At 60.8% G+C, this 56,505-nt stretch carries 54 protein-coding genes and 1 tRNA gene (2 of these 55 only partly in view); 24 read left to right on the top strand and 31 right to left on the bottom strand.

Annotation, left to right across the window (positions count from 1 at the left end; translation table 11 throughout):
• The 3 genes from BM399_RS05825 to BM399_RS05815 form a co-directional block, all read right to left on the bottom strand.
• Window positions 1–243 carry the 5' portion of a hypothetical protein gene (locus BM399_RS05825; RefSeq protein WP_092865407.1) on the bottom strand. It extends 27 nt beyond the left edge of the window, so the window shows 243 of its 270 coding nt (coding positions 1–243); the start codon lies at window positions 241–243; its stop codon lies off the left edge, out of view.
• A gap of 22 nt (window positions 244–265) precedes the next feature.
• On the bottom strand, window positions 266–580 hold the full coding sequence (locus tag BM399_RS05820; RefSeq protein WP_092865404.1) for a hypothetical protein: 315 nt from the start codon (window positions 578–580) through the stop codon (window positions 266–268).
• A 416-nt stretch (window positions 581–996) separates the two neighbouring features.
• Complete coding sequence (locus BM399_RS05815) at window positions 997–1,290, bottom strand: hypothetical protein (RefSeq protein ID WP_092865401.1); 294 nt, start codon at window positions 1,288–1,290, stop codon at window positions 997–999.
• Window positions 1,291–1,441: 151 nt separating this feature from the next.
• Here BM399_RS05815 and BM399_RS05810 point away from each other — a divergent pair, with 151 nt between their 5' ends.
• Window positions 1,442–2,434, top strand: coding sequence for a DUF2147 domain-containing protein (locus tag BM399_RS05810; RefSeq protein ID WP_244531091.1), 993 nt, complete (start codon window positions 1,442–1,444; stop codon window positions 2,432–2,434).
• Between the two features lie 161 nt (window positions 2,435–2,595).
• On the opposite strand, the gene pqqA is transcribed toward BM399_RS05810, so the two are convergent.
• Window positions 2,596–2,685: a pyrroloquinoline quinone precursor peptide PqqA gene (pqqA, locus tag BM399_RS05805; protein ID WP_015598411.1), complete on the bottom strand. Its 90-nt coding sequence runs from the start codon at window positions 2,683–2,685 to the stop codon at window positions 2,596–2,598.
• Between the two features lie 196 nt (window positions 2,686–2,881).
• Between pqqA and BM399_RS05800 the strand changes: the two genes are divergently transcribed.
• On the top strand, window positions 2,882–3,118 hold the full coding sequence (locus tag BM399_RS05800) for a BolA/IbaG family iron-sulfur metabolism protein (protein ID WP_092865398.1): 237 nt from the start codon (window positions 2,882–2,884) through the stop codon (window positions 3,116–3,118).
• 85 nt (window positions 3,119–3,203) lie between these two features.
• Window positions 3,204–3,548: a Grx4 family monothiol glutaredoxin gene (grxD, locus tag BM399_RS05795; protein ID WP_092865395.1), complete on the top strand. Its 345-nt coding sequence runs from the start codon at window positions 3,204–3,206 to the stop codon at window positions 3,546–3,548.
• Window positions 3,549–3,596: 48 nt separating this feature from the next.
• Here grxD and BM399_RS05790 read toward each other — a convergent pair whose 3' ends face one another.
• Window positions 3,597–4,703, bottom strand: coding sequence for a DmpA family aminopeptidase (locus BM399_RS05790; protein ID WP_092865392.1), 1,107 nt, complete (start codon window positions 4,701–4,703; stop codon window positions 3,597–3,599).
• 156 nt (window positions 4,704–4,859) lie between these two features.
• On the opposite strand from BM399_RS05790, the gene BM399_RS05785 reads away from it, so the two are divergent.
• Window positions 4,860–5,966: a paraquat-inducible protein A gene (locus BM399_RS05785; RefSeq protein ID WP_092865389.1), complete on the top strand. Its 1,107-nt coding sequence runs from the start codon at window positions 4,860–4,862 to the stop codon at window positions 5,964–5,966.
• 114 nt (window positions 5,967–6,080) lie between these two features.
• Window positions 6,081–6,722: a glutathione S-transferase family protein gene (locus tag BM399_RS05780; protein ID WP_092866417.1), complete on the top strand. Its 642-nt coding sequence runs from the start codon at window positions 6,081–6,083 to the stop codon at window positions 6,720–6,722.
• A 302-nt stretch (window positions 6,723–7,024) separates the two neighbouring features.
• Here BM399_RS05780 and BM399_RS05775 read toward each other — a convergent pair whose 3' ends face one another.
• The 4 genes from BM399_RS05775 to BM399_RS05760 form a co-directional block, all read right to left on the bottom strand.
• Complete coding sequence (locus BM399_RS05775; RefSeq protein WP_092865386.1) at window positions 7,025–8,743, bottom strand: MFS transporter; 1,719 nt, start codon at window positions 8,741–8,743, stop codon at window positions 7,025–7,027.
• A 201-nt stretch (window positions 8,744–8,944) separates the two neighbouring features.
• The gene (gene rpsD, locus BM399_RS05770; RefSeq protein ID WP_092865383.1) at window positions 8,945–9,562 is read right to left on the bottom strand and encodes a 30S ribosomal protein S4; all 618 of its coding nucleotides are present in this window, start codon (window positions 9,560–9,562) and stop codon (window positions 8,945–8,947) included.
• Between the two features lie 209 nt (window positions 9,563–9,771).
• Window positions 9,772–10,425, bottom strand: a complete 654-nt coding sequence (locus tag BM399_RS05765; protein WP_092866414.1) for a hypothetical protein — start codon at window positions 10,423–10,425, stop codon at window positions 9,772–9,774.
• A 144-nt stretch (window positions 10,426–10,569) separates the two neighbouring features.
• Complete coding sequence (locus tag BM399_RS05760) at window positions 10,570–11,850, bottom strand: RNA methyltransferase (RefSeq protein ID WP_244531090.1); 1,281 nt, start codon at window positions 11,848–11,850, stop codon at window positions 10,570–10,572.
• A 205-nt stretch (window positions 11,851–12,055) separates the two neighbouring features.
• On the opposite strand from BM399_RS05760, the gene BM399_RS05755 reads away from it, so the two are divergent.
• Window positions 12,056–13,276: an NADP-dependent isocitrate dehydrogenase gene (locus tag BM399_RS05755; protein ID WP_092865380.1), complete on the top strand. Its 1,221-nt coding sequence runs from the start codon at window positions 12,056–12,058 to the stop codon at window positions 13,274–13,276.
• A 391-nt stretch (window positions 13,277–13,667) separates the two neighbouring features.
• Here BM399_RS05755 and BM399_RS05750 read toward each other — a convergent pair whose 3' ends face one another.
• From BM399_RS05750 to recA, 3 genes are all read right to left on the bottom strand, one after another.
• Window positions 13,668–14,141 (bottom strand): hypothetical protein, encoded by a 474-nt coding sequence (locus BM399_RS05750; RefSeq protein WP_092865377.1) that lies wholly within the window; start codon window positions 14,139–14,141, stop codon window positions 13,668–13,670.
• Window positions 14,142–14,266: 125 nt separating this feature from the next.
• On the bottom strand, window positions 14,267–16,966 hold the full coding sequence (gene alaS, locus BM399_RS05745) for an alanine--tRNA ligase (RefSeq protein ID WP_092866408.1): 2,700 nt from the start codon (window positions 16,964–16,966) through the stop codon (window positions 14,267–14,269).
• Window positions 16,967–17,234: 268 nt separating this feature from the next.
• On the bottom strand, window positions 17,235–18,371 hold the full coding sequence (gene recA, locus BM399_RS05740; RefSeq protein WP_092865374.1) for a recombinase RecA: 1,137 nt from the start codon (window positions 18,369–18,371) through the stop codon (window positions 17,235–17,237).
• Window positions 18,372–18,585: 214 nt separating this feature from the next.
• Here recA and BM399_RS05735 point away from each other — a divergent pair, with 214 nt between their 5' ends.
• From BM399_RS05735 to fae, 3 genes are all read left to right on the top strand, one after another.
• A complete protein-coding gene (locus tag BM399_RS05735; RefSeq protein WP_143111337.1) occupies window positions 18,586–19,131 on the top strand; it encodes a hypothetical protein in 546 nt (181 codons plus the stop codon).
• A gap of 200 nt (window positions 19,132–19,331) precedes the next feature.
• Window positions 19,332–19,856 (top strand): hypothetical protein, encoded by a 525-nt coding sequence (locus BM399_RS05730; RefSeq protein ID WP_092865369.1) that lies wholly within the window; start codon window positions 19,332–19,334, stop codon window positions 19,854–19,856.
• Window positions 19,857–20,004: 148 nt separating this feature from the next.
• On the top strand, window positions 20,005–20,577 hold the full coding sequence (gene fae, locus BM399_RS05725; protein WP_092865367.1) for a formaldehyde-activating enzyme: 573 nt from the start codon (window positions 20,005–20,007) through the stop codon (window positions 20,575–20,577).
• A gap of 256 nt (window positions 20,578–20,833) precedes the next feature.
• On the opposite strand, the gene BM399_RS05720 is transcribed toward fae, so the two are convergent.
• A complete protein-coding gene (locus BM399_RS05720; protein ID WP_092865364.1) occupies window positions 20,834–23,446 on the bottom strand; it encodes a hybrid sensor histidine kinase/response regulator in 2,613 nt (870 codons plus the stop codon).
• Between the two features lie 165 nt (window positions 23,447–23,611).
• On the opposite strand from BM399_RS05720, the gene BM399_RS05715 reads away from it, so the two are divergent.
• Window positions 23,612–24,001 (top strand): flagellar biosynthetic protein FliO, encoded by a 390-nt coding sequence (locus tag BM399_RS05715; protein ID WP_092865361.1) that lies wholly within the window; start codon window positions 23,612–23,614, stop codon window positions 23,999–24,001.
• A 6-nt stretch (window positions 24,002–24,007) separates the two neighbouring features.
• On the opposite strand, the gene BM399_RS05710 is transcribed toward BM399_RS05715, so the two are convergent.
• The gene (locus tag BM399_RS05710) at window positions 24,008–24,283 is read right to left on the bottom strand and encodes a hypothetical protein (protein WP_092865359.1); all 276 of its coding nucleotides are present in this window, start codon (window positions 24,281–24,283) and stop codon (window positions 24,008–24,010) included.
• A 114-nt stretch (window positions 24,284–24,397) separates the two neighbouring features.
• Window positions 24,398–24,835, bottom strand: coding sequence for an RNA polymerase-binding protein DksA (dksA, locus tag BM399_RS21345; RefSeq protein ID WP_244531134.1), 438 nt, complete (start codon window positions 24,833–24,835; stop codon window positions 24,398–24,400).
• Window positions 24,836–25,447: 612 nt separating this feature from the next.
• On the opposite strand from dksA, the gene BM399_RS05700 reads away from it, so the two are divergent.
• From BM399_RS05700 to asnB, 3 genes are all read left to right on the top strand, one after another.
• On the top strand, window positions 25,448–26,293 hold the full coding sequence (locus BM399_RS05700) for an AAA family ATPase (protein WP_092865355.1): 846 nt from the start codon (window positions 25,448–25,450) through the stop codon (window positions 26,291–26,293).
• Window positions 26,294–26,472: 179 nt separating this feature from the next.
• A complete protein-coding gene (locus BM399_RS21080) occupies window positions 26,473–26,724 on the top strand; it encodes a hypothetical protein (protein WP_092865353.1) in 252 nt (83 codons plus the stop codon).
• Window positions 26,725–27,069: 345 nt separating this feature from the next.
• Window positions 27,070–29,109: an asparagine synthase (glutamine-hydrolyzing) gene (gene asnB / locus BM399_RS05690; protein WP_092866405.1), complete on the top strand. Its 2,040-nt coding sequence runs from the start codon at window positions 27,070–27,072 to the stop codon at window positions 29,107–29,109.
• A gap of 26 nt (window positions 29,110–29,135) precedes the next feature.
• On the opposite strand, the gene BM399_RS05685 is transcribed toward asnB, so the two are convergent.
• Window positions 29,136–29,717, bottom strand: a complete 582-nt coding sequence (locus BM399_RS05685) for a TetR/AcrR family transcriptional regulator (protein ID WP_425284066.1) — start codon at window positions 29,715–29,717, stop codon at window positions 29,136–29,138.
• Between the two features lie 249 nt (window positions 29,718–29,966).
• On the opposite strand from BM399_RS05685, the gene BM399_RS05680 reads away from it, so the two are divergent.
• Window positions 29,967–31,259, top strand: a complete 1,293-nt coding sequence (locus BM399_RS05680) for an HlyD family secretion protein (protein ID WP_425284055.1) — start codon at window positions 29,967–29,969, stop codon at window positions 31,257–31,259.
• 26 nt (window positions 31,260–31,285) lie between these two features.
• Complete coding sequence (locus BM399_RS05675; protein ID WP_092865347.1) at window positions 31,286–32,872, top strand: DHA2 family efflux MFS transporter permease subunit; 1,587 nt, start codon at window positions 31,286–31,288, stop codon at window positions 32,870–32,872.
• Window positions 32,873–32,898: 26 nt separating this feature from the next.
• On the opposite strand, the gene BM399_RS05670 is transcribed toward BM399_RS05675, so the two are convergent.
• The gene (locus BM399_RS05670) at window positions 32,899–34,113 is read right to left on the bottom strand and encodes an MFS transporter (protein ID WP_092866399.1); all 1,215 of its coding nucleotides are present in this window, start codon (window positions 34,111–34,113) and stop codon (window positions 32,899–32,901) included.
• A 344-nt stretch (window positions 34,114–34,457) separates the two neighbouring features.
• Here BM399_RS05670 and BM399_RS05665 point away from each other — a divergent pair, with 344 nt between their 5' ends.
• Together BM399_RS05665 and BM399_RS05660 are read left to right on the top strand one after the other, a co-directional pair.
• A complete protein-coding gene (locus tag BM399_RS05665; protein ID WP_092865344.1) occupies window positions 34,458–34,856 on the top strand; it encodes a hypothetical protein in 399 nt (132 codons plus the stop codon).
• A 395-nt stretch (window positions 34,857–35,251) separates the two neighbouring features.
• Window positions 35,252–38,302, top strand: a complete 3,051-nt coding sequence (locus BM399_RS05660) for a bifunctional diguanylate cyclase/phosphodiesterase (protein ID WP_210186949.1) — start codon at window positions 35,252–35,254, stop codon at window positions 38,300–38,302.
• A 308-nt stretch (window positions 38,303–38,610) separates the two neighbouring features.
• Here the strand turns inward: BM399_RS05660 and BM399_RS05655 are convergent, their stop codons facing one another.
• Window positions 38,611–38,979, bottom strand: a complete 369-nt coding sequence (locus BM399_RS05655) for a glycosyltransferase family 61 protein (RefSeq protein WP_092865338.1) — start codon at window positions 38,977–38,979, stop codon at window positions 38,611–38,613.
• Between the two features lie 216 nt (window positions 38,980–39,195).
• The gene (locus BM399_RS05650) at window positions 39,196–39,474 is read right to left on the bottom strand and encodes a hypothetical protein (protein ID WP_092865335.1); all 279 of its coding nucleotides are present in this window, start codon (window positions 39,472–39,474) and stop codon (window positions 39,196–39,198) included.
• Between the two features lie 689 nt (window positions 39,475–40,163).
• Between BM399_RS05650 and BM399_RS05645 the strand changes: the two genes are divergently transcribed.
• Both BM399_RS05645 and BM399_RS05640 read left to right on the top strand, forming a co-directional pair.
• Window positions 40,164–40,967, top strand: a complete 804-nt coding sequence (locus BM399_RS05645; RefSeq protein ID WP_092865332.1) for an SPFH domain-containing protein — start codon at window positions 40,164–40,166, stop codon at window positions 40,965–40,967.
• Window positions 40,968–41,092: 125 nt separating this feature from the next.
• Window positions 41,093–41,683, top strand: coding sequence for an NADPH-dependent FMN reductase (locus tag BM399_RS05640; protein WP_092865329.1), 591 nt, complete (start codon window positions 41,093–41,095; stop codon window positions 41,681–41,683).
• 145 nt (window positions 41,684–41,828) lie between these two features.
• Here the strand turns inward: BM399_RS05640 and BM399_RS05635 are convergent.
• A tRNA-Lys gene (locus BM399_RS05635) sits at window positions 41,829–41,903 on the bottom strand.
• A 283-nt stretch (window positions 41,904–42,186) separates the two neighbouring features.
• Between BM399_RS05635 and BM399_RS05630 the strand changes: the two genes are divergently transcribed.
• Complete coding sequence (locus BM399_RS05630; protein ID WP_092865326.1) at window positions 42,187–42,384, top strand: hypothetical protein; 198 nt, start codon at window positions 42,187–42,189, stop codon at window positions 42,382–42,384.
• A 118-nt stretch (window positions 42,385–42,502) separates the two neighbouring features.
• Window positions 42,503–43,405, top strand: coding sequence for a DMT family transporter (locus BM399_RS05625; protein ID WP_092865323.1), 903 nt, complete (start codon window positions 42,503–42,505; stop codon window positions 43,403–43,405).
• Here the strand turns inward: BM399_RS05625 and tgt are convergent.
• The 10 genes from tgt to BM399_RS05575 all read right to left on the bottom strand — a co-directional run bounded on the left by tgt (window position 43,374) and on the right by BM399_RS05575 (window position 50,875).
• The gene (gene tgt / locus BM399_RS05620) at window positions 43,374–44,564 is read right to left on the bottom strand and encodes a tRNA guanosine(34) transglycosylase Tgt (protein ID WP_092865320.1); all 1,191 of its coding nucleotides are present in this window, start codon (window positions 44,562–44,564) and stop codon (window positions 43,374–43,376) included. The two genes, BM399_RS05625 and tgt, sit on opposite strands and share 32 nt — an antisense overlap.
• A 75-nt stretch (window positions 44,565–44,639) precedes the next feature.
• Window positions 44,640–45,815, bottom strand: a complete 1,176-nt coding sequence (locus BM399_RS05615) for an alpha/beta fold hydrolase (RefSeq protein ID WP_092865317.1) — start codon at window positions 45,813–45,815, stop codon at window positions 44,640–44,642.
• An 86-nt stretch (window positions 45,816–45,901) separates the two neighbouring features.
• Window positions 45,902–47,002 (bottom strand): tRNA preQ1(34) S-adenosylmethionine ribosyltransferase-isomerase QueA, encoded by a 1,101-nt coding sequence (gene queA, locus BM399_RS05610; protein WP_092865314.1) that lies wholly within the window; start codon window positions 47,000–47,002, stop codon window positions 45,902–45,904.
• Window positions 47,003–47,024: 22 nt separating this feature from the next.
• A complete protein-coding gene (locus BM399_RS05605) occupies window positions 47,025–47,432 on the bottom strand; it encodes a DUF423 domain-containing protein (RefSeq protein WP_092865311.1) in 408 nt (135 codons plus the stop codon).
• A complete protein-coding gene (locus BM399_RS05600) occupies window positions 47,432–47,908 on the bottom strand; it encodes a peptidylprolyl isomerase (RefSeq protein WP_177228048.1) in 477 nt (158 codons plus the stop codon). Before BM399_RS05600 ends, BM399_RS05605 begins: the two co-directional genes overlap by 1 nt.
• Before the next feature lie 78 nt (window positions 47,909–47,986).
• Entirely contained in the window at window positions 47,987–48,526 is a 540-nt protein-coding gene (locus tag BM399_RS05595; RefSeq protein WP_092865308.1) for a peptidylprolyl isomerase, read from the bottom strand.
• A 156-nt stretch (window positions 48,527–48,682) separates the two neighbouring features.
• Entirely contained in the window at window positions 48,683–49,084 is a 402-nt protein-coding gene (locus tag BM399_RS05590; RefSeq protein WP_092865306.1) for an MGMT family protein, read from the bottom strand.
• A gap of 9 nt (window positions 49,085–49,093) precedes the next feature.
• Window positions 49,094–49,597 carry a pantetheine-phosphate adenylyltransferase gene (gene coaD / locus BM399_RS05585; protein WP_092865303.1) on the bottom strand — a complete coding sequence of 168 codons (504 nt, stop codon included), beginning with the start codon at window positions 49,595–49,597 and terminating at the stop codon, window positions 49,094–49,096.
• Window positions 49,598–49,743: 146 nt separating this feature from the next.
• Complete coding sequence (locus BM399_RS05580) at window positions 49,744–50,133, bottom strand: c-type cytochrome (protein WP_244531087.1); 390 nt, start codon at window positions 50,131–50,133, stop codon at window positions 49,744–49,746.
• A 148-nt stretch (window positions 50,134–50,281) separates the two neighbouring features.
• Complete coding sequence (locus tag BM399_RS05575) at window positions 50,282–50,875, bottom strand: PRC-barrel domain-containing protein (RefSeq protein ID WP_092865297.1); 594 nt, start codon at window positions 50,873–50,875, stop codon at window positions 50,282–50,284.
• A 324-nt stretch (window positions 50,876–51,199) separates the two neighbouring features.
• On the opposite strand from BM399_RS05575, the gene gyrA reads away from it, so the two are divergent.
• Window positions 51,200–53,944, top strand: a complete 2,745-nt coding sequence (gene gyrA, locus BM399_RS05570) for a DNA gyrase subunit A (protein ID WP_092865294.1) — start codon at window positions 51,200–51,202, stop codon at window positions 53,942–53,944.
• Between the two features lie 159 nt (window positions 53,945–54,103).
• Here gyrA and BM399_RS05565 read toward each other — a convergent pair whose 3' ends face one another.
• Entirely contained in the window at window positions 54,104–54,853 is a 750-nt protein-coding gene (locus tag BM399_RS05565) for a Crp/Fnr family transcriptional regulator (protein ID WP_244531086.1), read from the bottom strand.
• A gap of 262 nt (window positions 54,854–55,115) precedes the next feature.
• Here BM399_RS05565 and BM399_RS05560 point away from each other — a divergent pair, with 262 nt between their 5' ends.
• Both BM399_RS05560 and BM399_RS05555 read left to right on the top strand, forming a co-directional pair.
• Complete coding sequence (locus BM399_RS05560) at window positions 55,116–55,796, top strand: OmpW/AlkL family protein (protein WP_092865291.1); 681 nt, start codon at window positions 55,116–55,118, stop codon at window positions 55,794–55,796.
• 155 nt (window positions 55,797–55,951) lie between these two features.
• Window positions 55,952–56,505: the 5' portion of a cation diffusion facilitator family transporter gene (locus BM399_RS05555; protein ID WP_092865288.1), read on the top strand. Its footprint extends 430 nt past the window's final position; 554 of the gene's 984 nt are visible here — the first part of the coding sequence; the start codon lies at window positions 55,952–55,954; its stop codon lies beyond the right edge, outside the window.

Raw genomic sequence — 56,505 nt, 5'->3', positions numbered from 1 at the left:
GCGGTACCGGTAGATCAATCCCGGTGGGACGATGAATTCGCCGGTTTTCAATGCGTCCTGATCGAACTGTCCATCGCTCCGGCGCGGCGCAACGCCGGAATAGACGAAGAGACGGCCGAATTCGTCACGAACGAATTCCGAGAAATCGCGTCCATCGAGCCGGCCTATGACCGGGCCCTGAAACTCCGTGTTGGGAAGGATGCAATATTCGAGAAGCTGCGCGCGACGCTGGCTGGCGAGCATGCGAGATGTCCTTTTTCGGAAGCTATTTCTTGCCGCCAAGCTCCGCTGGCGGCGCGCCCTTGAAAGGCTCGGATTTCGAATGGCGGGAAAGTTCGTCGAAGCAGGCAAGGCGTGCGGCTTCTGGCTGGACCGAAGAGCAATCGCTCACGTCCTTGGGCCCAACCCGCGAGTTGCTGTTCATGACCAACAGGATACCGAGCGCTGCGAAGGCCCCGATGAGAAGCGCGAAAATGAGCGCCGTCTGCCGGTCGCGACGCTCTTTCTCCTTCATCTGTCGCTCCACTTCGCTGGTGAAGCGGTTTGGAAAATCGGCGTGTTTACGAAAATCGAAGGGCATTACCATTTAACGCTCCTGCAGCCGCATCGGATGCAAGTTCAACGTAGGCAATCGCGCATAAAGATTCGACGGGAGCGCGAGAGCGAAAATATAAGCATCTCATAAGCGCGACTTGAGCATCGCCCGAAACCGGGACACGCGCTCGCCGAACGTCCGGAAACACGGGGCAATGCGATGTGCACATCACATCGAACGGCACCGCGAATTTTCGATGCCTGAGGGCGATCAACAGTACGATTTATCACGAACTCTAAGCGAAGCTTCGCTTGGACTTGATCCGAGCATCAACGCCCGCTTGCACAAAAAGAAAGGAAGCGATGCTCCGTGCTCGCCTCCCTCCTCTCTTCAACAATGGTTACGAAAAACTCCGTGTACCGTGTCAGGATGTGTCAGTACCGGCGTTTCACCATTGCGCGCTATTTCCGCGCGCCTGGGTTCTGATCCATTTCCTCACGCGAAAGAGAACCGTCGGCCGGCTTCACGTTGGGCATGGCGGTCGTGCCGGTCCTATCGCTGTTGACGCCTGGCTGATGCTGCATTTGACCTTCCGAAAGACTGCCCGAATTTGGCTTGGCCGTCGGTGTAGACGTCGAACCACCGCCCGAAACGCCTGGATTATCCTTCATTTCCTTCGTCGAGAGGTCGTCAGCTGCGAACACAACCGAGGCCGATAGGACAAGCATCGTCGCGGCCAGAAATGGCTTCATCATCGGGAAATCTCCTGTTTTGAAAGCTAAAACGGCACTTCGATGCGAAAAATTGAAGCGCCGGACGGACAGTGCGACCGGTCGACGCTTCAACGGGCGCCGATGTTTTTTGGTCTCACACAATCCGGTACGCTAGGGGTTCAAAGATCGTTTCATGCCCATTCGGAAAATTCAGCACAGCGATACCGAAATATTGGCGTCCGATCCGAAACGGGTTGTCACCTCCGGAACATCGTTCCCGGAAGGCTTAGGGCAAGAAGACCCGAGAGATGAAACGAACCAGATCATTCACCAAAGGGATCATGTCATGCGCGCAGGGAAATACATCGCATCGGCGTTCGTCGCCTTTTTAGTGCCGGCCCTCTCCGGGAGCGCATCGGCAGCTTCCGACCCAACCGGCATCTGGATGAATGATACCGGCCGGGGCGCGGTCGAGATCAAGCATTGCGGCGACTTGCTTTGCGGCAATGTCGTTTGGGTGCAATCGGCAACGGACGCGGATGGATGCGGCAAGCAAATCATCGGCGATGTTGCCCCCATGGGCGGCGGCCGCTGGGACAACGGATGGATCTATTCGCCGGAACGCGGCCGCAAGTACAATGTCGAGCTGACGCCGCTCGAAAACGGCGACCTCAAGGTCCTCGGCTACGCCGGCATGAAATTCCTGTCGAAGACGATGATCTGGAAACGCGCGCCGCAAGATTTGCAGCTCTGCGGTGAGCCCGGTAACGAGGCCGGCAATCAGAGCGACACGAAGGCCAATACGCCCGCAGTCAAAAAACCTGATGTCGCGACCGCAGCATTAGTTCAGCCTGCGGCTCCTGTTGCACCGAAGGCTGCGCCGGCTGAAGGTCCGTCCACGGCAGCGAAGGAAGCGAGCGCCGAGCCGGCTTCACCCGCTCCGCCTGCGGATACGCACAAATCCGGTGAAACGAAAGCGCCCGCGCCGTCGTCATCTGAAGCGACGGCCGATACCGCAAAGAATGATCACGCCAGTGACGAAGGCAAGGCCGACGACATCGGCGGCGCTCTTGGCAAAATGAAGATTGGAGATCTGCAGCTGGACAAGGTCCTGACGCGAACCAAATCCGGAAAATGCAAGCTCGATCTTCCCTGGGTGAAGGTCACCATCGATTGCGAGCAGTAGGCTCGCACAAGCCGAGGCGTTCCCCCCTCCTCGGCCAAAGAGAGACACCCGCTGCGTCTGCCTGCAGCGGGTGTCTCTGTATTCCCAAGATATTCAGGCACAAAAAAACGCGACGGCAGATTTCCTGCCGCCGCGTTCGAATTCAAATACGCAGTACCGACTTAGATCAGGTCGATCTCAGCCGGAAGGTACGACGTAACTTCCAGGCCTACTTCCTGCTCGCGTACTGCGGGCTTGGTCCAGGTCTTCATGGTGTCCTCCATTAGACTTCAGGAACTTGACGTTCCCAATATGACTAAACATAGCTACGCCCCTTGATAACGTCCAATCGCAATCGCGTGACAATTCGATAAGATTGGCTGATCGCCAGTCTTGCCCTACCTGATCGAACGGGGCAAAGATTGCCGAGTGAAACCATCCCCCTGCTACGAACCGGAGTTCCCGTAAATGCCAATGCCAGCGGCCGACATCGAACGGATGATAAAAACCCGCTTTCCCGACGCCCAGATCGTGCTCAAGGACCTGGCAGGCGACAACGACCACTGGGCCGCTCACGTCGTTTCAGCCGCCTTCAAAGGCAAAAGCCGCGTTCAGCAGCACCAGATGGTCTATGACGCCCTGGGCGGCAATATGGGCGGCGTTCTGCACGCGCTGCAGCTGACCACTGCGCTACCGCCCGATTGACTAAACGGCCTGTCTCGCCCACATCTCGAAACGAAGCGGGTGCGCCGTTTGGGCTGCCCCGGCACCAATAACAAGGAGCCTCAGGATGGCCTCTGATCCGGTCAAGGATACCATCGCAAAAACGATCGCCGACAATGATGTCGTATTGTTCATGAAGGGCACAAAGCAGTTCCCTCAGTGCGGTTTCTCGGCGACCGCCGTGAAGATCCTCGAGCATCTGGGCGTGCCCTTCAAGGACGTGAACGTGCTCGAAGATCAGGGCATTCGCGAAGGCATCAAGACGTTCTCGAACTGGCCGACGATCCCTCAGCTCTACGTCAAGGGCGAGTTCGTCGGCGGCTGCGATATCATGCGCGAAATGTACTCCGCGGGCGAGCTCCACGACCTCATCTGCGAGAAGGGCATTCCCCACTCTCACCAGCACGCCTGAGGCGTTCTGCAGAAATCCGAATCGACGACGATCAAAGCGCTCGCTGCTTCATCCAAGCACGAGCGCTTTTAGTTTTTCCGCATCGATCGCCTCGACGATCCGGCCGTGCTTGCCCGTCGTCGTCTCTGCGCCGAGCATGGCGTTCAGCACGGCCTCTTCCACGCTCTCCACGACGGCGAGATAAAGTCCATCCAGATCGTCGTTGCTGACGGCCGTGAAGGACAGCGCCGCCGGCTCCGGCAGCGCCCCCGGATCGTTGGCCGTCGAGAACGCCAGGAAAATATCGCCCGAGCTGTTGCCGGACGGCGTTCCCCCGCGGCCGATGCCGATCGAAGCGCGCCGCGCCAGCCGTTCGAGTTGACCTGGCAACAGCGGTGCGTCGGTCGCGATGATGACGATGATCGAACCCCGCTCCACGTTATGGCAGCGACGCCCCGGCAACGCGTCGCCCACCGGCTTGCCGCAGACCGTCAGCCACGGGCGGATGCCATGATTGGCCTGCACGACCACACCGACAGTGTGCTCTCCAAGACGCGTCCTCGCGCGCCGCGAAGCCGTTCCCGTTCCGCCCTTGAATTCATACGCGATCATTCCCGCGCCGCCGCCGACGCAACCTTCGGCGACCGGCCCCGAAAGCGCCCCCTCGATCGCGGCCAGCACGTGCTCTTCGCTGACGTGAAAGCCCGCGATGTCGCTCAGATACCCGTCATAGGTCTCGGCAGCGACCGGAAGCGCCCAGAGATCCTCTCCGAGCGAAGGAAAGCGCTTCGCCATCCATTTGAGCGTGGCGTGATGGGCAAGACCGACCGAAAACGTATTGGTGATCGTGATAGGCCCGGTGAACCACCCCGCATCGCGCACCCAGTGGGCACCCGTCATCTCGCCGTTCCCGTTCATCGAGAAGACGCCAGCCCAGACGGGGTGCAAGAGATCGCCCGGCGCGCGCGGCAGGATCGCGGTGACGCCCGTATGTACGGTGCCCCCGTTGTTGCGAAGCGTCGTGAAGCCGACAGTCACCCCGCCGACGTCCGTGATGGAATTGAGCACCCCCGTGACACCCGGCATCGGCAGCCCGAGGCCACGCGCCCGCTGACGGCCGTCGGGCGCATGCGCCGCCGGATCGAAATTCCCAGGCGTTCGATCTCTCTCAGCCATACACGCTCCTCTCCGCTATACGAGCACTATCGTACCGCTTCAGCGCGCGCCCGGCTTGACCGGCCGCTGTCTCAATTTTGCCGAACGGAAGTGCTGCCTCGCGGGCATGGCGGAAGGGCTTTCCGTGGCCGCAACAGGAGCCGGATAGTGCAGGTGATGTGGCTGGGCGGCAGGCGCTTCATTCTCTCGCTGACCATCCTGACCGCCAGCGTCTGTCTCGCGCTCGGCATCACGATGCCGATCCTGAAGCTCACGACCTTCTCATTCTGGACGACGGAGCATTCGCTCCTCTCGACTGTCGGCGTCCTCCTGCACGACGGCCAGACGTTCCTCGGACTGATCGTCCTGATCTTCTCGATTCTGCTGCCGGTGACGAAGCTTCTCTACCTGCTGCTCGTCTCGACCTTGCCGCCTGCTGAGATCGTTCGCCACCAGAGCCGGCTGCGCGCGCTCGAATGGCTCGGCAAATGGTCGATGCACGACGTGCTCGTGCTCGCCCTCACGATCTTCTTCATAAAGAGCCAAGGCGTCTACGATGCCTCGAGCCTCAACGGCGTCTACTTCTTCACGGCAGCCGTCATGCTGATGATCCTCTCTTATGCCTGGATCCGCACAGACGGGATGGCTGCGGCGCCCGAACTCGTCCCCGTCATTCCTCAGCCCGACGTCGGCCAGGCGACCCGGACATCGGGCTGGCGCAACTTCGCGCTGAGCTTCCTGATCATTCTCGCGACGGTATTCTTCGCGCTCGGTCTCATATTGCCGACGATCCGCTTCACGACCGTCTATGTCTGGACGAACGAGCATTCGATCCTGACGATCATGTACGCACTCTTCGAGAACAACGAATATTTCCTCTGCGCTATCGTGTTCGCCGTATCCGTCTTCTTCCCGTTCCTGAAGCTCTTCTATCTACTGACGCTGATTACCGCGCACGACATGCCGGATGATTTCCGCCGAAAATCGTTTGCAACGATGGAATGGATCGGCCGCTATTCGATGACGGACGTCATGGTGCTGGCGCTGATGATCTTCTACGTCAACTCGTCGGGCTATACGGAAGCCCGCGTGCTGCCGGGCGTCTATTTCTTCGCGGCCTCTGCGTTGATGACGATCCTGGCGTACGGCTGGGCCAACGCCGAGCCACCCTCCGGCCGCCGGCGCCGCAAACGCAGGCCTGATGGCGGCCCCGCCATCGCGCCAAATCCCGGCATCGCCATTGCGCGCGAACACCACCGCCGCCGAGGATGGAAGACCATCTGAGCAGATCGTTCGCTATCTTGGATCGAGCGGCGTGCCCTGGATATGTCCCGCGCAATCCCGCTATATCGTTCCCACCCGCGCGACGGGGAGATCGATGAGCGAGCGAAGAAAGCAATGCTGAAAGTCTGGGGACGCCGAAACTCCTTGAACGTCCAAAAAGTCATGTGGCTCATTGGCGAATTGAACCTCCCGCACGAGCACATCCTGGCCGGCGGTGACTTCGGGAAACTCGACACACCCGCATACCTCGCCATGAACCCTCACAGTCGCATTCCCACGATCGACGATGAGGGACACTCTGTTTGGGAATCTCACGCCATTCTTCGCTACCTGGCGGCGCGCTACGGCAAAGACCGCTTCTGGTCTGACGATGCCTTTGAACGGTCCAATTACGAACGCTGGATGGATTGGTCGGAGACGACGTTGCAGCCGGCTTTCTTGAATGATGTGTTTTGGGCCTTCTACCGCACACCCGAAGCGGAAAGAGACTGGTCGATAATCAATCGCGGTGTCGAGCAAAGCGCCAAGCATTTTGGGCTTCTCGATCGCTGGCTGCAGGGCAAAGAATACATGCTCGGCAGCCGCTTGAGCCTTGCCGATATTACGACCGGCGCTCTTCTCTTCCGCTACTACACCCTCGAAATCGACCGCCCGCGCGTTCCGAACGTCGAAGCCTGGTATGAACGGCTGAAAGCCCGCCCTGCTTACCGCGAGCACGTCATGGTGGCGTTCAACGATCTCTACGGCAAGCGCTGAACGAAACCTCCCCCTTCAGCGCACACTCCTTGTCATCCCGGCCGCCGCGAAGCGGAGAGCCGGGACCCAGGACCGCGACCAAGGTGGGTCCCGGGCCTCCGCTGCCATCCACAAACGTCATCCCCGCGCAGGCGGGGATCTGTCCAAGCATCCATTCATCGCAAGTATCCGGCCTGGATGGATCCCGGCCTTCGCCAGGATGACGGTGGGAGAGAGATCGCGCCACTTGCGGAAGCGCGTAAACAAAAAAGGCCGCCAGCGAGGCGGCCTTTCAGCGAGCTTTGAGCTAACCCGAAGCGTCGTCAGATCGTATGGATGTCGCGATCCTTCGTTTCCGGAATGAACAGGAAGCCAATCACGGCCGTCGCCGCCGCAACCACAATCGGGTACCAGAGGCCGTAGTAGATGTCGCCTGTCGCGGCCACCATCGCGAAGGCGGTGGCGGGCAGGAGGCCGCCGAACCATCCATTGCCGATGTGATAAGGCAATGACATCGAGGTGTAGCGAATCTTGGTCGGGAAGAGTTCGACCAGCGCCGCCGCGATAGGCCCGTAGACCATGGTGACATAGAGCACCAGGATGAACAGGATGCCGATCACAGTGCCGGCTTGAGGGTTGAAGATGTCGATAGGACTGGACAACTTCACGATGCTTGCATCGCCTGCCTTCGGATAGCCCGCCTCGGTGATCGCCTGACTTCCGACCGTGATCTTGTCCTTCGGATCGCCAACGGCCTTCTCAAGATCGGCGGCAGCAATTTCTTTGCCCGCAATCACAACCTTGGCCGGCTGACCAGCCGGTCCAGCCTCGGTCGTGTACTTGACCGACGCCTTGGCGAGCCAGTCGCGAGCCTTGTCGCACGCGGTCGTATATTTGCGTGTGCCGACCGGGTTGAACAGCGAGCCGCATTCGGCTGGATCGGCTACGACCTTCACCTGCACCGTCTCGATCGCATGGGCGAGCGCCGGATTGGCCGTCTCGGCAAGGAGCTTGAAGAGCGGGAAGTAGGTGAGAGCGGCGATCAGGCAGCCCGCGAGGATGACTGGCTTGCGGCCGATCTTGTCCGACAGCCACCCGAAGAACACGAAGAATAGCGTGCCGAGCAAGAGCGACCACGCGATCAGGAGGTTCGCGGTGTAGCCGTCGACCTTGAGGATGCTCTGCAGGAAGAACAGCGCGTAGAATTGGCCAGTGTACCAGACGACGCCCTGGCCGGCGACGAGGCCGAGCAGCGCTAAGAGAACGTACTTGTTGTTGGGATAGTGGAAGAAGCTTTCCGTCAGCGGCGCCTTCGAGCCCTTGCCCTCCTCCTTCATCTTCTTGAAGGCGGGCGATTCCGACAGCGACAGACGGATCCAGACCGAGACCCCGAGCAAAAGGATCGAGACGAGGAATGGAATGCGCCAGCCCCATTCCTTGAATGCATCCTCGCCGACGATGGTACGAACCCCGAGGATGACGACGAGCGACAGGAATAGGCCGAGTGTCGCCGTAGTCTGTATCCAGCTCGTATACAAGCCGCGCCGTCCCGTCGGAGCGTGCTCGGCGACGTAGGTCGCGGCACCGCCGTACTCGCCGCCGAGCGCCAAGCCCTGCAGCAGACGAAGCGCGATCAGAATGATCGGCGCCGCGATGCCGATCGACGCTGCATTCGGCAACAGGCCGACGACGAAGGTCGACAGGCCCATGATCAGGATCGTTACGAGAAAGGTGTTTTTCCGCCCGACGAGATCGCCAATTCGTCCGAAGATGATGGCGCCGAACGGCCGGACGATGAAGCCAGCAGCAAACGCGAGCAGAGCGAATATGTTGCGTGTCGATTCATTGTAGATGAAGTCGCCCGCCGGATCTTTCAGCGAGAAGAACTGCGCAGCGATGATCGTCGCAAGCGAGCCATAAAGGTAGAAGTCGTACCACTCGAAAACCGTGCCGAGCGAAGACGCGAAAATGACCTTTCGTTCCGCCCCGGTAATGCTCCTCGTCTGTGGATCGGCGAGAGCTCCCGTTTCAACGCTTGCCATGTGTTTCCCCCCAACAAAGCATTGTTCTTCTGACCGCAACTCTATGCACACAGCCAAACGAGAGGCGAGCGACCGTTATTCATATGGAAATGAAGAACAGAGCTATGACGGTGATGGCTTTGATCGCGCGGCGCAGCAAAAAGGCCGGCGACGAAGCACCGGCCTTTTGGCAAAAGCGAAAGTCTTGTCGGTCGCGCGCGATTAGCGCGAATAGAATTCGACGACGAGGTTCGGTTCCATCTGGACCGGATACGGCACGTCGCTCAAGGCCGGAACGCGCGTCAGCGACGCGGTCATCTTGCTGTGGTCGACGTTGATGTAATCCGGCAGATCGCGCTCGGCGCTCTTGATGGCTTCGAGAACGAGAGCAAGCTGCTTCGCCTTCTCGCGAACTTCAACGACGTCGCCAATCTTGAGCCGGTAGCTCGGAACGGTGACGCGCTTGCCGTTGACGGTCACGTGGCCGTGGCTGACGAACTGGCGAGCGGCAAATACCGTCGGCACGAACTTGGCGCGGTAGACGAGCGCGTCGAGACGGCGCTCGAGAAGTCCGATCAGGTGCTCCGACGTCGAACCCTTGAGGCGCGAAGCTTCATCGTAAGCCGCACGGAACTGACGTTCCGAAATCGATGCGTAATAACCTTTGAGCTTCTGCTTGGCCTTCAGCTGCTGACCGAAATCGGAAAGCTTGCCGGAACGGCGCTCGCCATGCTGGCCGGGACGGCTCTCGCGGCGGTTGAGCGGGCTCTTCGGACGGCCCCAGATGTTCTCGCCGAGGCGGCGGTCGATCTTATGCTTGGCGCGAACGCGCTTAGTCATCTTCTAGCACTCCATGAGTTATGGCACGGTCCGGTTGAACCGTGACTTTGGAGCGCCCCCTCCTCATCCCTCAACTTGAGGGCCGACAGGCATGGACCTTCGACAGTCCCGCCACGGGTGCGCACAAATCAAACGCGGGCCCCAAAGGACCCGCGAAGAAGACACGGTTTACCGGCGTCCGGCCGCCTCGTCAACGGCCTATCTGCCGCTTATTTCTTATCAATCGTCGTTTCCGTGACCGAAGTCGACCCGGTTGCGACAGGAGCGCCCGGAGTAGCGCCCGGAGCCGGTGCCCCCGGCGGTGTCGCGGCTGCGAAATTGGGCGGCGGGCTGGCGGCAACGTAGGCCGCGATCATTTCCTTAACCTTCTTGCGCTGCTCGTCCGAGCACGTCTGAGCCGGTGATTTCTTCTCGTCGACGACGACTTCCTTGTCGCCCTCCTTCTCGACGAGCTTGATCCGGCCCGTCAGAAGCATGACCGTCGTCAGGTGCAACTGGCTGATGTAGACGAGGTTTTGCTGGGTCCACTTCTTCTTGGCCTCTTCCCGGCGCATCATGGCCCGGTGATTGAGCACCTGATCGTCACGCAGATCGCAGATCTGGGCATGGGCCGAAAGGCGGCCGGCCTTGATCACTTCGCGCGCGACGTCGAGCGGAATCTCGACTTCCGACTTTTTGGTTTTGTCGATCACGATGACCGACCCGTCAGGCTTGGAGAATTGCTGCGGCGTAAGCGACCACGCATACTCCATAAATGATCTCACGGCATGCTCGCTGAGCTCCTGCGCGCCGGCGGGTACCACCGTACCCATCAGCGACAACGCCATCGCACCCGCAAACACTACCCCCGCCCTCGTGTTCATCCACATCTCCAGTAGCGCCTCTTCGATTTTCTTTTTTAGTGAATGCGAAATCCAGGCGCGGCCCTCGCAGTAGCCACGTTGCATATTGCCAGTAGACTATCGACTTGGCATCGCTCGGCCCAAAACTTGGCTATATGAAGGCACCTACTCTTCCCGTTTTCTGGCCCTTCCTTTGCCCTGTGAAAGCGTGGCAACTATGCCACGAAGGGTGCGGACTTCCTGCTCTGTCGCATTGAGCCTCGTCAAGAGTGTACGCAGATTTTGTGACACCGTTGACCTGCGATGAGCGGGATTGAAGAACCCGTTGGTCTCGAGCTCCCGCTCCAAATGTTCAAATAATCCAAGCAGTTCTTCCTTGGTGGCCGGCCGGTCCCGTCCGAGGTAAAGCCCCTCGGTGAGAGGCTTCTCGTAGGTTGTAACCCGGCCGAGACTTCGCCCGGCGTCGCTTCGCATCCATTCGTATCCCGTCAGCAGCACAGCCTGCGCCAAGTTGAGAGAAGCGAAACGAGAATTTACTGGAATCATGATGAACGCGTCGGCCACCGCGACCTCGCTCGTCTCGAGACCGTTACGCTCGCGCCCGAACAGCACTCCGCACCGCTCGCCGCGGCTGATCCGCTTCCGCATTTCGACGATGGCCTGCTCCGGCGTCAGCACGGGTTTGCGAAGATCCCGCTGGCGCGCCGTCGTGGCCCCGACCCAGTTCAGATCGGCGATGCTCTCTTCCAGCGTGCCGTACGCCCGCGCATCGTCGATGATGTAGTTCGCCCCCGACGCTGCGATCCGCGCTTTTTCGTTCGGCCAGCCGTCGCGCGGGCTGACGAGGCGCAGATCGTCGAGCCCGAAGTTCGCGCACGCGCGCGCCACCATGCCGATGTTATCGGCGAGTTGTGGTTCCATCAGAATGATCGACGGCGTCTCGCCTTCGCCCGCAACCGGCTCGCCCCGCATGTGCGCGCGGCGCAACCCATGCCGCAGTTTGCGAATGACGCGGCGCGCCCAAAACCAGTAATTTTCGCCCGACCACTGCTTGGAAAGCGTTTCGAGGCAAGGTGTCGTAACCGTCTCCGTTCCCTCGCCCTTGAGGCGGACACGGCCGTCGCCGACGATCACTTCTTTCTTGCTGAGGATGAACTGATCGAGCGTCTCGATCCCCTGCGCCTCGGTGCGCCGTTTGCAGCCCGGGCACGACACGTTGTCGGCAACGCAGCGGAGCCCGGCGCAATACTGCAGCACAGGCTCGAGCGTTTCGCGGTTGAGCCCCGGAATGGCGAGCGCTGCGAGTCCCTGGTCGATCGACGCGGAATGGCAGGCGTGTACGACCTCGGCGACCGGAGTGTCCCGGGGACCGAGCACAGGTACGCCGCCCCCGATGCGGATCTCGGGCGCGGCCTCGTTTTTCATCGTTTCGGTTTCGACGTTCAAGTGACGCCTCCGCGCGCCTTAAGTGCTTGCCGTTTCTGGCGTACAATTAGGCGGGATCGTGCCCAACATCCACGCTTCTTTTCGCTTCGAACTTGAACCGATCCGAGATCTGCCGCACGACTGCGGCGAAGGTTCACTTCGTGAGCCGCGACCCTGTCGCTATGGTCTTAATTTCCAGCTTCCATTCTTCTTTGCGAGACATCCCATGCAAAAAATCAAGGTTGAAGGCACCGTCGTCGAACTCGACGGCGACGAGATGACCCGCATCATCTGGAAGCTGATCAAGGACAGCCTGATACACCCTTACCTCGACGTTAATCTCGAATACTACGACCTGAGCGTCGAAAACCGCGACAAGACCAGCGACCAGGTGACGATCGACGCCGGCAACGCCATCAAGAAGCATGGCGTCGGCATCAAATGCGCGACCATCACGCCCGACGAAGCGCGCGTCAAAGAATTCAGCCTGAAGGAAATGTGGAAGAGCCCCAACGGCACGATCCGTAACATCTTGGGCGGCGTCATCTTCCGCGAGCCGATCATCTGTAAGAACGTGCCGCGCCTTGTCCCCGGCTGGACCGAGCCGATCATCGTCGGCCGCCACGCATTTGGCGATCAGTATAAGGCGACCGACTTCAGGTTCCCCGGCAAGGGCGTGCTGACGATCAAGTTCGTCGGTGAGGACGGAACGGTGATTGAGAAGGAAGTCTTCAAGGCGCCGGCCGCAGGCGTCGCGCTCGCGATGTACAATCTCGATGAATCGATCCGCGACTTCGCGCGTGCTTCGCTCAATTACGGCCTGTCGCGCAACTATCCCGTCTACCTCTCGACGAAGAACACGATCCTCAAGGCCTACGACGGCCGCTTCAAGGATATCTTCCAGGAAGTCTACGAGGCGGAGTTCAAAGCCGAATTCACGAAGCGCAAGCTCACCTACGAGCATCGCCTCATCGACGACATGGTGGCGAGCGCGCTCAAGTGGTCGGGCGGCTACGTCTGGGCGTGCAAGAACTACGACGGCGACGTCCAATCCGATACGGTTGCGCAGGGCTTCGGATCGCTCGGCCTGATGACGAGCGTGCTGATGACGCCGGACGGCAAGACAGTCGAAGCGGAGGCAGCCCACGGCACCGTCACGCGGCACTACCGCGAACATCAGAAGGGCAAGGAAACGTCGACCAATTCGATCGCGTCGATCTTCGCCTGGACGCGGGGCCTCGGACACCGCGCCAAGCTCGACGGCAACGAAAAGCTTGCAAAATTCTGCCAGACGCTCGAACGCGTCTGCATCGCAACCGTCGAAGAGGGCTACATGACGAAGGACTTGGCGCTGCTCGTCGGCCCCGATCAGAAATGGCTGTCGACGACCGGCTTCCTCCAGAAGGTCGACTCCAACCTCAAAGCCGCGATGGCGAAGTCCGCATAGCCGAAAGCCTCAGCTCCAAGCCGGACAACGCGTTGGTGGTGACGGTCGGTGATTACATCACCCTTTGTCATCCCGGTCGGAGCGCAGCGCAGAGCCGGGACCCAGGGCCGCGACGAAGGTGGGTCCCGGGTCTCGCAAAATGCTCGCCCGGGATGACAATAGTGTTCGCTGAAACAAACTCGTCATCCCGGCGAAGGCCGGGATCCGTCCAGGCCTGGATACTCGCAATGAACGGACCCTTAGACAGATCCCCGCCTACGCGGGGATGACGTTCTGGGGTGGGCGTGACAGCGTATCCACGTCCGCACATACATTGCGAACGGTCCGCTTGAACGAGCGCGCCTAGCGGCCGGCTCCGCTTAGCGGAGCCGCCAGACGCAAACATAAATTCTTACTTCTTCCCGGCAGCGATCTGCTGATCGACCTCAGCCTGCATCTTCGCCGTCATCACGTTGAAATCGTTCTGAAGCTTGGCGCACGGCTCTTCCTTGCCGTCGCAGACGACCTTCATCTGCACCGTGAGGGCGTCCCCCTCATGCACCACCTTTCGGCAGACAGCGGCGGGATGAGCCGGATTGTTCTTGGTCGTGAACGTGTACATCACGCTCGCGTTCTTCGGATCGTCGCTGAAAGCAACGTACAGGTCGCTGGTATAAACCTGCTGCAAACCGGCCTTCGACGAATAGCGCGCGATCAGATCTTCGGCCTTGCCGCTCGCATCGCCGCAGAACTCGGTCGCCGCGGCCGTGGTCGGTCCCGCGGAAGGCATCGGCGTCGCCGGCAGCTTGATGATGGCGTCGTCAGCCCATGCTGATGTCGTGACAAGCAAAAAGGCGGCGAAACTGAGCGAACGCGTGCGTGTCATCTGCAATGGTCCTCGGGTTCAGAAAGCGGCGGCTATATAGCGCATTTTTCCCGGCGGTCATTAGTGAAATGCCCGAAAGGTAACGCTCCGTCACTTCGCAGTGCAGCAAACAGCCGTCCAGCGTGTCAGCTCGCCAGCCGCGCCTCGATGGCCTTCAACGCGTCGCCCGCTTTCGCGCCATCCGGACCACCGGCCTGCGCCATGTCCGGACGTCCGCCGCCGCCCTTGCCGCCGAGTGCTTCCGCACCGGCCTTGACGAGATCGACCGCGCTCCACGTCTTGACGAGATCGTCGGTAACGCCGACCGCGAGGCCCGCTTTGCCGTCTTCCGTCACGCCGACAACCGCAACGATGCCCGAGCCGACCTGCTTCTTGCCGTCATCGATCAGGCCGCGCAGATCCTTGGGGTTGAGACCCTGAACGGTGCGCGCCAGCAGCTTGACGTTGCCGATGCTGCGAATAGCTTCGCCGTTGGCTGCCGCACCCGCGCCCGCACCGCCGCCACCTAGAGCGATCTGCCGCTTCGCATCCGCCAGCTGCTTCTCGAGAGCCTTGCGCTCCTCGACAAGATGCTTCAGCCGCTCGACCAAATCCTCGGGGCGCGTCTTGAGAACGCTTGCCGCCTCCTTCACACGCGCATCCTGCTCGTCGAGATAGGCACGCGCGCCTTCACCCGTCAGCGCCTCGAGCCGACGGACACCGGCAGCACTTCCGCTCTCGGCGACAACGCGGATGAGGCCGATGTCGCCCGTGCGTGACACGTGCGTGCCGCCGCAAAGCTCGACCGACCACGCCTTGTTGGCGCCGGGGCGTGTCGACCCCATCGACACGACGCGAACTTCCTCGCCGTACTTTTCACCGAAGAGTGCCATCGCGCCCGTCGCGCGCGCATCGTCGATGTTCATCAGCCGCGTGACGACCGGCGTGTTCTCGAGCAGCACGGCGTTCGCCATATCCTCGACCGCCTTCACTTCTTCCGCCGACATCGGCTTCGTGTGCGAGAAGTCGAAGCGCAAACGATCGGGCGAAACGAGCGAGCCCTTCTGCGCAACGTGCGTGCCGAGCACCTGCCGCAAGGCTTCATGCAGAAGATGCGTCGCCGAATGGTTGGCCCGCGTCGCCAAGCGCCGCGCGTGATCGACCTCGAGCTCCACGGCGTCGCCCGCCTTGAAGCTTCCCTTCTCGACCTTGCCGAAGTGCACGAACAGATCGCCGAGCTTCTTCTGCGTGTCCGTCACGCGGAAAATCGCGCCCTTGGGGCCCTTCACGAGACCCTGATCGCCGAGCTGGCCGCCGCTTTCGCCGTAGAACGGCGTCTGGTTGAAAATGAGCGCGCCTTCGTCGCCCGCTTTCAGTTCCTTCGCTTCGGAACGGCCCGAAACGAGCGCGGTGATGATGCCTTCAGCCGTCTCCGTATCGTAGCCGAGGAATTCCGTGGCGCCGGTCTTGTCCTTGATCTCGAACCATTGGCCTTCGGTCGCGGCCTCGCCCGACCCCTTCCAGGCGGCGCGCGCGGCATCCTTTTGCTTCTTCATCGCTTCGTCGAACGCTGCCGTGTCGACGGTGATTCCGCGAGGCTTCAGTGCGTCTTCGGTCAGATCCAGCGGAAAGCCGTAGGTATCGTAGAGCTTGAACGCGACGTCGCCGGGAAACACCGCACCCTTCTTCAGGTTGCCGGAGCTTTCGCCGAGCAGCTTCAAACCATTGTCGAGCGTCTTCTTGAATTTCGTCTCTTCGAGCTTCAGCGTCTCGGCAATGAGCGGCTGCGCTCTGACCAGTTCCGGATAGGCATCCCCCATCTCGCGAACGAGCGCCGGTACGAGATGATACATCAGCGGTTCGGTGCAACCGATCTGAGCAGCGTAACGCATGGCGCGGCGCATGATGCGGCGGAGCACGTAGCCGCGACCCTCGTTCGACGGCAGCACGCCATCCGCGATGAGGAAGCTTGTCGAGCGAAGATGATCGGCGATGACGCGTTGCGCGACATGCCGGAACTCCGGACCGCCCTCGCCGCCGCTCTCTTTCGCACCGGCCTTCTGAGCTTCCTGGCGAATGGCCTGGATGAGATTCTGGAAGAGATCGATATCGTAGTTGTCGTGCTTACCTTGCAGCACCGCTGCGACGCGCTCGAGCCCCATGCCCGTGTCGATCGACGGACGCGGAAGATCGACGCGGTCCCCGGGACCGCGTTGCTCAAACTGCATGAACACGAGGTTCCAGATCTCGATGAAGCGATCGCCGTCGGCATCGGCAGAGCCCGGAGGACCGCCCGGAATCTTATCGCCATGATCGAAGAAAATTTCCGAGCACGGCCCGCACGGACCGGTGTCGCCCATCTGCCAGAAATTATCGCTCGTCGGGATGCGAATGATCCGGCTGTCGGCGAACCCAGTGATCTTCTTCCAGATCGCGTAAGCTTCGTCGTCCGTGTGATAGATCGTGACCAGCAGCCGCTTCTTGTCGAGGCCGAAGTCCTTCGTCAGCAAATTCCAGGCAAGTTCGATCGCGCGCTCTTTGAAGTAGTCGCCGAACGAGAAGTTGCCGAGCATCTCGAAGAACGTGTGATGGCGCGCCGTATAGCCGACATTGTCGAGGTCGTTGTGCTTGCCGCCGGCGCGCACGCATTTCTGCGATGACGTGGCGCGAGGAATGGCGCGCGTCTCCTGGCCGGTGAAGACATTCTTGAACTGCACCATTCCGGCGTTCGTGAACATGAGCGTCGGATCGTTGCGCGGCACGAGCGGGGATGACGGCACGATCTCGTGCCCGTTCTTTCCAAAGAAATCGAGAAACGAAGCGCGGATTTCGCTGACGCCGGCCATATGGTGCTTTCGAGCCTGATATTGAGAGTGAATTTGCCCCGAGAGCGCGCCTCGGAACGGGTTAAGGCCGCCGTTGTAGCGGCGGCCTCTGAACGTGTCCAGAAAAGGCGATAGCGGACGGAATGCCGCGTGCCGCGGCATTTTCAGAACGCCCGGCGCCCGTCAAATCCCGCCAGCCAAACCCCATCGGGCGTCCGATCCTCGGGCTGATCCGGGGATCGGTTCGCCGGTAGGCATCCTTGGCCGGAAGCAGCGGATCGTGACCGCCTTAGCGCTTCGCCTTGGCGACCTTCTTCCCCGAATCTTCGTCCGGGAGAACCCCGTCCTCGTCCGGCTCTTCCCCGTCGTCCTCACCAACACCCGGATCGGCAAGCATCTTCTCGACGATGAGCCCGGCATTGGCGCGGATAGCCCGCTCCAGCTCGGCCGCCGCCTTCGGATTTTCCTTGAGGTAGGTCTTCGCGTTCTCGCGGCCCTGGCCGATACGGTCGCCGTTATAGGACAGCCACGCGCCCGACTTCTCGACGAGCCCGGCCTTGACGCCGAGATCGATCAACTCGCCGACCTTCGAGATGCCTTCGCCATACATGATGTCGAACTCGACCTGCTTGAAGGGCGGTGCGACCTTGTTCTTGACGACCTTGACGCGGGTCTGGTTGCCGACCGTTTCCTCGCGTTCCTTGATCTGCCCGATACGGCGAATATCGAGACGAACGGAAGCATAGAACTTCAGCGCATTGCCGCCCGTCGTCGTTTCCGGATTGCCGAACATGACGCCGATCTTCATGCGGATCTGGTTGATGAAGATCACCATCGTGTTCGACTTCGAGATCGAACCCGTCAGCTTGCGCAGTGCCTGGCTCATCAGGCGCGCCTGAAGACCTGGAAGGCTGTCGCCCATCTCGCCTTCGAGCTCGGCCTTCGGCGTCAGCGCCGCAACCGAATCAACGACAAGCACGTCGACCGCGCCCGAGCGCACGAGCGTATCGGCGATTTCCAACGCCTGCTCGCCGGTATCGGGCTGCGAAATCAAGAGCTCCTCGACCTTGACGCCGAGCTTCTTCGCGTAGCCCGGATCGATCGCGTGTTCAGCATCGACGAACGCGCAAATGCCGCCCTTCTTCTGAGCTTCCGCAACGACCTGCAAAGCCAGCGTCGTCTTGCCTGAAGATTCAGGTCCATAGATCTCAATGATGCGTCCCTTCGGCAACCCGCCGATGCCGAGCGCAATATCGAGACCGAGCGATCCCGTGGAGATCGCCTCGATGTCGAGCTTGTCATGGGCGCCGAGCCGCATGATCGACCCTTTGCCAAAGGCCTTGTCGATCTGCGCGAGTGCCTGCTCTAGCGCCTGCTTCTTATCCATTTTGCCCCCTTCGAGCACAGTCCAATCCGGCCGTTCCATCGTGTCACCCTCAATCCCTATGGCAAGCGCCCTACGCCATCAATTAAGGATGTGTGTACTTGATTTGTTCCGAATCTGTCAATCTCGTTTTGTTCTCATTCCGCGCGAACGCGAAACCTCAAGCGCTACTAACGCTACAACTGTAACCGGCGAAACAGCGCCACTTGTCGCCTGGGTGCAATCTCCTGTGCATGTTCAAGCCAAGGAGGCTCCCGTGTTCAAGATTTCCGCCGTGCTGATCTCAGTCGCCGTCCTCGCCAGCTCGTTCACGTCGGCCGCCCAAGCCGGCCCTGGCCGCCGCCTCGGTTTCTTCTTCGGCGGCATGGCAGCGGCCAGCATGCTCGCCCATGCCGCCGAAGAACGTCGCCGCGAACAAGCCTATGAACGCGAACGTGCCCGTCGTCAGATGATCGCTGCGAGAGAGCGTGCGGCAGCAGCCGCGGCCGCCAAGCGCGAGCGCGCCCGTCAGCTGGCGCTTCAGCAGCAGAAAGCCGCTCAGATTGCAGCGGCCGAGACGACCTCACCGGTGACGCCCGAGGCCGACAAGCCAATCCTGAAGAAAGGCGATCGCCTGCCTTCGGCTGACAATGATCAGCCGGCGACCGACAATACCGCCAAGATAACGACGGCCGAGAAAACATCGCCTGACAACGTCGAAGCGTCTTCGACGACGCCGGGCACCGATACCGTCGCCGCAGACCAAACCTGCCGCAGGTATTCGGCCGCGACCGACAGCCTGATCGAGACGCCCTGCCACTAACCGCCATCACCAACCGGAGAACATTCGCGGTTCGCTCATCGGCGTCAGCCGGCCGAGCGAGCCGCAAAACTTTTTTGGAAGTCCCGTCAAGCTCGCCATGCCGCGTCGTTGCGCTCCGCTGCACGCCTGTTCCGCTCGAAACAGCGGCGCATCCCTCCCCGCGCAATAATCTCCTCAACCTAAGCCAAGGAGTTACCTCCGTGCTCAAGATCGCAACGCTCGTCGCCGCACTGGTCGCCGCCAGTGCCTTCGTATCAGAGGCCGAAGCCGCTGGAATGGGCACGTTCTACGCGAGCTCGTTCTTCCGCAATCAAGGACGCCAGCCCGCGCACGAGCATCCGCATTGCGCAAGTCACGAACATCGCTTTCATGCGTTTGAAAGGGCGCGCGAGCAGCAGCTCGAGGAACTGCGCGCCGAGCGCGCGGCCGCCGCAGCCGCGGCAAAGCGGGCGCGCCTCGCGGCTTTACGTCGAGAGCAGGCGGCCGAGGCCGCGAAGGTTGCCGCAAGCAAGCGGGCGGCCCAACAGACTGCATCAGTCAACACGGGTTCTGATGCGAAGAAGGGCGATCTTTTATCCACTACAGCCGCTCCGGCACCAGCAAAGACCTCGTCGACTGAGCAGCCGGTCTCCGGAACGAAGACAGTTGCCGACGCCGGTCAGCCCGAGGTCTGCCGCAAATATTCCGCCGCTGCCGACGGCCTGATCGAAATTCCCTGCAAATAGGGGGGCGACAAGCCCCCGATCGTCTGAAAACCGCGAGACGCGCCATAACTGGAACTTATGGCGCGTCCACCTGCACTCTGGGTTATCTCGATACCCGCGTCTAAAACCGGCGCCATAACGATAATCCGAAGCACAAGGTGAACACGTAATGAGCAGCTCGACTTCCCGCCCCGCATCAGGGCGTTTCGGCATTCGCGTCGGCGAAGCCCTCGTTGCAGGCGGCCCCCCGGGAACGGCGGCTGAGCCCGAGGTTGCGATCGGCGAGATGGACGGGCCGTTCGGCACCGCGTTTGCGACCCTCCTCGGCGATCAGGTCAAAGGCCACACCCGCGTACTGTCGCTCTTGAACACCGACGTCATGGTTCGCCCGCCGACGATCTGCGTCAGCAAAGTGACCGTCGACAACGAGCGTTACACGAGCATCCTGATGGGCACCGTCCAATACGCGACCGCGATGGGCGTGCTCGATGCCGTGCGCTCGGGAGACCTGCCCAAGGACAAGGTCGACGACCTGGGGATCATCGTTTCGGTATGGCTCCATCCGTCCGTCGCCACGATCGAGAAGCTCGACCACAAGGTACTGTTCGATATCCATCGCAAGGCGACCTCGCTCGCCATTCATAAAGCGATGAACTACCAGCCTTCAATCGATTGGCTGCTCGAGAACCAGGACAAGATCATCCACAAGTACTTCGAGCGCGGCTTGAAGGGCGAGATCTAAAATCTCACTTCGCGCATCGCGGCCGGCTCTGCGGAGCAGAGTCGCGATGCGCCACACAAGAGCTGCGGCCGGCTCCCCGGAGGGGAGTCGCCGGGCGCAAACAAAAAAAGCAGAGCCGCGATGCGATTCCCCTCCGCCTTGCGGGGAGGGGGTGGGGGTAATCCAGAGACTAATCGAAAGCTCCCGCGTGGCGGCCCCCACCCGGCGCTCCGCGCCACCCTCCCCGCAAGGGGGAGGGGTATTCCTTTGCGACAAACTACTTCGCCAGCTCGTCCTTCACCTTCGCAGCAAGCTGCGGCAGCGAGAACGGCTTCGGCAGGAATGCGAAATCGTCCGAGCCCATCGTCTCGCGGAAAGCTTCATTCGGATAACCCGAGACGAAGATCACCTTGATCGACGGATTGCGCTTCCTGAGTTCCTTGAAGAGCGCCGGACCGTCCATCTCCGGCATCACGACGTCGGACACGACGATGTCGATCTCGCCTTCGTTGGCGGCCATCAGCTCGAGAGCCTCCAAGCCATCGGCGGCTTCGATCACCTGATAGCCCTGCCGCCGTAGCGCCCGCGTTGCGAAGTGCCGGACATCCGGTTCGTCCTCGACGAGAAGCACGCGGCCCGTGCCCGTAAGATCCGTTGCCGTAAGCTGCTTCTTGGCGGCGGCGATCGTTTGCGGAAGAACTGTTTCGACGTCCTCGCCGTCTTCGACGAAGTAACGCGGCAGGAACACCTTGAATGTCGTGCCCTTGCCGATCTCGCTCTCGGGCTGAATGAAACCGCCCGACTGCTTGACGATGCCGTAGACCGACGCGAGCCCGAGACCCGTGCCTTTGCCGACGCCCTTCGTGGTGAAGAACGGCTCGAAGATTTTCTCCATCACCTCCGGCGCCATGCCGGTGCCGGTGTCCGCAACTTCGATCACGACGTATTCGCCGGGAGTGAAGCCCGGAACGCCGCTCATCTTCTGGCTTTCGCGCTCAGGCACGTTGCGCGTCTTGATCGTCAACTTGCCGCCGTTCGGCATGGCATCGCGCGCATTGCGGACGAGGTTCAAGACGACTTGATAGAGCTGATTGCTGTCGGCCTTCACGTACCAAAGATCACGCTCGGCCTGGATCTTCAGATCGATTTTCTCGCCGACCTGCGTTTTGAGCACGGGCATCATCTCTGACGTCACGTCGCCAACATCGACGACCGTCACCTGCTGCGTCTGCTTGCGCGAGAAGCCGAGAAGACCGGCGACGAGGCTCGCAGCGCGGTTCGCCGCCGACTGGATGTTCTTGATGTCCCGATACGCCGCATCGCTCGGCCGGTGCGTTTGCAGCAGCAGATCCGAGAAGCCGATGATCGCCGTCAGCACGTTGTTGAAGTCGTGTGCGATACCGCCGGCGAGGTTGCCGACCGCTTCCATCTTCTGAGCCTGCGCGACGCGGCCTTCGAGCACCTTCTGCTCGGTCGCGTCCATCACATAGAGCGCGGCTGCAGCTCCGCCTTGCACGGCGGCGAGCGGCGACATGTAGATGCGGCGCGTGAATTCGCGTTGTGCGCCGGCCGTGATTTCGATCGGCTGAATGTTGCCGCGGCCGGTGAGAGCTTCGCCAAGTCCCGCTTCGATGCGCAGACGCTCTTCGGGGTCCGCGGTGCGGCACAGCGCTTCCGCCGCGAGCACATCCTGCGCCGGCTTGCCGTCGAGAACCATCCGCATGAAGGCCGTGTTGCAATTGGCGATCCGGCCTTCCGCATCGAGCGCGGCAATGCCGAACGGCGCCGATTGGAAGAATTGCGACGCGCGCACATCCTGCTGTCCGCGATCGACGAGGCCTGCCGTCTGCCGGTTGATCGCCGTGATCGTGAAGCCGAGTTCGGACTGATCGCCGACCGGCTCGACGAGCAACGTGAGGGCGACGATGCGGCCGTCCTGCCGGGTCAAATCAAGATCGATGACGCGCTGATCGGCTTCCGGAATGGTCGCCATCAGCTTGAGAAGACGGAGACCCTCAGTGCCCGCGAGTTCCGCGAGGCCGAGATTGCGCACGCGCAACGCGCCCGCCGGATAGCCGAGCCACTGTTCGAACGCGGCGTTGACATGAAGGATCGCGCCACCGACGGACGAAACCCACATGAAACCGGCCGGCATGGCGTCGAACGCCGCGAGAGAAGCCTCGAGTTTCTCGATGCGCTGAGCCTCGCGGCTCTTTTCGCTCGAAACATCGGTAATCTGCCACGAGACCAGTCGTTGACGCGGCGAGACATCCTCGGATGATTGATCGGACGTCGCGAACGGACGCACGCTGATGCGAACCCAAGACGGGCGGCCCGCAACGCTCGGGCGCAGTCGAACATCTTCGCGCCGCGCCTCGCCCCGCTCCGCTGCCCGCGTCAGCTGGAAATAGGCCTGCGTTCCCTCCGCATCGCCCGTGAGCAAAGTCTCAAGCGCCGAAAAGGGCCCCGCCTCATGTCGTCCGAGAATGCGCTCGACGGCAGCGTTCGCGTAAAGAACCGTGCCGTCGGGATTGGCGATGATGTGCGGCTCGTCGTGAGCGTCGATCGCAGCCTTGAGGAAGTCAGAGGGCGTCGCGCGTGCCCCGAGCCTGATATGCCCGGCCGCGATGCCGAAAAGCATGAAAACGCCGAACATCGCCAAAAGCGCGATGACCGTCAAAAGCAACGGCTCGCCCGAGCCACTCGCCAGCAGCCCGAACAAAACTGAGCCACCCGCAGCGGCGACAATGATAATAGGGAGGAAACCGCCGAACCCTTCCGCTGAGTTCAGCGGATCGATCGGGGCGGCATCGATCCTCAACGCCTCGCGATCCTTCATGGACAGAGAATCTAGCTGATTCTCGAAAATCGAGACGTCGGACTGGGGCATGGACATGGAACTCAAACGCAACTGCAACTGTGCCGCAACGGTGCGGCGCTTTTCGCTTGCATAAGACTTCGCTTAAGAGAGTTAACATGCAGTCAACTCGGGGCTATCGAAGCCTTGAAGTTCGAAAGATATCGGCACAACCGGTAACCCGGCGGCGAGGCAGAAATGGAAACCTACGTTTTTTGGACGTTCTTGCTGGCCGTTATCGCCCTCCTCTGCGCGGGAGCGGCCGTGTTCGTCCGCGCCTACCTTACAGGAACTGCGCCGTCGGCCTTTTTGTTTCGGCAGAAAGGGGAGCGCCGCCTTGACGTTGTAGATCAAGCCAGCGTCGATAGCCGCCGTAAACTCGTGCTCATCCGGCGGGATGACGTCGAGCATTTGGTAATGATTGGTGGCCCCGTCGATCTCGTCATCGAGTCGGGAATCAATTCATCTAGCGGGCGTCCGGCAACCGAAGCGCCGAGCGAAGCGGTGGCGGCGCCCGTGCGCCGGACACCGTTTTTCAACCGCAGCCCGGAACCCGCGGATCACTCCGCTCCGCCGCCCAAACTTTAATTTCAATTAGCGCGACTGCTCGACGTCGCCGAAATCGGCCATCGTGAGCTTGCTGAGATCGAGCCGCCGCGTTTCGCTTGCGACCGGACCGCTGACCGCCTTGGCGCCGTTGGTAACGAGACTAGCTGTCGATATCTTCCAGCTGCCCGGATTGGCGACGCGCAACGGGTGAGCCGCAACGGGAACTTTCAAGGGCTCGGCCTCTGCGCGATTGAAATGCGGAAGGCCGCCTGTCGCGGCCGCGATAACAGCGGACAACACGAAAGTGATACGAGCGCTCACGACGCAACCTCATCCAGACGCCTGCACGGCATGACGAGATTGAATGTGAGCCGAAACCTTTAACGAGCCGTGAAGGATCGTCCGCTTTCGATACGGCTCAGCCGGTCGCCGGCCTTATTCCTCGCGATAGACCTTCTCGCGCCGCTCGTGACGCTCCTGAGCTTCGACCGACAGCGTTGCGATCGGGCGCGCATCGAGGCGCTTCAGGCCGATCGGCTCGCCGGTATCCTCGCAATAGCCATACGAGCCGTCCTCGATCCGGCCCAGCGCCGCTTCGATCTTGGAAATGAGCTTGCGTTGGCGATCGCGCGTCCTGAGCTCCGTGGCCCGATCCGTCTCCGACGTGGCGCGATCGGCAAGGTCCGCGTGCTGAGTGGAATCCTCATGCAAAATCGCCAGCGTCTCTCGTGTCTGACGAAGGATCTCATCCTTCCATTCGAGCAGGCGCTTACGGAAATAAGCCTTGTGCATGTCATTCATGAAAGGCTCATTCTCCGAAGGCTTGTAGCCCGGCGGGAGAACGATATCTGCAATCTTAACACGTGCAGCCATCTTGGTGCTTGTACCCTCTGACTTTTTCGCCGCTGCCGGCTTTGCGGCAGCCAATGTTCGTGCAGGCGCACTCGCCTGGCTCGGCTTCGGCGGCGCCGGCTTACTAACGGGCGGAGCGGTGATCCCCGTCGGAACCTTGGTCTGTGTCACTTTAGCAGCGGTCTTTGCCGCTTTGGCCTTTGACGTATCGGGCTTTTTAGCCTGAGCCGCCTTTCCAGCGCTCGCTAAAATTTTGTCATTCTTCGACGGGGGCCCGGCTTTCGCAACGGGCTTCTTGGCGACCGTCTTAGGCTTCGCCGTCTTCGTTCCGGTTGCCTTGCTCATCGTCCGCCTCTCCAGAGGCTGCGTTCGCTCGAGCCGATAGTCCTCCGCCAAAAAAAAGTCGACCCTGACTCGGCCTCTTTCGGCCGCCCCTTATCTATGGGTGAGGCCCTCCGAGTCAAGCTCGCTACGAAGCCGTACTAAATTTGACAGATATAGCTTTACTTCAACAATTACAGACACTTATACTGAAGCGACGAATTCCTCAGCTCGCAGCCTTTAACAGATCCTTGCCGAGGAGTGCGCTTCAGTCACCTTGCCCCCCGCTTCTCAGGCCCCCTACACACCCTCATGAACTTCGAAGGCACCTCCTCCTACGTCGCCACGCCCGACCTCAAGATCGCGGTCAACGCCGCGATCCGGCTTGAGCGGCCGCTCCTCATCAAGGGCGAGCCCGGCACGGGTAAATCGGTCCTCGCGACTGAGGTCGCGAAGGCCCTCGATGCCCCGTTGATCGAGTGGCACATCAAATCGACGACGAAAGCGCAGCAAGGCCTTTACGAATATGATGCCGTTTCGCGATTGCGAGATGGTCAGCTCGGCGATGAGCGCGTCAAGAATATCGCCAACTATATCAAACGCGGCAAGCTGTGGGACGCATTCGAAGCGCCGAAACGCAGTGTGCTGCTGATCGACGAAATCGACAAGGCCGACATCGAATTCCCCAACGATCTTCTGCAAGAACTCGATCGCATGGAATTCTTCGTCTACGAGACGGGCGAGACGATCAAGGCCAAGACGCGTCCCGTAGTGCTCATCACCTCGAACAACGAGAAAGAGCTGCCGGACGCATTTCTCCGCCGCTGCTTCTTTCATTTCATCAAGTTCCCCGACGCCGAGACGATGCGCCGGATCGTTGATGTGCATTTCCCGGGCCTGAAAAACCGTCTCGTCAGCGACGCCTTGCGGGTTTTCTACGAACTTCGCGACGTTCCGGGCCTGAAGAAAAAGCCTTCTACATCTGAGCTTCTCGACTGGTTGAAGCTCCTCTTGCATGAGGACATCGACCCTGCGTTACTGAACGAGAAAGATCCGAGAAAGCTCGTTCCGCCGCTCGCCGGCGCCTTGATCAAGAATGAGCAGGATACTCATCTCCTGGAACGCCTTGCGTTCATGACGCGCCGCCGCAACGAGTAGATTAACGGCAGCCGAACGCTTAACTTCAATTACCCCTCACACTGAGAGTTCGCCCTTAACGCAGGATTCACGACCTTTTCTATTGCCTTGATTTCTCTTTCCGGTTGCGCCCCAATGAATGCGCAGCACGCAAATGCTTGCTATAAAAAAATGGAAGCGCATGAAAGGGAGAAGTCAAAATGAGGAAAGTTCTCGTCGCCTTGAGTGTGATTAGTGCTCTCGGACTTATTGCCTGCGACAATTCCAAGGAAAAAGCCGAGGCCGACAAGGCTGCGACCGAAGCGAAGGCTGCTGCTGACAAAGCCGCTGCTGACACGAAGGCGGCTGCCGAAAAGACTGCAGAAGACGCCAAGGCCGCAGCCGATAAAGCCGCCGCCGATGCGAAGGCTGCCGCCGACAAGGCGACCGAGCCCGCCAAGCCTAATCCGTAATGCGCAATCGCTCGCGGGCAGCACCACCCCGCGAGCGACTAGGCAAAATGGATGAATACGCAAGTCATTCAAGGCAACGTTACGCGGCTGACGCAATGCAGCGATCCAGCCGCTTTCTGAAGGATCCAATTATCGAAAATGCCGTGCGACGCGCGTATTTGTCGCGAACGGTAACCACCATTGCGAGCCCTTGTGGCCATATAGGTTTTGGGAGGCCAATCCATTACGATTGGCGCAGTCGCAGAAGCGGCCGCGTCTCCGCATCCGGCGGAGCGGGACGGCGTCGCACTTTTCATCCCTCGTCAGCAGCCCGGACGGCCGTGCGAGAACCGTTGGATAATTCCTATGTGTGGCATTTTCGGAATAATCGACCTTAAGGGCAGGCGCTCCGTTCCGCTGTCCGTTTTGAAACGCGCAGCCGACGCGATGGTGCATCGCGGCCCCGACGAAGACGGCTACCTGCAGCGTCCCGGATTTGGATTTGCTTCCCGCCGTCTCAGCATCGTCGGCCTCGCCGACGGCCAGCAGCCCGTCTTCAACGAAGACAAGCAGATCACGGCGATCTTCAACGGCGAGATTTTCGATCACGACGATTGGCGCCAGGATCTGAGAACCCGCGGCCACGTTTTGAAGACGCACTGCGATACCGAAATTTTCCCGCACATGTGGGAAGAGTTCGCAGAAGACATGTTCGCTAAGCTCAACGGCCAGTTCGCCGTTGCCCTCGCCGATGAGCGCAAGCAGAAATTCATCCTAGCGCGCGACCGCTTCGGCATCTGCCCTCTCTTCTGGACACGCACGACACGGTTCGGCAGCGACTGGCTGATCTTCGGTTCCGAAATCAAGACGATCCTCGCGACCGGAATGGTCGAGCCGAAACCCGACCGGCGCGGCGTCGATGCGGTCTTTAATTTCTTGGCTGTGCCGGGACCGTTCAGCTGCTTCGAAGGCATCAACATTCTGCCTCCGGGCAAATTCTTGACGATCTCGCGCGGCCGCAGCGGCGAAGACGCAACGATCAGCGAGCGCACCTATTGGGAAATGGATTTCCCTGCTGCGGGCCAAGAGGCACGCGGACAGAACGAGAAGAAACTCGTCGATGAATTCGAAAGCGTTCTCTACGAGGCTGTGAAGCGGCGGCTGCGCGCTGACGTTCCCGTCGCCTCCTACCTCTCGGGCGGCGTCGACTCGAGCACCGTCGTCGCGATGGCGAAGGATATTCTCGGCGCCGCACCGGCAACATTCACCGTCAAGATCCGCGACCCGAAGCTCGACGAAACCGAGCAGGCGGCAATCATCTCGAAGCACCTTTCCGCCGATCCCTACATCGTGCCTTGCGGATCGGACGACATCGTCGCGAACTACCAGAAATTGCTCGTCGCCACAGAAGCTCCCGTGACGGACACGTCCTGCACCTCGCTGATGATGCTCGCCGGCAAGGTGCACGAAAAGGGTTTCAAAGTCGCGCTGACGGGCGAAGGCTCCGACGAATGGCTCGCCGGCTACCCTTGGTACAAGTTCGATCGCGTCTTCGATTGGATGGGCAAAGCGTCGGGAGGCGTCGCGTCGTCCCTCGCCGAGAAATTCTTATACCGCTGGCTCGGCTGCAACGATGAGACCATCGCTTATTTCGTCCGCAACGCAGAGTCGTCAGGCGGCATGCACGCGTTCCAGCGATTCTACAGTCTTCTCGGAGCGTCGCGTTCCCGTTTCTACAGCCAGAGCATGCTCGCCAAATTGGGCAACCACGATCCCTACGCGGCAATCGAGCCCGACATATCGCGCGCGAAGACCTGGGATCCGGTCAATCGCGGCGTCTACTGGGCCGGAAAAATCCATCTGCCCGGACAGCTTCTGAGTCTCAAGGGCGATCGCATCGCCATGAGCCAGTCCGTCGAGATGCGCTATCCGTTCCTCGACAACAATGTCTTCGATTTCCTTGCCGCCATCGATCCGAAGTGGAAGTTCAAGGGCCTCACCGAGAAGTATCTGCTTCGCCGCGTCGCCGAAAAATGGCTGCCGAAAGAGATCGCGTGGCGGCCGAAAGGCATGTTCCGCGCGCCGCTCGACGGCTTCTTCCTGCAGCAGCGGCTGCCATACGTCGACGAACTCTTGAGCGATGCCTCGATCAAGAAGGCCGGATATTTCGATCCTGAAGCTGTGCGCGAGTGGCGCGGGAAATATCAGGAGCTGTCGCCCTGGGGTTATCAACGCAGCTCCGCCGAGCTTGGCCTCGTTGCGGTGCTCGCAACGCAGCTCTGGCACCACACCTACATCGACCCGACGCTCGCCAATCTTCCGGGCTGGCGGACGATCGCAGGTGTCCCAACCACTGAGCCCCGCGATCTCGACTTCGCCGAGAGCGTGCCAGCCCTCGCGAGCTGACACGTCTCGGGAAGTGAATGTTCCGCCTAGCGCTGTTCGCGCGGCGCGTAGCCCGCGGTCATGATCGCGATCGCGGACGCGACATTCTTTTCGATCTCGTCACGCGTCGGCGGCGAGGTGATCGCACCATAAAGCCGTGGGCGGATAATCGAGGCCTGTATCAGTTCCAAGAACTGCGTGGCAGCGAAATAGGTGTCTGCAATCTCGAGCCGCCCCGCCGCAACGTGATGATCGAGAAATTTGCCAAGTGCGGCTGAGACCCGCTTCGGTCCACGTTCGAAGAACTCGGTCCCGACTTCGGGCATCCGTTCAGCGACACCGATGACGATCCGATGCGCGGCGACGACGAACGGCTCCGATAAGATCGTCAACACCTCGGTGCCGAATTCCGTCAGAACGGATTCAAATGGCTTCTCGGTATCGAGCAACGAGAGGATCTCGGAGATGTTGCGATCGCGCCGCTCGGCGCAGATCGCGGTGAAGAGATGCTCCTTGTCCTGGAAATAGACGTAGAGCGTCGCCTTTGAGACGCGCGCTTCGCGAGCGACGTCGCTCATGCTCGAAGCATCGAAACCCGTGGTCGAAAATATTCGGCCTGCGCCCTCCAAAATTTGGCGGCGCTTTTGCGGATCGGTTCCCGCTGCAGGGCGACCGCCGCGCCGGTCTTCTCTCGCTGGTTCTGGGGTCAAATGCGCAGCTTCCATGTTTGTCATCCTTATACGTTCCGAACTCGCGGTTCAGCACTCATACAATAAATCGAACCAAACGGTTCAGTTTCATCTTGATAATCACCCATCTGCGTTGTATGTCAAGTCATCAACTGAACCGGTCGGTTTAATTCCGCGGTTTAAAGGGAATTGGGTGTTATGGGTGGGAATTCGAGTGGTCGTCTGGCGCTGCGCCCCAGACCGAATGAGATCGGAGACACCGCATCGGACGGCGAGGAACGGCCGCGCTTAGGCTCCAACCCGAGCGCGCTTGCCCAGACGCAAGCGGCCAAAGCCGAAACCGCGCAGAAGCCGGAGCAACCCCACGCACGCGAATCGAAATCCGAGACCACGGCGGCGTCCGGCACCTCGAAGCCGGCATCCCGCCGCAAGCCGGTATTCCTCGGCGTCGGCGCGCTCGCCCTCATGGGCCTCACCTACTTCGCTTATGAATACATCACCGTCGGCCGCTTCCTCGTCTCGACGGACGATGCTTACGTCGGCGCCTACATGGCGATCATTTCGCCGAAGATCCCGGCCATCGTTGCGGAAGTGCCCGTCGTCGACAATCAGCAGGTAAAGGAAGGCCAGACACTCGTACGGCTGGACGACGGCGACTATCGCTTGGCGCTCGAGCAGGCCCAATCGAAGCTCGCGACACAGCTCGCAGCAATCAAAACCTTCGATGCGCAGATAAAAGCGGCGGAAGCTTCCGGCGAACAAGCCCGCGCGCAACTCGACTCCGCCAAAGCCAACGTCGTCAAAACCGTCGCTGACTTCAAGCGCACGGACGCATTGACCGCCAAGGATTACGCAACGAAAGCATCGCTCGACGCCACCATCGCCGCGCGCGATTCCGCCTACGCTCAAGTGAAAGCCAACGAAGCAGCAATTCAATCCGCCGACGCCAACGTCGCTCTCCTCCACGCCCAGCGCGATCAGGCGGAAAAGGTCGCGAAGGAATTGCAGGTCGCAGTCGACCAGGCCGCGCGCGATCTCTCCTTCACCGTCATCCGCGCGCCGTTCGATGGCGTCATCGGCAATCGCGGCGTCCAGGTCGGTGATTACGTAACGCCGGGCAAACGCCTCGCCGCGGTCGTGCCGCTCGACAAAGTCTTCGTCGATGCGAACTTCAAGGAAACGCAGCTTCCCGAAATCGTCCCGGGCCAAACCGCGACGGTACGCGTCGACGCCTTGAACGGCGAATCCCTGAAGGGCACCGTCGAAGGCGTCTCGCCCGCATCGGGCTCCCAGTTCTCGCTGCTGCCACCTGAAAACGCCACGGGCAACTTCACGAAGATCGTGCAGCGCGTACCCGTTCGCATCACCATTCCCGCGGCGACCGCGCACAACAAATTGCGCCCCGGTCTCTCCGTCGTCGTCAGCGTGGATACGCGGACGACGCCGAAAGACGCCGGTCCCGATCAAGCCGCGCTGCGATAGCTGCCCGCGAAAGGCGGCACTAAGCCATGGCCGAATTGACCAAATTGCCTGACGAAGCTCAGAAGCTCGAATGGATCGGCGTCACGCCGCGCCAGCTCGCGGGCTTCCTCGCCATGGTCTTCGGCATGTTCATGGCGATACTCGACATTCAGATCGTCTCGGCGTCGCTGACGGAAATCCAGGCGGGCCTCTCGGCAAGCTCTGACGAGATTCCGTGGGTCCAGACGGCATATCTCATCGCCGAAGTCGTGATGATCCCGCTATCAGGCTTCCTCGCACGCGCCCTCTCGACGCGGGTGCTCTTCTTTTCAGCCGCCGTCGGCTTCACGGCCGCGAGCGCCCTCTGCGCCACCGCGACGACGATCGACCAGATGATCCTCTACCGCGCGATCCAAGGGTTCATCGGCGGCGGCATGATCCCGAGCGTCTTCGCCGTCGCCTTCACGCTGTTTCCGCCGTCGAAGCGCAACATCGTCTCCCCCATCATCGGCCTTGTCGCGACGCTGGCGCCGACGATCGGACCGACGGTCGGCGGCTATCTCACCGACGCCTTCTCATGGCACTGGCTGTTCCTCATCAACGTCGTGCCCGGCATCCTCGTCGCCATCGCCGTCTACTTCCTCGTCGACTTCGACAAGCCGAATTTTGCCCTCTTCGACCGCTTCGACTACGTCGGCCTCATCGCGATGGCGATGTTTCTCGGCTCGCTCGAATACGTGCTGGAGGAAGGCCCCCGTTATGACTGGTTCGACGATCAGACCATCGCCATCTTCGGCGTTCTGACCGTCATCGGCGCCATCGTCTTCTTCTGGCGCGCCATGACCGCGAAAGACCCGATTGTCGAACTCAGGGCTTTCAAGAATAGGAACTTCGCGTTCGGTTCGGCTTTCAGCTTCACGATGGGCATAGGCCTCTATGGTCTGACCTACGTCTATCCCGTGTACCTCGCCCAGATCCGCGGCTACAGCTCCCTGATGATCGGCGAGACGATGTTCGTCACCGGCGTCGCAATGTTTCTGACCGCGCCGATCAGCGGACGCCTCTCGAGCATCCTCGATCCACGCGTCATGATGTTGATCGGCTTCATCGGCTTTGCGAGCGGAACCTATATCGCGAGCGGCATCACCTCGGACTGGGATTTCTGGGAGTTGCTACTTCCGCAGGTCCTGCGCGGTTCCTCGCTCATGCTGTGCATGGTGCCGATCAACAACCTCTCGCTCGGCACCCTGCCGCCCGACCAGCTGAAGAACGCCTCCGGCCTCTTCAACCTGACGCGCAACCTCGGCGGCGCTGTCGGCCTGGCGATCATCAATACACTCCTGAACAAGCGCCTCGACCTGCATCTCGCACGCTTGCACGAGCAGGTCTCGTGGGGACATCCCATCGCCGAAGACCGTCTCGCGGGAATGCAACAGACATTCACGAACGCAATGCAGGCCGACGGCGACATGGCGGCGCTGAAGAAGCTCGCGATGATGGTGCGCATGCAGGCGAATGTTCTGTCGTTTGCCGATCTCTTCCTGGTGCTGACTGTACTATTCGCGTCTGCCGCGCTCTTCACGCTGCTCATGCGAAAACCCGAAGCGGTCCCTGCCGGCGCCGCAGGTCACTGAAGAACAGTGACGATCCGCCGAACCGGTCACGCTCGCCGCGTGCCGTCGGTAAGAAGCGAAAGTGCCCAGAAGAACAGGCCGCCGATCGCAAGCGCCACGCCGACCCACCCGGTCGACGTCCAGCCATAGCCACCCGCGATGGCCATGCCGCCAAGCCACGGGCCGAGGGCATTCGCCATGTTGAACGCGCTGTGATTGAGAGCGGCGGCGAGCGTCTGCGCTTCGCCGGCGACGTCCATCAAGCGTGTCTGCAGCGCGGTTCCTAGACCGCCTCCGCAGCCGATCATGAATACCACCAGCGTCACCGCGTAGATGTTGCCGGCCGCAAATGGGAAGAGCGCCAGCGACACCAAACTCCAAAGCAACAGCCCACCGACCGTGGGCATCAAGGCCCGATCCGCGAGCCGGCCGGTGACGTACGTGCCGACTGTCATGCCCGCGCCGAAGAAGACGAGCACGATCGGCACCACGTAGGAAGGCACGTGTGTAACGTCCGTCAGTGTCGACGAGAGATACGAATAGACGGCGAACATGCCGCCGAAGCCGATGGCGCCGATTGCAAGGGTTAGCCACACCTGCGACCGCTTCAGCGCGCCAAGCTCGCGCAACATGCTGGCTTCCTTGGTCGGCTGGTCTGCCGGCACGTAGAACCAAATGAGCGAAACCGTCAGAGCTGCCAGAACGCCGACGATCGCAAAACCCGAACGCCAGCCGAGCGCCTGCCCGATCCACGTCGCCACGGGAACACCGATCACCGTCGCAATCGTAAGACCGATAAGCACGCGGCCAACCGCCTGCGACCGGGCGTTCGCTGGAACGAGCGACGCCGCAACGAGCATCGCGACACCGAAGTAAGCGCCGTGCGGAATGCCGCTCAAAAAGCGAAAGGCGACCATCGAGCCATACGTCGGCGAAAGCGCTGTCATCACGTTGAAGACGGCGAAGACCATCATCAACGTCAGAAGCAACATCCGCCGCGACCATTTCGCAGCGAGCACCGCGATGACCGGCGCTCCGACAACAACGCCGAGCGCATACGCACTGATGGCGTATCCGGCATGAGGCTCGGAAATTCCGAACGTCGCCGCGAAATACGGCAACAGGCTCATCGCCGCGAACTCGGTCGTGCCGATTGCGAAGCCGCCCATCGCCAGCGCGAAATGTACGAGGTTGACCTGACGGGGGGTTAGCTTCGTGCGCGTTGTCTGCACGCTGTCAAAAGCGTCCGCCCTCACGTCCATGCGCACCTCTTCTTGCTGCCGAGCTTCGCCGCACCGCACAAGAGCGAGGGCCTGAGTAACTAACGGCATATGTTACGGAATTTGTTTCACGTCGAGAGCCGAGCCATCGCCATTTTGCAACTGCGAACTGTCACAGGCTCATAGCTGGGCCCCGATCCCTCGTGATTGCGCACGTGCGCCCCGTCGCTGCGACGGAACGCCCGCCCTCGCAACACGAGCCTGTTCCACGCGGAACAGCGGCGAGGGCCCCGCCGCATCACACGAGATCATCCGCGACCCAAAGCCAACCCGGCTCGGGCTTTCCGGCAAAATTCTCGCGTTCGAATAAATTCAGGGAGACGGCGATGGAATTGAAGCGAATCAAATTCACGGCGCGCGCGTGTGTCGTTCTTTCACTTGTCGCGGTCGCGCATCCGGCATGGGCAGTCGATCGCCCGATCGACAAGTTGGGGATCTCCGCACCCGTCGCGAAGGCCAGTCTGCGGAGAGCGACACTCGGCAAGACGAAGCAGTTGCCAGCGTTGACTGCAGGTAACCTTCGAAACCTCAACAGCCGTAGCCGAGCACAGAGGCCGACCCTGGTCCAACAAGCGCTCGCCATTGCATCCACCGCACGCGCCGGTAAAACCGGATCTGAAGCCGAAACCCTTCTTGATCAGCGTACGTCATGGCGCTCGCGCTTCACATCGCCATCCATGAAAGACGCAATCGGCAAACTTCGCGAGGCCGCCGGCTTTCGCTGAACATAAAGCGCTGGAAGACCCGGCGCTGAGTCGATCCCGCATCTCTCCTGGTTCGTGCCGCGAAAAACCGCGGCACGGCCATGCTGGCTCGCGCTCCATCAATTAACAAAATTAATTGTTCGGCTTCCGCCGCTCCGATTTTGCCGCCCGAATTGTCGCCAGAATTACCGATGGGCGATTTATCCGGGCCAAATCGAATCTAATTGCTGCCCCGCAATATCCGCCTTGACCCTAAATTAATGATATCGCTTCAGCTTAACTCAAGATTGGAACAAGTGACGGAGACTGCTGAATTAATTGGCATTTCTGCCTGTTAATTAGGCTTCCCGCCTATCCGATTTGAAATGGGAATATCGCGCTGGTCTTCGGCGCGACGGGGAATGAAAGCTTTAGACATGTTGAATAGCGGGGACCACCTTCGCTCGTTCTCGCAGCTTGGAAAGCTCTATGCGGCCGATAACGACGGGCTTGCTCGCGCGTTCGCCGTGGCGATCATTTTCGGCATCGTCTCCTATCTGTCCATTTCCTATACTCAGAACGTTGACCGCATAGCGACCATCTGGCCGGCAAATGGAATAGCGCTCGCCGCAGTCATCCTCGCGAAACGGCCGTGGCGCCGGCACCAAATTCTCTTTCTTTGTTTCATTGCGAATATCGTCGCGAATATCGTCGCGCACCGCGAGTTGGCGACCAACATCGGCTTCGCGCTGACAAATACCCTCGAGACCTACGTTGCATTTCGCATAATCAACTTCAAAGAATCGAAGCCCTCTGAATTCCGCAGCCTCCGCTTCCTGATGTCGTTCTCGATCGCCGCAATTGCGAGTTCGACCATCGCGGCAATAGCTGCGGCCTTTGTCGCCGCGGCGACGTACGAAGCCGCCACGCTCCATGTGTTCACGTCCTGGTTCTTGGCGGATTTGCTGGGTTTGTTGACCGTCACTCCGGCGATCATCCGCCTTCGTCTGGCCCGCACGGCGCCCTCGTCGATGGCATCGAGCTGGGAAGTGTACGCGCTCTTCACGGCCCTCGCGATTACGATGGTTCTGGTTGTCGGCCTGTCTGAACGCTACCTCGCGTTCCTCATCATGCCAGTGCTCGTGCTGATCGCTTGCCGCCTCGGCCCCAATGCGACGTCGGCCGCGACGTTGCTGATGTCGGCTGTCGTTCTCATATGCACCGCCATCGGCCTTCAAAGTGCCGAGCAGCTCTCGCATCTCGCCGTGTTCACAGACGTCCAGATGACGCAGCTTCTGATCCTCACCGCGTTTCTGACGGTCATGCCGCTGGCCGAAACGATCGATTCCCAGTCGCGCCTGCAGGAGCGCCTATCGGCGGAAATCGCCCTGCGCGACGGGTTGAACGATCACCTTCAGACCCAGGAACAGGCCATTTCCGAACAGAAGGCCGAGCTCGAGAAGATGCACAACCGGTTGAAGGAGGCGATCGAAATCCTCCCCGAGGGCATCGTGATCCTCGATGCCGACAACCGGTATGTCGCCTGGAACAAAAAATATGCCCAGATTTATCATCGGGCCATCGACACGATCGTCGTCGGAGGCAGCCTCGAAGAAGCGGTGCGCATCGGCCTCGAGCGCCAGATGTATCCGGAGGCTTTCGGCCGCGAAGAAGCCTGGCTCGCCGAGCGTCTGAAGAACCTTCGCACACCCGCCCTTCCACACGAGCAGCTTCTCGACGATGGGCGTTGCTATCTGATCGAGGAATGCCGAACCAGCGAGGGCGGCCTGATCAGCCTGCGCATCGACATCACCGAGATGAAGCAGCGCGAAGCATCGATCCGGCTTCTATTCGAGAACAACCCCTTGCCGATGTTTGTCGTCAGCCGGGACAAGATGGCCATACTCGCCGTCAACAATGCCGCGGTTTCTCACTACGGCTACTCCCGCCGGGATTTCTCGCGTCTGTCGCTACGGGAAATTCAGAGCGGCGACCTCATTTTGCCGTTCGAAAGCAGCGTGCAGCATATTGGTCAGACCGACGATCCGCAGTCGTTCAAGCATTACCGCCGCGATGGACGCTCGATGGAAGTCGAAGTCTACGTCCGTCCGCTCGTGCATGAGGGCCGCGACGCCCTTCTAATCGCCGCCATCGATGTGACCGAACGCCGGAAGGCGGATCGCAAGGCGGCCTACATGGCCCGCCACGACGCGTTGACGTCCCTCCCCAATCGTCACTTGCTTGCCGAGCGCATGCAGCTTGCGATGGCCCGGGCGAAACGCGGCGACCGCATGGCGCTTCTCTTGCTCGACCTCGACAATTTCAAAGTCGTAAACGACACGCTCGGCCACGCCGCCGGCGACGAGCTATTGCAGGTCATGGCCGATCGCCTGACGAAGACGCTTCGCGAAACCGATACCGTGGCGCGCCTCGGCGGCGACGAATTCGCGGTGTTGATTGTCGACCTCGATCATCCATCGAGCGCGACGAAGCTGGCCGAACGCCTGATCAGCATCCTCAGCGAGCCGGTACGCATCGGCACGAAGGACGTGATCTGCGGAGGCAGCGTCGGCATCGCGATGGCCCCGGATCATAGCTGCGATCCGATCGAACTCTTCCGCCTCGCCGACCTCGCGCTCTATGCAGCCAAGGAAGATCAAAGAGGCACGTACCGGCTCTTCGAGCGCGAACTCGACGCCAAGGTCAAGGCGCGCAATCTTCTCGAAACCGAAGTGCGCGACGCCATCAACAACAACGAATTCGAGCTCCACTACCAGCCGATTTTCTGCGTACAGACGATGACGGCCGTCGGCGCCGAAGCGCTGTTGCGCTGGCGGCACCCCCGCCTCGGCCTTGCCTCCCCCGCCGACTTCATTCCGATCGCCGAGGAAATCGGCATGATCGCCGACCTGGGAGCGAAGGTCCTGCGCCAGGCATGCAAGGAAGCAATGGCGTGGCCCGACCAGACGAGCGTGTCCGTCAACGTCAGCGCCATTGAGCTGGAAGCGGAAAGCTTCGTCGACACCGTCAAGACGGCCCTCGCCGAATCCGGCTTGCCGAGCCACCGCCTCATAATTGAAGTCACTGAATCGACCATCATGAAGGACGTTCAGCTCGCGACCCATATTCTGCGGCAGGTCTGCGATCTCGGCGTCGAAATCGCGATGGACGACTTCGGCACGGGCTACTCCTCGCTCAGTTCGCTGACCAAAGTCCCCTTCCAAAAGATCAAGATCGACCGGTCCTTCGTCCGCGATCTCGCGATCTCGATGGAAGCCCGCGCCATTCTTTCGACCATCGTCGAACTGGCTCGGACCCTCGGCATGCGGACGACGGCTGAAGGCGTTGAAACGGCCGAGCAGTTCGAGATCGTCAAGGACTACGGCTGCACGTTGGCGCAAGGCTTCCTGTTTCAGAAGGCGCAGCCCGCCGACGTCATACGCGAAATTCTCCGCGCAGAACCGGACACCCGCCAGAATGCCGCCTGACACCGGAAACGGTGTCGGCAAAATGACAAGACCTGAACATCGATTTTCGATCCACGACAGGGCCCGGCCCTGCTCACGTCGCGCGATTTCTGTACCGGCCTATCATCCAAATGGATGATATCCAGCCGCGTTCGCCGCTGCTACGTATACCGTATTGCATCTACCTATGTATTCTAGCGTAATATTGCACGAAGGCCGTCCTTGGCAGGGTTTTATGACAATGCCAGAGGCGGCCTTCTTGCGTTCATAGGCGACATCTACGAATTCGCCATCGAGCCGGATCGGCAGCCTCGCCGCAAGCCGTTGGCTCAATTGTCCAAGTGTGCGTTTCTCTCGGCGGCAGCGTTGAGAGCCGTCGCGCCTGAATGGACCGGAACGCGCCGTGTGCTGCAGTTAGCGCGAGCGATGTAAACCTTCACGCCGTCCGCCCTGACGCCTGCGACGGCTTCGCCCGCAAGCACGGCAGACTCAACACGCTCGCAGACGTCGCGCGCCATCCACTGGATCCGGATTACGCCATTCGCGAGCGTTGCAACGAGCAGCGAACGATTGTCGAGGGCGACGGGAATTTCACGCGATGCGGGATGTTCCGGCTTTACCGGAAGGCTCGCCGTCCCGCCTGCGGACGCGACGAGAACGACGGAGGCAATGACCTTAGACGCCGTAGAACCAAACATCACATACTCCTCTCACTCGAAGCGCACTAAGCACCATGAGAGGCCGGCATCCGCCAACCACGCGGCCGTCGGATTCCCACACAAATCGAATAGTACACAGGCTCCTGTGTAAAACCTCGCGTCATGCCCGCCACGTTTCGAACGGCACGCGAGCCGACGCAAATAAAAACCCGGCCTCTCGCGAGACCGGGGCAATTCTCTCAGACTTGCGCGGCGTTAGTCGCAGTAGCGGTATCCATGGCGCCAGTAGCAAGGGCCGTAAGCATCAGCCGCTGCGGCACCAACGATAGCTGCGCCAATGCCGAGTGCAATCCAGCGGCCATTGTGCCAATAGCCACGGCCGCGATGATGACCGTAACGGCCACGGTCGTAACCGCCGTGAGCGTAATGCCGCCCGCCGTAGCCATGACGCGGACCTGCATCAGCTGTCGTGGAGATCGTTGCGAGCGGCAAAGCAGATGCAAGCGCGGCAGCAATACCGATATATTTTCTCATCGTGTTCCTCCAACTTGGCGGGATGCTCCCGCGAGTTCGTAGTCGACCAACACCTGCGAACGCGATTTGGTTTCAAACCGGCGCGATGTGTCGTGCTCGAATTTGCATATGGAGGCGATTAAAGAGCCATTTCAGATGGCTATACGTCACCGCGGTATCGGCGCCGAATTGCAATTCCATTCCTCCGGTATTCACATTCCGCTGCGGCTTTATTCCAACTCGCCGCTTGCCGGGAATGTGCTCGGAAAGATGCCTCGTCTCAGTACCGGCGGTACCGCCCGTAATAGCGAGGCCGATCAGGCCTTCCGTTACCGCAGGCCCAACTTCTCGTACCGCTCTCGCAGCCGTAACGTTGAAGCAGCTCGGCGTCGCGAGCGCTTATCGGGCCTCCGGCGCGCGCATTCGAGCGGGCCGCCTGTAACTCTGCTGCTTCCCCACCGCCGCCGGCATAGGCCGGAACCGCTGCCGCAAACATGGCCATACCGGCCGCTATCGCTATCAATCGAGACATCGCATGACCTCCAGGCTTCAAACCTTAAGTTGGAAGTCGCTCGAACAATTCAAGCGCCGCGCCGGATGACAAAATTCTTCCGGCCGGGCCTGCCATAATGATAACGTAAACAAACGATCCTCACGCTGACGGTTTTTGGGTTGCGCACCGCGGCTATGCCGCCAAGGGAGATCGGAAAATGTTCGGACCTGTCATCCCGATCGTATTACTCATTTACATTTTCGTATGCCTGCGCATCCTTCGCCAATACGAGCGAGGCGTTGTTTTCGCGCTCGGCAAATTCGCAGGCGTTCGAGGGCCGGGATTAATTTTCCTTTTGACCCCGTTTCAAACGATGACGCGCGTTTCGCTCCGCACCGTCACGATGCAAATTCCGTCACAGAAAATCATCACCAAGGACAACGTATCGATCGATATCGCGGCCGTCGCCTACTACCATATTTCCGATCCCGAGAAGGCGGTCATCGCGATCGAGAATGTCTACGAGGCGATCAATCAGATCAGCCAGACGACCGTCCGGAACGTCGTCGGCCGCTTCTCGCTCGATCAGCTCCTGGCGCAAACGACGGACGTCAACGAGCTGATCAAGGAAGTCATCGACACGCACACCGTGCCGTGGGGCACAGTCGTCACGGCAGTGGAAATCAAGGACATCTTCCTCCCCGACAACATGCAGCGCGCGATGGCGAAAGAGGCCGAAGCGGAACGCGAACGCCGCGCCAAGATCGTCGCCGCCGAAGGGGAATTCCAGGCCGCAGTGAGGCTCGGCGAGGCCGCCGACATCATCACTCAGCATCCGGTCGCCCTGCAATTGCGAACGCTGCAGACGATGGCCGAGATCGCGACCGAGAAGAATTCGACCATCATCTTCCCAGCGCAGTTCATGACCACGGTGCAAGAGGCACTGTCGACATTGAAGCCGGCGCCGAAATCCGAAGAGGTACTCGCCCGGCCCAACGGCGATGATGCAAAGCCGATGTGAAATCACCCGGCAATCGGTAAACGCCAATTCACAACAACGGCGCGGAACCTGAGAACCCGCTCGGCGTTGCCCGAGACCGCACGTCCGCAGGCGGCCGCGAAGGTTGATGGTAAGGAGATGGCTTAATGACGGATACCATCCTCGTATTTTACGGTTCCTATCGAAGCGACCGGATGGGCATCCGCCTTGCAGACTTCATCGTTTCCGAACTCCGCGCGCGAGGCCATGACGTCGAACTCATCGACGCCAAGGCGGTCGGCCTGCCGATGCTTGATCGAATGTACAAGGAATATAAGCCGGGGTCCGCGCCGCCCGCGATGGAAGAACTCGCGCAGAAGATCAAAGCGGCCCATGCCTTTGTATTTGTGACGGGAGAATACAATTGGGGAATGCAGCCGGGTCTGAAAAATCTCACCGACCATTTCCTGGAGGAGTGGTTCTGGCGTCCGGCGGCAATAGCCAGCTATTCCGCAGGCCGGATCGCTGGCGCAAGATCGAGTTTTACCTGGCACGGCACACTGTCGGAGATGGGAATGGTCGTCATCTCCTCAACCCTCGCGGTTGGACCGATAGCCCAGACGCTCAACGATAAAGGTGAGCCGCTCGGCGAACCGGGAGCCGCGCTCAAGAAATCATTCCCACGTTTTGCGGATGACCTCGCATGGTGGACAGAAGCCGCCCGATCCCAGCGCACGCGGAAATCACCGCCCTACTGATCGCTCATCTCGGGCTTTGAAGCGGTGAATGCGTCGGCCGCCGCGAGCGCGTCTGTCAATTCAGTGAAAAGTTTTACGTGCGACTCGGAAGGATCAGCTCCCGCGATCCATCCTTCCGGCAGGCGAACGAAGTTATTGATGTTGGTGGTGAGCCCGGTTGGGATCGAACCAACGACCCTCTGATTAAAAGTCAGATGCTCTACCGCTGAGCTACGGGCCCTTTTAACGCACCAAATCAATAACTTGGACGAAAGAATTCCGTCCGGCGCCATTCCGGCCCATGCCTCGCCGCAGCCCTCGAAAGGATGCGGCGCGTCCAGCGCCGAAGCGAGCTTATAGAAACGGTACTCGGAACCCGCAACCCTCATTCCACCAGCTCTTCTGACGGATGGTCGCAGCCCTGCATAAACGTGGGTGGCTCGCACTCGGCTTGAGCGGTATACACAGCGAACAAGTCGCCTCGCCTTTTCGGCGCTCGCGACCGGCATCGAACAGGAATTGCCATGGCTGACCCCGAAGCCCTCGCCGAAATTGAACAGCGCATCGCGATCATCCGCGACAATCTTCGCGAGCTTGTCGAGCAGGCCGCTGGCTATTCAGGCGCAGCCGATGACGAACTCAATTCCGATCGGATCGCAACCCAGCAAGCTCAACTCGACGCCCTTCTCAAGGAGCGAGACGCCCTGCTCAAGAAAAAGTAGCCCTCGCTTCGCATTCATCGATTGACCTGACCCGCTACCCCTCCCGCTAATCCGCAGCGCGCCGCCGGCCTCCTTCTGTGGCCGCGTGCTCGCGCACCGCTTTTGAAGCATCGCGAACATGCCCAATCGGCTAAAGGCCATTCTCTTGATGTGCACGGCGGTGACGCTGTTCGCCGCCCTCGACACGGCAGCAAAGTATCTCTGCACGACGACGGCCATTCCGGTTTCGCAAATCGTCTGGGTCCGTTTCGCGGGCCAGGTCTTGTGCATGGCGCTCGTGCTGGGTCCGGCGACGATCCCGAAGCTCTTCAAGACGAAAAATCTGACACTTCAGCTGACCCGGTCGACGCTCATGCTCGTGACGACCATCTGCAATTTCATTGCAGTCACTTATCTGCGGCTCGACCAGACGCTTTCGATCACGTTCTTGACGCCGCTGATCGTTGCAGCACTTGCCGTCCCCCTGCTTGGCGAACACATCGGCTGGCACCGCGCCGCGGCGATTTTCGTCGGATTCCTCGGTGTTCTCGTCGTCGTGCGGCCGGGCGTCAGCACGGTGCATCCCGCGTTCATCGCAGCGTTTCTCTCGACGCTCGCCTACTCCCTGCTGATTATCGTAACTCGTCGTCTTTCGGAGTTCGACACCTCGCTCGTGACGCTGTTCTACGGAACCGTCGTCGGAACCATCGTCTCAGCCCCGTTCGCCATCAGCGAATGGCTATGGCCGGACAGCATTTCGATGTGGGTTCTGCTGTTGGCGCTCGGCGCACTCGGCGGCGGCGGTCACTACCTGATCATCCAGGCCTACAAGCACGCGCCGGTCTCGGCCGTGACGCCGTTTCTCTATTTCGAGCTCATCAGCATGATCACGCTGAGCTACGTCGTGTTCGGCGATCAGCCGGACCGGTGGAGCTTCGCCGGATCGCTCGTCATCGTCATGTCGGGACTTTACCTGATCCATCGCGAACGCATCGCGCACCGGGAGAGCCTTATGGCTCTTGAGCCGTTGGAGCAGCGGTGATGCGCGCCTTCGTCTCCGCCGCCCATGCATCGAAGCGGCCGTCGTCGATCGCCGACCGCATCGCCGCCATCAGGTCCTGATAGAAGACGGTGTTGACCCACGACAGGATCATCGCGCCGAGATATTCGCCCGACTTGATCAGGTGATGAATGTAGGCGCGGGAATACTCGCGCGCCGCCGGACACGAACTCAGCGCGTCGAGCGGAGACGGATCCTCGGCATGCTTGGCATTGCGCATGTTGACCGGACCGTTCCACGTAAAGGCATAGCCGTGCCGGCCGTTCCGCGTTGGCATCACGCAGTCGAACATGTCGACGCCGAGCCGGACGGATTCGATCAGATCGAGCGGCGTCCCGACGCCCATCAGATAGCGCGGCTTCCCCGCCGGAAGATGCGGCAGCGTCTCGCCGAGCGTCGCGATCATGGCCTCATGCCCCTCGCCGACCGCGAGCCCGCCGACCGCGTAGCCGGGAAAATCCATCCCGACCAGTGCCTCCGCCGACCGCCGGCGAAGCTCCACATCCGTACCGCCTTGCACGATGGCGAACAGCGCTTGCCCCGGCCCCGCACCGCCTGACGCAAGTTGCATCTCGAACGCGCGTTTCGACCGCTCGGCCCAACGAAGCGACAATTCCATCGCCCGCTCGACCTCCTTTCGCTCAGCCGGAAGCTCGATGCATTCGTCGAACTGCATCTGGATATCGGAACCGAGCAGACACTGGATCTCAATCGAACGTTCCGGCGACAGCATGTGCCGCGAGCCGTCGATATGCGATTGGAAGGCGACGCCCTCTTCCGTGATCTTGCGGATCTTGCCGAGGCTCATCACCTGGAAGCCACCCGAGTCGGTGAGAATAGGCTTCTCCCAGCGCATGAACTTGTGCAGGCCGCCGAGCTTCGCGACGCGCTCCGCGCCTGGGCGCAGCATCAGATGATAGGTATTGCCGAGCAGAATATCGGCACCCGCGTCCCGCACCTGCTCCGGGTAAAGCGCCTTGACGGTCGCGACGGTGCCGACCGGCATGAACGCTGGCGTGCGGATAACGCCGCGCGGCGTAACGATCTCGCTGCGGCGCGCATTGCCGTCTTGGGTGAGAAGGCGAAAGCCGAATGCCGGCGAGGGTTTCTCAGTCACGTGTTCCGTGGTCGCAACGTTCATTGATCTCAATTCAAAAAACAGTGACCGCCGGCAAGGCGATTGAACCCCGGCCGGCGGCAATACTGAATGCTTCTCTTACTTCCCGATCTTCTCGACGACGCCCTTGCCGGGCTCGACGATGAGCTTGCTGAAGTTCGGCGCCGCATCGCTATGCACCAGATCCAGCGTCGGAGCGCCCGTCGTGATGAAGGCGTTGATATCCTTCGCCACCGTCTCCGCCGCCGACCATTGGATGTTGTGGCCGATGTCGGTCTCCTGGGCTCCGGATGCCGGCAGCGGCAGCTTGCCATATTCCTTCCAGTAGAACGTTAAGCCCGACTTGGCGGCAGCCGCTTTGAGGGCCGCTTTGATCTCATCCTGATCCTTCGCCAGATAGATGCTGTCCTGCGTTGCCCACATCACGAGGGTCGGCACCGACATGCTCTCTAGTCGCGCGGTATTGTCCTGCGCGAGAAGCCCTTTCGTCGCGCCGATCCACGTGCCGAGCTTCGTCTTCGCCGTCTCCGGCGTGTAAGGCTCGAGGAACGAGGCCTCAGCAGCCGGATCGATGGTCCAGTTTGCCGCAATCCACTCGCTAGCCTTCGGGTCGGCATCGAGAGGCGTCAACTCGTAGACATCCGCCGGAAACGCCTTGCCTTGTGCCTCGAGCGACTTCTTCCAGGCCCCTTCGATGGTCTGGTTCAAAACGAAATCGCCAAGCGCCGCATTGCCGACGCTCTTCGCGCCCGTCGCATTCAAGATCGCGTGCCCGACCATCTCGGGATGCGTGAGCGCGATCTCTTGCACCACGAACGAACCCATCGAATGTCCGGCGAGATCGGCTTTGTGAATGCCCTTCTCGTCCATGAAGGCGATCACATCGCCAGCGAGATCCGACATGCGATAGCAGGCCTCCGGAGCCGCCGCGCACGTCTTGGCGTCGGGCATGCTGCTCTGGCCATGGCCGCGCAAATCAACCGCGATGATGCGGAGCTTGGGATCGAGCTTGTGCAGCGCGTCCATCGTCAGCATCCAGGACCGCGCGCTATCGGTCAAACCGTGGATGAGAATGACGGGCTTGCCGTCGGCTGGCCCGACTTCGACGTACGCCATGTCGATGCCCGTCGGCAGCTTTTGCACGCAGCGCGGAACATTGACCGAAGTGCAAGCCTCGTCGGCCTTTGCAACGTTCACTGAAAAAGGAACGAGTGGTGCCGCCGCAAACCAAGCGAGTGCCGCGAAGGCCCGTGTAATGCCGGTTATCGATGTCATGGAAACACCCAGCTGTCTGATGATGCGACGCAATGAGCGGCTTCGACCGGATCGCGCGGTCCTTCCTCGCTGCCGGTCCTGCTATATCAGCCGGGGGTGCGGAATAGAAGCGAAGCGTCGCCGTAGGAATAGAACCGGTAGCCGGAGCGGATCGCATGGCCGTAGGCCGCGCGCATGGTCCCAAGGCCCGCGAATGCCGACACGAGCATGAACAGCGTCGAGCGCGGCAGATGGAAATTCGTCATCAGAATGTCGATGGCCTTGAAGCGATAGCCGGGCGTTATGAAAATCGCCGTCTCGCCCGACCAGGGCGCGATTGCGCCGTCGTCCTTCGCCGCGCTTTCGAGAAGACGGAGCGACGTCGTGCCGACGGCCACGATCCGCCCGCCGCGCGCCTTGACGTCGTTGAGCGCCGAAGCGGTTTCCGGCGAAACCTCCCCCCATTCGGAATGCATCACGTGTGCGTCGGTATCGTCCGCCTTGACGGGAAGAAACGTGCCGGGTCCCACATGCAGCGTCACGAAATGGCGCGAGATTCCCCGCGCATCGAGCGCCGCCAGCAGCTCGGGCGTGAAATGCAGGCCGGCCGTCGGCGCGGCAACCGCGCCCTCCTTGCTGGCATAAACCGTCTGATAGCTTTCGCGGTCGCGAACATCGCTCTCCCGCTTCAGCGCAATATAGGGCGGCAAGGGCATCAGCCCGACAGCCTTCACCGCCTCGTCGAGAGCCGCGCCCGTCAGATCGAACGCAAGCTCAACCTCGCCCGCTTCGCCTTTCGCTGAAACCGTCGCGTCCAGCGCGCCGAGCATGCAGCTATCTTGCGAATGGCCGAAGTGCACGCGGTCGCCCGACTCGAGACGCTTCGCCGGACGCGCAAAAGCTCGCCACGAATTTTCGCCCGTCCGCTTCGTCAGATTGAAATCGACCTTGGCCCGCGTCTCGCCGCGGATGCGGACACCCGTAAGCGCCGCCGGAATAACCTTCGTATCGTTGAACACGAGAGCATCACCCGGACGCAGCAGGCTCGGCAAATCGCGTACGCTCCGATCCGCGAGATCGGCGTCGTCGCGTGCGCAACTGCCTTGAACCGGATGCACGACGAGAAGGCGCGCAGTATCGCGCGGCTCCGCGGGATAAAGCGCGATGGCGCTGTCGGGCAATTCAAAATCGAAAAGATCGGTACGCATCAAAAGACTTTAGATGAGCAGCTCAGCGCTTGGCGAGCGCCTCCGCAATGGCGAGAAGAGCGACGAGCAGCCAGCTGAGGATCATCAAGCTCCCGCCGACGGGCGCCAGCATCTGATACGTCGCATCGTTCGTGAACGTATGAAACGCGATCTCGCCCGTGAAGAGTGAAGCCGCAAAGAGCATCAGAAGCGCCGTCGCACCCCAGAGCTTCCGCCAGACCGCACGCAGCGCAACGGCAAAAATCCCGACCGACGCAGCAGCATGCAGCGTCAGCATGTTCGCCGCCGTTCCGAGCGCCGGACTGTCGACCTTATGCGCGGCCGCTGCGGCAAGCCCGACGCCCGCGGCACCCGCGAGACCGGCCCATACCAGAATGAGAAAAGGCGCGCTTGAGAGCGCGCCTTGACCGTTGTTGCCGATGTCGCGCATCAGGCTGCGTCCGCTGCGACGCGAACCTTGACCATCTTGTCCGGGTTCTGCGGCGGCTCGCCCTTGGCGATCTTGTCGACGTTGTCCATGCCGTCGATCACCTTGCCCCATACCGTATACTGCTTGTCGAGGAACGTCGCGTCATCGAAGCAGATGAAGAACTGGCTGTTCGCCGAATTCGGGTTCGCCGATCGCGCCATGGAGCAAACGCCGCGCACGTGCGGCTCGGCGTTGAACTCGGCCGGCAGGTTCGGCAGATCCGAGCTGCCAGTTCCGCGTCCCTGCGGACAGCCGGTCTGCGCCATGAAGCCAGGGATGACGCGGTGGAAAACGATGCCGTCGTAGAAGCCGTTACGAGCGAGCGTTTTGATACGCTCGACGTGCTTCGGCGCGAGATCGGGGCGCAGCTCGATCGTAACGGGCCCTTTCGTTGTCTCGATGACGAGCGTGTTTTCCGGATCTTTGATTTCGGCCATGAGACCATCCTTTCTTGAAGTCTTCTCTATCCCTGCGTCCCCCCGGAACATCGCCAGGGATATGGGAAGTATCGGAAATTATTGCACGTAGACTTTCTGCATGACGTCCGGGTTGGTTACCGTTCCGGAACCCGGTGCGCCGCGCTTGATCAGATCGACGAACTCCATGCCTTCGACCACCTGGCCGAAAATCGTGTAGCTGCCCTTGAGGCTCGCGCAGCCGATGCTGTTGAAGCAGATGAAGAACTGGCTGTTCGCGGAATTGGGGTCAGACGTGCGCGCCATCGCGACGGTGCCGCGCTTGAACTCTTCATTCGAGAATTCAGCCGGAAGATCGGGAAGCTTCGAGCCGCCTGCGCCCGTTCCCGTCGGATCGCCGGTCTGGGCCATGAAGTCATCCATGACGCGATGCCACTTGATGCCGTTGTAGAAGCCCTGATTGGCGAGCGTCTTGATCTGCTCGACGGTCTTTGGCGCGAGATCGGGCCGGAGCTGAATGACGACCTTGCCGTTCTTGAGCTCGATGACGAGCTTGTCGCCAGCGGCGCGCGCCGGCATGTCTCCGAACGCAGTCATTGCGAGCAACGACGCGAGAATTACCGAAAGAAGTCTGACCATTGGCGCTCCTCGTGGATTTATGATTTCGCCGGCGTTTCCATTTGCCGATCACGGCCATCCGATGTGGCGGCGGGCAGTGTTGCCGCCCTTATGGCGATTTGACGGCTGACCCGCAAGTGACCGCTTGGCCAACTGGCGTCTTACCGAGGCACCGAGCTACGGCCGGAGCTTCATACCCCGCGAGCGGCCCGCGGGCTTGCCCTCCGGCGGCGGAGGCTCCACCCGGGATGCTTTTAATAATGACGCATCGTCGAGCGTCGCAAGCAGATGCCGGGCAAGGTCCTGGACGATGCCGGCCGGAGAAACCATTACCCCTTCGCGAACGAGCCGCGCGAACTGCTGATCGCGATGCGGACCGCGGCCAATGCCGCCGCCTTTCGCAACCACCCGGTGCCACGGAACGAGGTCGCGTTCATCTTCGGAAAGCTGAGACAGCATCGTGACTGCGAGAGGCGCCGGAATGCCCGTCTCCGCCGCAAGGCACTCCGCCGTCGTAACGCGGCCGATGGGAATTTTGCGAAGAAGCGCCAGTAGCTCGGCTTTTGATCGTGGGGCCATGACGTCGGCCTATCGCGTTTTCGGCCCTTTTGCCTTGAGACGCTTCAGCACGGCTTTCGACACGAATGGCGACGGATCGCCTCCCATCGATGCGACGGCGCGAACGAGGTTCGCAGCGATATGCCGGACGGACGGCGAAGCCGCCACATAGACAGTCTGAATCTCCGGCGCCATTTCGCCGTTCATGCCCGCCATCTGCATTTCGTAATCGAAGTCGGTCCCGTCGCGAAGGCCGCGGATGATGATCGACGCCTTGTTGGCGCGCGCCGCATCGACCGCGAGCCCGGAGAACGTAACGATCGCGATCTCCGTCTTCGTCGCCTCGGCGATCGAGCGCACTTCATCTTCGAGCATCGCCACGCGCTCGGCTTCGTCGAACATCGGAGCCTTGCCCGGATTGACGCCGATGCCGATGACGAGCTTGTCCAGAAGGCCCGCCGCGCGCCGGATCACGTCCGTATGCCCGAGCGTCACTGGATCGAAAGAACCGGAATAGAAGCCGATACGGATCATGGGAGCCTTCGCAATTCAGGAAACTCCTGAATAGCGTCGGCCGTGCGAATTGCCCAGGGGGATCGGCAAGCAACGCGCATTCTTCGATGGATAGGATGAATGACTCGGCGGGACGGGCGACGACGCGCTATTCCCGCGCCACCCTATCAATCCGGATTCGATTTCAGGAAGTCCACGATATCCTTGCGCGTCTTGATGTCGGAAATACCGGTAAACGGCTTCATGCTGTTGTTCGGCACGACGCTTTCTGGATTGGCAATGAACTTGTCGACCGTGCCTTCGTCCCAAGTGACGTTGGCTTCCTTCATGGCGGGCGAATAATTGAAGCCTTCGACGGAACCGGCCTTTCGCCCGACGACGCCGTGAAGGCTCGGCCCCAGGCGGTTATCGTCCTTCTTCCACGAATGGCATGTCCGGCAGTTGTTATTGAACACTTCGGCGCCCGTGGCGTCGATTGCAATATCGGAATCGGCCGCAAATGCCGCCGGAGCGAAAGCAAAGGACAGCACGCCCAATCCGATAAGAAGAATACGCACGAGACCTCCTCCCATGGCGATTAGGAATTCGCCGGGTTAAATTGGCTTTTTGCAGCGGTTCTTGTGCATTGAACGCAAAAAACCCCGGCAGTGTTCCCGCCGGGGGCTTCATCAAATCAATGTTCGAATGTTTTGAGCGGGCTTGGCGTCAGTTGGCCTTCGGCGGATCCGATGGATGCGTCGCGTCTTTTGCCTTGTCGAGAGCTTCGCGAGCCTCCTCCTTGGCCTTTTCAAGTACAGGCCCTGCCGCCTCCTTTGCGGATTCGTAGGCTTCCTTCGCGGCTTCCTTGGCCTTTTCGTAAGCGGGGCCCGACTTGTCGCGGAGCTCGTCGCTCTTGTCGGCTGCCCGCTGCAGCCAGCCGATCGGCGGATTGGCGCGCTTATACGCGGGCGCAGCTGCCAGCGAGTCCATTGTCGCCGACGGCATCGTGACGTTGACCTTGCCGCCGGCCGCTTCGATACCGAGCGACGGCAGGCTGACGGCGACCTTCTTTTCGCCGACGCCGAGCAACCCGCCGACGCCGATGATCACGCCGACGATTTTGTTGTCGCTGTCGACAACGAGGTCTTCGATGTCGCCGACGATCTTGCCGTCCTTGTCGTGAACGTTCGCTCCGAGCAGGCGGTCCCTGGCGAGATATTCCGTCGGCTTCTGTTCGGCGAAAAACGTATCGTCGGCGAGGGCCGGCATCGCGCCGGCGATCAGCGCGCCAAGCGCCAGAGCAACAATCTTAGCGGTCATTTCATCTGTCCTTTCGGGCTAGCGAGCGGGCTCGATAAGGTGCCGCGCCGCCCGCGTCGGCGAGCGAATCTGCTCACTGTCTCGCGGGGCTCAGCCTGTAGATCCCGAGTATGTCTGCAGCAAGTCGTCCACATGTTCCGATCCGGGCACCGGGTGCCGATGCAATGCATTGTTTTCACAAGGATTTTTTGATAGCCAAGGGGCCGTGGCACGACGCCGCGCGAGTGGCTTTCGCAATTCAATTCTGCTAGAGTATAGCAACGTATTTTGCACCGGCCGCCGGCGCATCCAGCCCGCCCGATTTTACCCCAGAAAGAGCTCACTTTGACCGACAGAAGCGACGACGACCAACCGGCTGGCCGCGAGCCGAGCGACATCCGTCCGATCCTGATTTCGGACGAGATGAAGCGCTCCTATCTCGACTACGCGATGAGCGTCATCATCTCCCGTGCGCTGCCCGACGTGCGCGACGGTTTGAAGCCTGTGCACCGCCGCATCCTCTTCGCGATGAACGAGCTTGGGCTCGACTGGAACAAAAAGTACGTCAAGTCGGCGCGTATCGTCGGCGAGGTGATGGGCAAATACCATCCGCACGGCAACCTCGCGATCTACGACGCTCTCGTTCGCCTCGCGCAGGACTTCTCGGTCCGCGTTCCGCTCGTCGACGGCCAAGGCAACTTCGGCTCCATCGACGGCGATCCTCCGGCCGCAGAGCGCTACACCGAATCCCGCCTCGCCAAAGTCGCGACATACCTTCTCGACGATCTCGACAACGATACGATCGATTTCAAGGACAACTACGACGGCCAGCTGAAAGAGCCGTCCGTCCTGCCCGCCAAGTTTCCGAACCTGCTCGTCAACGGTGCGGGCGGCATCGCCGTCGGCATGGCGACGAACATTCCGCCCCACAATCTCGGCGAAGTCATCGACGCCTGCGTCGCCGAACTCGAAAATCCCGAGATCACGATCGACGAGCTGGCCCAGATCATTCAGGGGCCGGACTTCCCAACGGCGGGCATCATCCTCGGCCGCGGCGGCATTCTCTCCGCCTATCACAAGGGCCGCGGCTCGATCATCATGCGCGCGCGTGTTGTGGTCGAGAACATTCGCAAGGACCGCGAGGCGCTCATCGTCACGGAAATTCCCTATCAGGTCAACAAGCGGACACTGATCGAGAAGATCGCCGACCTCGTGCGCGACAAGAAGATCGAGGGCATCTCCGACCTCTGGGACGAATCGAACCGCGAAGGCATCCGCATCGTCATCGAATTGAAGCGCGATGCGGTCGCCGACGTCGTCTTGAACAATCTCTATAAGTACTCCGACCTCCAGACGACGTTCGGCGCCAACATGCTGGCGATCAACGGCGGCCGGCCCGAAAGCCTCAACCTGAAGGACTTCATCACGGCCTTCACCCACTTCCGCCAGGAAGTCGTGACGCGCCGGATCAAGCACCTCCTCAACAAGGCGCGCGATCGCGCCCACGTCCTCGTCGGCTTGGCGATCGCCGTCGCCAACATCGACGAAGTGATCAGGCTGATCCGCTACTCGGCGTCTCCCGCCGAGGCGAAAGAGCAATTGATGGCGCGCGACTGGCCGGCGAAGGACATGACTTCGCTGATCCTTCTCATCGCCGATCCGCGTCACACCGTTGGGCCCGAAGGCTCATACCGCCTTTCCGAGGAACAGGCGAAAGCGATCCTCGAATTGCGGCTCGCACGCCTCACCGCTCTCGGCCGCGATGAAATCGCCGATGAATTGAACAAGATCGCGATCGAGATCAGGGAATACCTGGAAATCCTCGCATCGCGCGCCCGCGTCGTCGAAATCGTCAAGGGCGAGCTGACATCGATCAGAGACGAATTCGCGACGCCGCGTAAAACCGAGATCATGGATTTCGAGGGCGACGTCGACGACGAAGACCTGATCCAGCGCGAAGATTGCGTCGTCACCGTCAGCCACAAGGGCTACATCAAGCGGGTGCCTCTCGCGGCCTATCGCGCACAGAGGCGCGGCGGCAAAGGCCGCTCCGGCATGTCGACGCGTGACGAGGATTTCGTCACCCAGCTTTTCGTAACGTCGACGCACACGCCCGTGCTGTTCTTCTCGTCGCGCGGCATGTGCTACCGCATGAAGGTCTGGCGCCTGCCTCCGGCATCTCCGCAATCGCCCGGCAAGGCGCTCGTCAATCTCCTGCCGCTCGCAGAAGGCGAAGTGATCACGTCGATCCTGCCGCTGCCGGAGGATTCCACCACCTGGGGCGAGCTGGAGCTGATCTTCGCGACGCTGTCCGGCAACGTGCGGCGCAACGCGCTCGCCGACTTCGAAAGCATCAACCGCAACGGCAAGATTGCGATGAAGCTCGACGAGGGTGATCGCATCGTCCAGGTCGCCATTGCCAAGCCCGATCAGGACGTCTTGCTGACGAGCGCGGAAGGCAAGTGCATCCGCTTCCTCATCGGCGATGAAATCCGTCTCTTCAAGGGACGCGACTCGACGGGCGTCCGCGGCGTCCGGCTCGAAGAGGGCGACGAGCTGATTTCGATGGCGATCCTCGATCACTTCGATGCCTCCGCCGAAGAACGCGCCGCATACCTGAAGCAGGCGAGCGCACTGCGCCGCTCGGAGGAGGCTGAAGACGCCGAGACCGTGCCGGAAGCCGACGCGGAAGAGGTGAGCGCGGACGCCGTGACGCTCAGCCCCGAGCGTTTCGCGGCCATGCAAGCGGCCGAGCAGTTCGTGCTGACCGTTTCGACCAAGGGCTTCGGCAAGCGCTCGTCGTCCTTCGAGTTCCGCACGTCGGGACGTGGCGGCAAGGGCATCGTTGCGATGGTTGTCAACGATCGCAACGGCCGCCTGCTCGCATCCTTCCCGATCGGTGGGAACGATCAGATCATGCTCGTCACCGACGGCGGTCAGCTGATCCGCTGCCCCGTGCACGACATCCGCATCGCCGGACGCAACACCCAGGGTGTTCGCATCTTCAAGACGGACGCCGATGAAAAGGTCGTTTCCGTCGAGCGTATCCCCGAGGATGAAGCGGAAGAACGGGAAGCCGTCTCGGAGTGAATCACTCTGACGTCATCCCGGCGTAGGCCGGGATCTGTCCAAGCCTGAAAGTTGCGAAGAACTTCTGTTTGAACGGATCCCCGCCTTCGCGGGGATGACGTGGTGTGAGAGTTTTACCGACCCGGGAATGAGCGTGAGCCGATACGAAGAATTTGTCCGTCAGCGGGTAAGGGCTGGCTTTCCCGCTTCGTGCAACCTGATGATCGCCTCGCTGAGCGGGCATTTTGCTGCGAGCGCCGACCAGTCGCGAACCGATATGTGGAAGCGGCCTCGGCGCTCGATGATCTTCGCTGCGGCGAGCGCTGAGAATGTGCGCGAAACCGTATCGGCGTTGAGCGAAAGATAATCCGCGATGCTGTAGCGAGATAGCGGCAGCTCGAACGAGATCGACCGGCCGGACGGAATTCCGAGCCGGGTTCCGCTCTCCACGAGAAACGCTGCTACTTTCTCTTCAGAATTCAGCGCCGACATCGCCGCCACGTGCATCTGCTGCCGGGCATTCTGAGCGTTGAGACGCAGAAAGATCGTCTGCCAGAGCTGATTGTCGCTTGTCGATTCTTCGGCAAAGGCCGTCGTCGTGATCTTCCAGAATTCGGCCGACCGTTGCGACCTCAGCGCAAGCCCGGGCAGCGGCGCCTGCAGTTCGGGAACGACGACGTCACCGGGATAGAGCAGCGCGGTGATGACGCGGACGCCGGAAGCAACCGCGCATTCGATACCGACCACGCCTTTGGCGACAACGTAGACGAAGCCGCTGCCAAGCGACGCAAGCGCACAGCAGCTGCCAAGGCGCACGAACTGCGCGCGCCCTTGAAGCCTCATCAATGGCATCAATTCCGCATCGGCTCTGACGCGCTCGCCGGCGCGCTCGCCGCTTCTCAAGGCGGAGTTGTAGGCCATCATGGACATGGTGATCTCTCCGCACGGGCGCTCGGCTTCTTGATTGGCCGTTATCGTCCGGACAAGCGGAGCGGCATTTGATGTGAATCAATAAATGCCGTGTCGCGCGTATCACAGACATCGAGATCGCGGCATCGTTCTGATGCCGGTCAGAAGACAGCGCCTAAGAGCTCTGGGCGCTCTGCAGCGACGCACCGATAAACCCCCATAGAGACCGCTGAGTCGACAAATGCCTCGGCGGGACAGCAGGAACTCTGAGAGGAGCCGACGGATGCGAAGAGTGGGAATGGTCGTACTTCTGGCGCTTGGGCTATCGCTGAACGTCGCCAAGGCGAGTGCCGGGGACTACAGCGGCAACACGCTGGTGCGCGTGCAAGGCACGCTCGTCGCGCCGGACTCGAGTGCGAAGGTCAATATCGATCCGGGTGCCGACGCCCACGTCAGCACCGAGTGGATACCGACCCTGACGCTCACCCACTTCTTCACGAAGAACGTCGCCGCCGAGCTTTTTTGCTGCTTCGGGCGCCTCAACGCGAAGGGCGAAGGCGATCTCAAAGGTACCGACCTTGGCAGCTTCTGGGTCTTCCCGCCGATCCTGACTCTCCAATATCATTTTGATCCGATCAGCGGCTTCAAGCCCTACGTCGGCGCCGGCGTTCAGTACATTCACTACTTCGACGGCGGCCGCAGCGATCTTGGCGGCACCAAAATCAGCCTCGACGATTCCTGGGGTTTCGCCCTGCAGGGCGGCGTCGACGTCGAAATCGGCCGGGGCTGGTATCTCAACGCCGACATCAAGAAAGTCTGGCTCGATACCGACGCGTCGTGGAAAGACACCGGCGTCAAAGCCGATGTCACCGTCGACCCGCTCATTGTATCCGTCGGCGTCGGCTACCGCTTCAACTTGGCGGACCTCCTCGGCTCTCGGGCAGCCGCCGCCCCGCTCAAATAGCGCTCGCGCGCCGACCGCGTGATCGCTTGCCTTGAGGCCCGGAGAAATCCGGGCCTCTTTTTTGTGCGTGTACGATGTATGCGATTGAACGGCCTGGACGCTCCGGCCGCGTTTCAGCTAGGGATGGCATAGGCTCAAAAGCGCGGAGACCGAGAGTGGAAGCAGGCGAATCGAAGGGCGTTATTTTCGTCGCGTTCGCGTGCAACCTCGGCATTGCGATCGCGAAGTTCCTGGCGGCCGCCTGGACGCAGTCGTCGGCGATGCTCTCGGAAGCGATCCACTCCGTCGTCGATACCTCGAACCAGCTCCTCCTGCTTCTCGGCATCAACCGCGCAAAACTGCCGCCGGATGCCCAACATCCCTTCGGCCACGGCAAGGAAATCTACTTCTGGAGCTTCATCGTCGCGATGGTGCTCTTCTCTCTTGGCGCCGTGGTCGCGATCTACGAAGGCGTCGATAAGGTCCTCCACCCGCATCCGCTTCAGAACGTTTTCATACTTTACGCGGTGCTCGTCGTCGCGATGCTGCTCGAAGGCTATTCGACCGTGAAGGCGGTCGGTGAATTCAATAAGAGACGCCGATCGTCCGGACAGGGCTTCATCATCGCGCTCCGAGCCTCGAAAGACCCGACGCTCTTCGCAATCGTGCTCGAAGACCTGGCCGCAATGATCGGCTTGACGATTGCGCTTCTGGGGACTTTTGCCGCCCA

Origin of the sequence: Hyphomicrobium facile, from assembly GCF_900116175.1 — a bacterium.
GTDB classification, from domain to species: Bacteria; Pseudomonadota; Alphaproteobacteria; order Rhizobiales; family Hyphomicrobiaceae; genus Hyphomicrobium_B; species Hyphomicrobium_B facile.
Note: the sequence above shows the minus strand (reverse complement) of the source record. Positions and strands in the feature narration are given on the sequence as shown.

Coding starts and splice junctions, on each gene's coding strand:
- BM399_RS05630 (WP_092865326.1), top strand. CDS start 42,187: ATGGCTGACCCCGAAGCCCTCGCCGAAATTGAACAGCGCATCGCGATC.
- BM399_RS05700 (WP_092865355.1), top strand. CDS start 25,448: ATGAACTTCGAAGGCACCTCCTCCTACGTCGCCACGCCCGACCTCAAG.
- tgt (WP_092865320.1), bottom strand. CDS start 44,564: ATGAACGTTGCGACCACGGAACACGTGACTGAGAAACCCTCGCCGGCA.
- BM399_RS05560 (WP_092865291.1), top strand. CDS start 55,116: ATGCGAAGAGTGGGAATGGTCGTACTTCTGGCGCTTGGGCTATCGCTG.
- BM399_RS05600 (WP_177228048.1), bottom strand. CDS start 47,908: ATGGCCGAAATCAAAGATCCGGAAAACACGCTCGTCATCGAGACAACG.
- BM399_RS05790 (WP_092865392.1), bottom strand. CDS start 4,703: ATGGCTGAGAGAGATCGAACGCCTGGGAATTTCGATCCGGCGGCGCAT.
- BM399_RS05565 (WP_244531086.1), bottom strand. CDS start 54,853: ATGTCCATGATGGCCTACAACTCCGCCTTGAGAAGCGGCGAGCGCGCC.
- fae (WP_092865367.1), top strand. CDS start 20,005: ATGAGCAGCTCGACTTCCCGCCCCGCATCAGGGCGTTTCGGCATTCGC.
- BM399_RS05665 (WP_092865344.1), top strand. CDS start 34,458: ATGGAATTGAAGCGAATCAAATTCACGGCGCGCGCGTGTGTCGTTCTT.
- BM399_RS05750 (WP_092865377.1), bottom strand. CDS start 14,141: ATGACACGCACGCGTTCGCTCAGTTTCGCCGCCTTTTTGCTTGTCACG.
- BM399_RS05780 (WP_092866417.1), top strand. CDS start 6,081: ATGCTGAAAGTCTGGGGACGCCGAAACTCCTTGAACGTCCAAAAAGTC.
- BM399_RS05810 (WP_244531091.1), top strand. CDS start 1,442: ATGCCCATTCGGAAAATTCAGCACAGCGATACCGAAATATTGGCGTCC.
- queA (WP_092865314.1), bottom strand. CDS start 47,002: ATGCGTACCGATCTTTTCGATTTTGAATTGCCCGACAGCGCCATCGCG.
- BM399_RS05660 (WP_210186949.1), top strand. CDS start 35,252: ATGTTGAATAGCGGGGACCACCTTCGCTCGTTCTCGCAGCTTGGAAAG.
- BM399_RS05655 (WP_092865338.1), bottom strand. CDS start 38,979: ATGTTTGGTTCTACGGCGTCTAAGGTCATTGCCTCCGTCGTTCTCGTC.
- BM399_RS05615 (WP_092865317.1), bottom strand. CDS start 45,815: ATGACATCGATAACCGGCATTACACGGGCCTTCGCGGCACTCGCTTGG.
- pqqA (WP_015598411.1), bottom strand. CDS start 2,685: ATGAAGACCTGGACCAAGCCCGCAGTACGCGAGCAGGAAGTAGGCCTG.
- asnB (WP_092866405.1), top strand. CDS start 27,070: ATGTGTGGCATTTTCGGAATAATCGACCTTAAGGGCAGGCGCTCCGTT.
- alaS (WP_092866408.1), bottom strand. CDS start 16,966: ATGGCCGGCGTCAGCGAAATCCGCGCTTCGTTTCTCGATTTCTTTGGA.
- BM399_RS05595 (WP_092865308.1), bottom strand. CDS start 48,526: ATGGTCAGACTTCTTTCGGTAATTCTCGCGTCGTTGCTCGCAATGACT.
- dksA (WP_244531134.1), bottom strand. CDS start 24,835: ATGGCTGCACGTGTTAAGATTGCAGATATCGTTCTCCCGCCGGGCTAC.
- BM399_RS21080 (WP_092865353.1), top strand. CDS start 26,473: ATGAGGAAAGTTCTCGTCGCCTTGAGTGTGATTAGTGCTCTCGGACTT.
- BM399_RS05590 (WP_092865306.1), bottom strand. CDS start 49,084: ATGGCCCCACGATCAAAAGCCGAGCTACTGGCGCTTCTTCGCAAAATT.
- grxD (WP_092865395.1), top strand. CDS start 3,204: ATGGCCTCTGATCCGGTCAAGGATACCATCGCAAAAACGATCGCCGAC.
- BM399_RS05670 (WP_092866399.1), bottom strand. CDS start 34,113: ATGGACGTGAGGGCGGACGCTTTTGACAGCGTGCAGACAACGCGCACG.
- BM399_RS05645 (WP_092865332.1), top strand. CDS start 40,164: ATGTTCGGACCTGTCATCCCGATCGTATTACTCATTTACATTTTCGTA.
- BM399_RS05785 (WP_092865389.1), top strand. CDS start 4,860: ATGTGGCTGGGCGGCAGGCGCTTCATTCTCTCGCTGACCATCCTGACC.
- BM399_RS05755 (WP_092865380.1), top strand. CDS start 12,056: ATGCAAAAAATCAAGGTTGAAGGCACCGTCGTCGAACTCGACGGCGAC.
- BM399_RS05815 (WP_092865401.1), bottom strand. CDS start 1,290: ATGATGAAGCCATTTCTGGCCGCGACGATGCTTGTCCTATCGGCCTCG.
- coaD (WP_092865303.1), bottom strand. CDS start 49,597: ATGATCCGTATCGGCTTCTATTCCGGTTCTTTCGATCCAGTGACGCTC.
- BM399_RS05720 (WP_092865364.1), bottom strand. CDS start 23,446: ATGCCCCAGTCCGACGTCTCGATTTTCGAGAATCAGCTAGATTCTCTG.
- BM399_RS05765 (WP_092866414.1), bottom strand. CDS start 10,425: ATGAACACGAGGGCGGGGGTAGTGTTTGCGGGTGCGATGGCGTTGTCG.
- BM399_RS05675 (WP_092865347.1), top strand. CDS start 31,286: ATGGCCGAATTGACCAAATTGCCTGACGAAGCTCAGAAGCTCGAATGG.
- BM399_RS05575 (WP_092865297.1), bottom strand. CDS start 50,875: ATGACCGCTAAGATTGTTGCTCTGGCGCTTGGCGCGCTGATCGCCGGC.
- BM399_RS05605 (WP_092865311.1), bottom strand. CDS start 47,432: ATGCGCGACATCGGCAACAACGGTCAAGGCGCGCTCTCAAGCGCGCCT.
- BM399_RS05820 (WP_092865404.1), bottom strand. CDS start 580: ATGCCCTTCGATTTTCGTAAACACGCCGATTTTCCAAACCGCTTCACC.
- BM399_RS05715 (WP_092865361.1), top strand. CDS start 23,612: ATGGAAACCTACGTTTTTTGGACGTTCTTGCTGGCCGTTATCGCCCTC.
- BM399_RS05650 (WP_092865335.1), bottom strand. CDS start 39,474: ATGAGAAAATATATCGGTATTGCTGCCGCGCTTGCATCTGCTTTGCCG.
- BM399_RS05775 (WP_092865386.1), bottom strand. CDS start 8,743: ATGGCAAGCGTTGAAACGGGAGCTCTCGCCGATCCACAGACGAGGAGC.
- rpsD (WP_092865383.1), bottom strand. CDS start 9,562: ATGACTAAGCGCGTTCGCGCCAAGCATAAGATCGACCGCCGCCTCGGC.
- BM399_RS05800 (WP_092865398.1), top strand. CDS start 2,882: ATGCCAATGCCAGCGGCCGACATCGAACGGATGATAAAAACCCGCTTT.
- BM399_RS05625 (WP_092865323.1), top strand. CDS start 42,503: ATGCCCAATCGGCTAAAGGCCATTCTCTTGATGTGCACGGCGGTGACG.
- BM399_RS05640 (WP_092865329.1), top strand. CDS start 41,093: ATGACGGATACCATCCTCGTATTTTACGGTTCCTATCGAAGCGACCGG.
- recA (WP_092865374.1), bottom strand. CDS start 18,371: ATGGAACGGCCGGATTGGACTGTGCTCGAAGGGGGCAAAATGGATAAG.